Origin of the sequence: Providencia sp. (assembly GCF_052096715.1) — a bacterium.
Taxonomy (GTDB): Bacteria; Pseudomonadota; Gammaproteobacteria; order Enterobacterales; family Enterobacteriaceae; genus Providencia.
On the sequence record NZ_JBQDNB010000032.1, the window covers coordinates 1 to 50,774 of the forward strand.

The 50,774-nt window shown below is 39.2% G+C and carries 43 protein-coding genes and 3 pseudogenes; 20 read left to right on the top strand and 26 right to left on the bottom strand.

The window, feature by feature from the left end:
• The 8 genes from hyfE to ACTH6U_RS18435 all read right to left on the bottom strand — a co-directional run.
• A partial coding sequence (hyfE, locus tag ACTH6U_RS18400; protein ID WP_441832856.1) for a hydrogenase 4 membrane subunit occupies positions 1 to 637 on the bottom strand: 637 nt, incomplete at its 3' end.
• A gap of 11 nt (positions 638 to 648) precedes the next feature.
• Positions 649 to 2,091 (bottom strand): hydrogenase 4 subunit D, encoded by a 1,443-nt coding sequence (locus tag ACTH6U_RS18405; RefSeq protein ID WP_441832857.1) that lies wholly within the window; start codon positions 2,089 to 2,091, stop codon positions 649 to 651.
• A gap of 13 nt (positions 2,092 to 2,104) precedes the next feature.
• The gene (locus tag ACTH6U_RS18410) at positions 2,105 to 3,055 is read right to left on the bottom strand and encodes a respiratory chain complex I subunit 1 family protein (RefSeq protein WP_294102940.1); all 951 of its coding nucleotides are present in this window, start codon (positions 3,053 to 3,055) and stop codon (positions 2,105 to 2,107) included.
• 13 nt (positions 3,056 to 3,068) lie between these two features.
• Positions 3,069 to 5,084: a hydrogenase 4 subunit B gene (hyfB, locus tag ACTH6U_RS18415; RefSeq protein ID WP_441832858.1), complete on the bottom strand. Its 2,016-nt coding sequence runs from the start codon at positions 5,082 to 5,084 to the stop codon at positions 3,069 to 3,071.
• 1 nt (position 5,085) lies between these two features.
• Positions 5,086 to 5,703, bottom strand: coding sequence for a 4Fe-4S dicluster domain-containing protein (locus ACTH6U_RS18420; protein ID WP_294102935.1), 618 nt, complete (start codon positions 5,701 to 5,703; stop codon positions 5,086 to 5,088).
• 276 nt (positions 5,704 to 5,979) lie between these two features.
• Positions 5,980 to 8,148, bottom strand: coding sequence for a formate dehydrogenase subunit alpha (fdhF, locus tag ACTH6U_RS18425; RefSeq protein WP_294102934.1), 2,169 nt, complete (start codon positions 8,146 to 8,148; stop codon positions 5,980 to 5,982).
• A gap of 240 nt (positions 8,149 to 8,388) precedes the next feature.
• Complete coding sequence (locus ACTH6U_RS18430; RefSeq protein WP_294102932.1) at positions 8,389 to 8,787, bottom strand: MerR family transcriptional regulator; 399 nt, start codon at positions 8,785 to 8,787, stop codon at positions 8,389 to 8,391.
• A gap of 120 nt (positions 8,788 to 8,907) precedes the next feature.
• Positions 8,908 to 9,264 (bottom strand): helix-turn-helix domain-containing protein, encoded by a 357-nt coding sequence (locus ACTH6U_RS18435; RefSeq protein ID WP_441832859.1) that lies wholly within the window; start codon positions 9,262 to 9,264, stop codon positions 8,908 to 8,910.
• A 349-nt stretch (positions 9,265 to 9,613) separates the two neighbouring features.
• Here ACTH6U_RS18435 and ACTH6U_RS18440 point away from each other — a divergent pair, with 349 nt between their 5' ends.
• The 6 genes from ACTH6U_RS18440 (at position 9,614) to ACTH6U_RS18465 (ending at position 17,959) form a co-directional block, all read left to right on the top strand.
• Positions 9,614 to 10,840: an efflux RND transporter periplasmic adaptor subunit gene (locus ACTH6U_RS18440; protein WP_441832860.1), complete on the top strand. Its 1,227-nt coding sequence runs from the start codon at positions 9,614 to 9,616 to the stop codon at positions 10,838 to 10,840.
• Positions 10,840 to 13,980, top strand: coding sequence for an efflux RND transporter permease subunit (locus tag ACTH6U_RS18445; RefSeq protein WP_441832861.1), 3,141 nt, complete (start codon positions 10,840 to 10,842; stop codon positions 13,978 to 13,980). The genes ACTH6U_RS18440 and ACTH6U_RS18445 overlap by 1 nt, the downstream gene beginning before the upstream one ends.
• A 284-nt stretch (positions 13,981 to 14,264) precedes the next feature.
• On the top strand, positions 14,265 to 16,751 hold the full coding sequence (locus ACTH6U_RS18450) for a heavy metal translocating P-type ATPase (protein WP_441832862.1): 2,487 nt from the start codon (positions 14,265 to 14,267) through the stop codon (positions 16,749 to 16,751).
• 86 nt (positions 16,752 to 16,837) lie between these two features.
• Complete coding sequence (locus ACTH6U_RS18455) at positions 16,838 to 17,101, top strand: glutaredoxin family protein (RefSeq protein ID WP_441832863.1); 264 nt, start codon at positions 16,838 to 16,840, stop codon at positions 17,099 to 17,101.
• A gap of 47 nt (positions 17,102 to 17,148) precedes the next feature.
• A complete protein-coding gene (cueR, locus tag ACTH6U_RS18460; protein WP_441832864.1) occupies positions 17,149 to 17,625 on the top strand; it encodes a Cu(I)-responsive transcriptional regulator in 477 nt (158 codons plus the stop codon).
• Between the two features lie 136 nt (positions 17,626 to 17,761).
• Entirely contained in the window at positions 17,762 to 17,959 is a 198-nt protein-coding gene (locus ACTH6U_RS18465; protein WP_441832865.1) for a heavy-metal-associated domain-containing protein, read from the top strand.
• 98 nt (positions 17,960 to 18,057) lie between these two features.
• Here ACTH6U_RS18465 and ACTH6U_RS18470 read toward each other — a convergent pair whose 3' ends face one another.
• From ACTH6U_RS18470 to ACTH6U_RS18490, 5 genes are all read right to left on the bottom strand, one after another.
• Positions 18,058 to 19,047, bottom strand: coding sequence for a hypothetical protein (locus ACTH6U_RS18470; RefSeq protein ID WP_441828792.1), 990 nt, complete (start codon positions 19,045 to 19,047; stop codon positions 18,058 to 18,060).
• Positions 19,044 to 19,796, bottom strand: a complete 753-nt coding sequence (locus ACTH6U_RS18475) for a fimbrial biogenesis chaperone (protein ID WP_441832866.1) — start codon at positions 19,794 to 19,796, stop codon at positions 19,044 to 19,046. Before ACTH6U_RS18475 ends, ACTH6U_RS18470 begins: the two co-directional genes overlap by 4 nt.
• 12 nt (positions 19,797 to 19,808) lie before the next feature.
• Complete coding sequence (locus ACTH6U_RS18480) at positions 19,809 to 22,286, bottom strand: fimbria/pilus outer membrane usher protein (protein WP_441832867.1); 2,478 nt, start codon at positions 22,284 to 22,286, stop codon at positions 19,809 to 19,811.
• Between the two features lie 101 nt (positions 22,287 to 22,387).
• A complete protein-coding gene (locus ACTH6U_RS18485) occupies positions 22,388 to 22,918 on the bottom strand; it encodes a fimbrial protein (protein WP_294102896.1) in 531 nt (176 codons plus the stop codon).
• A 766-nt stretch (positions 22,919 to 23,684) separates the two neighbouring features.
• Positions 23,685 to 24,518, bottom strand: a complete 834-nt coding sequence (locus tag ACTH6U_RS18490; RefSeq protein ID WP_434719439.1) for an aldo/keto reductase — start codon at positions 24,516 to 24,518, stop codon at positions 23,685 to 23,687.
• A gap of 337 nt (positions 24,519 to 24,855) precedes the next feature.
• Between ACTH6U_RS18490 and ACTH6U_RS18495 the strand changes: the two genes are divergently transcribed.
• The 6 genes from ACTH6U_RS18495 (at position 24,856) to ACTH6U_RS18520 (ending at position 32,049) form a co-directional block, all read left to right on the top strand.
• Complete coding sequence (locus tag ACTH6U_RS18495; protein ID WP_294102890.1) at positions 24,856 to 25,284, top strand: Exc2 family lipoprotein; 429 nt, start codon at positions 24,856 to 24,858, stop codon at positions 25,282 to 25,284.
• A gap of 811 nt (positions 25,285 to 26,095) precedes the next feature.
• Positions 26,096 to 26,395, top strand: coding sequence for a helix-turn-helix domain-containing protein (locus tag ACTH6U_RS18500; protein ID WP_294102888.1), 300 nt, complete (start codon positions 26,096 to 26,098; stop codon positions 26,393 to 26,395).
• 1,202 nt (positions 26,396 to 27,597) lie between these two features.
• Positions 27,598 to 28,395, top strand: coding sequence for a DUF3100 domain-containing protein (locus tag ACTH6U_RS18505; RefSeq protein WP_441832868.1), 798 nt, complete (start codon positions 27,598 to 27,600; stop codon positions 28,393 to 28,395).
• Between the two features lie 2 nt (positions 28,396 to 28,397).
• Positions 28,398 to 28,874 (top strand): hypothetical protein, encoded by a 477-nt coding sequence (locus ACTH6U_RS18510; RefSeq protein ID WP_294102882.1) that lies wholly within the window; start codon positions 28,398 to 28,400, stop codon positions 28,872 to 28,874.
• Between the two features lie 18 nt (positions 28,875 to 28,892).
• On the top strand, positions 28,893 to 30,218 hold the full coding sequence (locus ACTH6U_RS18515) for an amidohydrolase (protein WP_336428769.1): 1,326 nt from the start codon (positions 28,893 to 28,895) through the stop codon (positions 30,216 to 30,218).
• A 652-nt stretch (positions 30,219 to 30,870) separates the two neighbouring features.
• Entirely contained in the window at positions 30,871 to 32,049 is a 1,179-nt protein-coding gene (locus tag ACTH6U_RS18520) for a M20 metallopeptidase family protein (protein ID WP_294102876.1), read from the top strand.
• Between the two features lie 117 nt (positions 32,050 to 32,166).
• Here ACTH6U_RS18520 and ACTH6U_RS18525 read toward each other — a convergent pair whose 3' ends face one another.
• The 3 genes from ACTH6U_RS18525 to ACTH6U_RS18535 form a co-directional block, all read right to left on the bottom strand.
• On the bottom strand, positions 32,167 to 33,144 hold the full coding sequence (locus tag ACTH6U_RS18525) for a LysR substrate-binding domain-containing protein (protein WP_336428767.1): 978 nt from the start codon (positions 33,142 to 33,144) through the stop codon (positions 32,167 to 32,169).
• 341 nt (positions 33,145 to 33,485) lie between these two features.
• Positions 33,486 to 35,369 (bottom strand): bifunctional glutathionylspermidine amidase/synthase, encoded by a 1,884-nt coding sequence (gene gss, locus ACTH6U_RS18530; RefSeq protein WP_441832869.1) that lies wholly within the window; start codon positions 35,367 to 35,369, stop codon positions 33,486 to 33,488.
• Between the two features lie 815 nt (positions 35,370 to 36,184).
• Positions 36,185 to 38,173: a phage tailspike protein gene (locus ACTH6U_RS18535; protein WP_441832870.1), complete on the bottom strand. Its 1,989-nt coding sequence runs from the start codon at positions 38,171 to 38,173 to the stop codon at positions 36,185 to 36,187.
• 112 nt (positions 38,174 to 38,285) lie between these two features.
• Between ACTH6U_RS18535 and ACTH6U_RS18540 the strand changes: the two genes are divergently transcribed.
• Genes ACTH6U_RS18540 through ACTH6U_RS18550 form a run of 3 tightly spaced genes read left to right on the top strand, consistent with a single transcriptional unit; the run spans position 38,286 to position 39,521 of the window.
• Positions 38,286 to 38,537 carry an Arc family DNA-binding protein gene (locus ACTH6U_RS18540; protein WP_441832871.1) on the top strand — a complete coding sequence of 84 codons (252 nt, stop codon included), beginning with the start codon at positions 38,286 to 38,288 and terminating at the stop codon, positions 38,535 to 38,537.
• Between the two features lie 22 nt (positions 38,538 to 38,559).
• Positions 38,560 to 39,021, top strand: a complete 462-nt coding sequence (locus tag ACTH6U_RS18545; RefSeq protein ID WP_264634234.1) for a hypothetical protein — start codon at positions 38,560 to 38,562, stop codon at positions 39,019 to 39,021.
• A 20-nt stretch (positions 39,022 to 39,041) separates the two neighbouring features.
• Positions 39,042 to 39,521 carry a hypothetical protein gene (locus ACTH6U_RS18550; RefSeq protein ID WP_264634235.1) on the top strand — a complete coding sequence of 160 codons (480 nt, stop codon included), beginning with the start codon at positions 39,042 to 39,044 and terminating at the stop codon, positions 39,519 to 39,521.
• A 19-nt stretch (positions 39,522 to 39,540) separates the two neighbouring features.
• On the opposite strand, the gene ACTH6U_RS18555 is transcribed toward ACTH6U_RS18550, so the two are convergent.
• The 10 genes and pseudogenes from ACTH6U_RS18555 to ACTH6U_RS18600 form a co-directional block, all read right to left on the bottom strand.
• Positions 39,541 to 41,565: a lytic transglycosylase domain-containing protein gene (locus ACTH6U_RS18555; RefSeq protein WP_441832872.1), complete on the bottom strand. Its 2,025-nt coding sequence runs from the start codon at positions 41,563 to 41,565 to the stop codon at positions 39,541 to 39,543.
• Positions 41,565 to 42,959: a phage DNA ejection protein gene (locus tag ACTH6U_RS18560; RefSeq protein WP_441832873.1), complete on the bottom strand. Its 1,395-nt coding sequence runs from the start codon at positions 42,957 to 42,959 to the stop codon at positions 41,565 to 41,567. Before ACTH6U_RS18560 ends, ACTH6U_RS18555 begins: the two co-directional genes overlap by 1 nt.
• Positions 42,959 to 43,657 carry a DNA transfer protein gene (locus tag ACTH6U_RS18565; RefSeq protein WP_441832874.1) on the bottom strand — a complete coding sequence of 233 codons (699 nt, stop codon included), beginning with the start codon at positions 43,655 to 43,657 and terminating at the stop codon, positions 42,959 to 42,961. Before ACTH6U_RS18565 ends, ACTH6U_RS18560 begins: the two co-directional genes overlap by 1 nt.
• 11 nt (positions 43,658 to 43,668) lie before the next feature.
• Positions 43,669 to 44,118 (bottom strand): DUF2824 family protein, encoded by a 450-nt coding sequence (locus ACTH6U_RS18570; RefSeq protein ID WP_441832875.1) that lies wholly within the window; start codon positions 44,116 to 44,118, stop codon positions 43,669 to 43,671.
• Positions 44,119 to 44,125: 7 nt separating this feature from the next.
• A complete protein-coding gene (locus ACTH6U_RS18575; RefSeq protein WP_441832876.1) occupies positions 44,126 to 44,857 on the bottom strand; it encodes a phage tail protein in 732 nt (243 codons plus the stop codon).
• Positions 44,857 to 45,879 (bottom strand): annotated as a pseudogene (locus ACTH6U_RS18580) (packaged DNA stabilization protein); the annotation flags it as partial. The gene ACTH6U_RS18575 and the pseudogene ACTH6U_RS18580, both read right to left, overlap by 1 nt.
• A gap of 438 nt (positions 45,880 to 46,317) precedes the next feature.
• Positions 46,318 to 46,650 (bottom strand): annotated as a pseudogene (locus tag ACTH6U_RS18585) (packaged DNA stabilization protein); the annotation flags it as partial.
• The gene (locus ACTH6U_RS18590; RefSeq protein ID WP_441832881.1) at positions 46,622 to 46,876 is read right to left on the bottom strand and encodes a packaged DNA stabilization gp4 family protein; all 255 of its coding nucleotides are present in this window, start codon (positions 46,874 to 46,876) and stop codon (positions 46,622 to 46,624) included. The pseudogene ACTH6U_RS18585 and the gene ACTH6U_RS18590, both read right to left, overlap by 29 nt.
• A pseudogene (locus ACTH6U_RS18595) lies at positions 46,861 to 47,865 on the bottom strand (P22 phage major capsid protein family protein); the annotation flags it as partial. The pseudogene ACTH6U_RS18595 and the gene ACTH6U_RS18590, both read right to left, overlap by 16 nt.
• Positions 47,865 to 48,779 carry a scaffolding protein gene (locus ACTH6U_RS18600; protein ID WP_166696202.1) on the bottom strand — a complete coding sequence of 305 codons (915 nt, stop codon included), beginning with the start codon at positions 48,777 to 48,779 and terminating at the stop codon, positions 47,865 to 47,867. The gene ACTH6U_RS18600 and the pseudogene ACTH6U_RS18595, both read right to left, overlap by 1 nt.
• Positions 48,780 to 48,933: 154 nt before the next feature.
• Between ACTH6U_RS18600 and ACTH6U_RS18605 the strand changes: the two genes are divergently transcribed.
• The 5 genes from ACTH6U_RS18605 to ACTH6U_RS18625 all read left to right on the top strand — a co-directional run.
• A complete protein-coding gene (locus ACTH6U_RS18605) occupies positions 48,934 to 49,119 on the top strand; it encodes a hypothetical protein (RefSeq protein ID WP_441830240.1) in 186 nt (61 codons plus the stop codon).
• 167 nt (positions 49,120 to 49,286) lie between these two features.
• Positions 49,287 to 49,568, top strand: a complete 282-nt coding sequence (locus ACTH6U_RS18610) for a hypothetical protein (protein WP_441832877.1) — start codon at positions 49,287 to 49,289, stop codon at positions 49,566 to 49,568.
• A complete protein-coding gene (locus tag ACTH6U_RS18615) occupies positions 49,568 to 50,083 on the top strand; it encodes a hypothetical protein (RefSeq protein ID WP_441832878.1) in 516 nt (171 codons plus the stop codon). Before ACTH6U_RS18610 ends, ACTH6U_RS18615 begins: the two co-directional genes overlap by 1 nt.
• A complete protein-coding gene (locus tag ACTH6U_RS18620; RefSeq protein WP_441832879.1) occupies positions 50,083 to 50,313 on the top strand; it encodes a hypothetical protein in 231 nt (76 codons plus the stop codon). The genes ACTH6U_RS18615 and ACTH6U_RS18620 overlap by 1 nt, the downstream gene beginning before the upstream one ends.
• Positions 50,314 to 50,381: 68 nt before the next feature.
• A partial coding sequence (locus ACTH6U_RS18625) for a DNA cytosine methyltransferase (RefSeq protein WP_441832880.1) occupies positions 50,382 to 50,774 on the top strand: 393 nt, incomplete at its 3' end.

Below are 50,774 nucleotides of genomic sequence, written 5' to 3' on the forward strand. Positions count from 1 at the left end.
CGGTCAGTTGATCCACGTTCAGTGTGTTGAGCGTGCGATAGATTTTACGTGCCAGCACCGCCATGATAATCACAGCAAAAATGGCGTCCGTCGCGATGCCTATTTCAACTAATTCTGGCGCTTTATATGCCAGCAATGCCAATGTCAGATGTGAACCATTTTCCATCAAGCAATAACCAAATGCCTGCTTAAGGATATTTTTCTGGGTCACAATACATAGCAATCCCAACATAAAATGTCCCAGTGAAACCGCTAAAGCTGGCTTCAAATCTGTGGCTATTGGCAGTTTTATCGGTTCGACAACAAACCAACACAACACCACGATGACCGCTGCTGCTAACATCAACCATGCAGGACTTATCACACCGCCATTCGCTGACGGATCAGAGAGTTTGCGAAATGCATATCCCATAATCAGTGGTACTAAAATTACTTTTGTTGCAAATGCAGTGCCTGCCCACATTGCTAGCTCTGGCGCATTCAAGGTTTGAGAGAGTGTGGCAAAAATCGCCACCAGAACCAAAGATTGAAGTGCATAAAACCAACAAGATGCCACCGGACGTTTTGCGCCGATAACCAGTAGCGAAGTGATCATCATCAGCCCCGCTAAATTATTTACAATCATTGAACCAGTCATACTTTCTCCCCTTAATTGAGCCAGATGACGGCAATAACACTAGAACAGAAGGACATGATGATCAGTAAACCAATTACCCACTGCATCGCCCATGGAACAGCACTGCCATTTGCCACGTCTTCACTTGGTTCGCCAGGTACCACTTTACCGAACCAGTAAAGTAACCAAGCAAAACTCGCGACGGATTCAATCAACACCAAAATCATAATTGGCGTTAATATCCAGAATTTGTCAGACAACGCGAAACCTGCGGCAAAGATTGGAAATTTACTGAAAAAACCATTAAGCGGAGGAACACCGGCAATCGCCAATGCCGCCACACAAAATCCAACGCCTAAAAGTGGATACTGTTTTGCTAATCCACGTAAACGCGGCAGCATACGTGTACCGCAGCTATAGCTCAGCGCACCTGCAACTAAGAAGAATAAACTTTTCGCAAAAGCATGGTTAAAGATGTAAGCAATACCGCCATCAAACGCCTCTTTCGAACCAAAAATCGATAACGACAAGGCAAGAAAGATATACGCTAATTGGGTAATAGTTGACCACGCCAATAATCGTTTCATATCTTTTTGTGGTAGATACATCAAGAAACCATATACCAAGGTGATCACTGCCATCGTCACACCAATCCAACCGATAATTTCCGGTACATGGGTTGATGACATAATGCTACGCGCAAAAATATACACGCCAACTTTCACCATAGAGGCCGCGTGTAAATACGCGCTGACCGGTGTTGGCGCTTCCATCGCATCAGGTAACCAAGCCTGTAATGGGAGTTGTGCAGACTTACCCCATGCCGCAAATAAAATGCCACCAAAAACAATCAGGCTTTGTGTTTCATTCAGCTGATTAATGGCACTTAGTGCGAATGTTCCTGTACTGATGAATAAGGTCGCTGCTGCCATGTACAGTCCCAACGAACCGATATGGGTGATAAGCAGTGCTTTCATTGCAGAACGCTGTGATTTTTCAGTTTGGTAATAACCAATCAGCGCCCAAGAACAGCCCCCAGTAATTTCGAAGAAGACGAGTTGTCCTAAAATGGTAGAAGACAGCACCACACCCGCCATTGCACCGATAAAAATCAGCAAAAATGCATAATAGCGGCGAGTTGGGCCGTGTGCGTGCTCACGATTACCTTCGGTCAAATAGCCTGTAGAATACAGACAGATCAAAAAGCCTAGGAATACTACGGCAAACGCAATTAATGTACTGACGCCATCAATGGTAAAACCAAATAACGCGACATCCCCTGCTTGTACTAATTCCAACGTGGTGGCGACTTTGCCACCGTCGAGATACAACCAACCCAATGCCGCCGTACCGAGCGATGCAAGCAACGCAACTAACGTACTTAGCCACGGTGCGACACGTGTTGGTAAGAAACTGACCAGCAACGCCCCAATAAACGGAACCATTAGAGTCGCCAGTGCAATATTTTCTAACATGCTTTGTCGCTCCTTATAGACCGGTGAGATAGAACACGAATCCAAGTGCCGCAACACCGAATCCTAACCAAGTCACATGGTGCGTCAGTAAGAAACGACCACGAGCCAAACTATTTTCGACTAACGATGCCAGAACGAAAATAACCAACAATTTTATGAGCATGATGACGATGGCAAATAGCAAACTGACTATTGTCAATTCGCTCGCATTACCATAGGGAAAGAAAATAGACAGAAACAAAACTGCGACGATCACTTGTTTCAGACCTATACCCCATTTCACTAACGCCAAACCCGATCCTGAATACTCAGTAAGCGGTCCTTCTTGCAATTCTTGCTCAGCTTCCGCCACATCGAAGGGAATTTTGCCCATTTCAATAAAAGTGGCAAAACCACAAGCTAATAGTGCAAGGAGCGTTGCTGTTGGTGATATCCAGCCCTCATTCATCACCGCACTAATAGCGCCGATGTTGGTTGAGCCTGCAATTAATGCGACAACTAACAAACCAAGAAATAAAGTAGGTTCGACCAAAACACCAAGCGTCAATTCACGGCTGGCACCGATACCTGCAAATGGGCTTCCGGTATCTAAACCTGAGAGCGAAAAGAAAAAGCGAAATAGCGCAAAAACATACAACACAATAATGATGTCAGATGCGCCACTAAACAGTGAAGTGATCGTAAAGACAGGCAGTGCCATCGCTAATAACAACATACTACCGAGTAATACATAAGGCATGATACAAAAGACCATTCCTGAATCACGCGGTGCGACGGACTGACGCTTCAACAATTTAAAAATATCACGATAATCTTGTAAAACGCCGGGTCCTTGACGAGAGTGCATTTTGGCGCGAATTTGACGAGAGATACCAGTAAACAATGGTGTTAATAGCAGTAAAAATACCGCTTGAACCACAGCAAAGAGTCCTGTCATCAATGTCGGTGTTTCTTGAATAGACATGGTTTCTCTCTCCTTACGCCGCAATGACGACAAGTAAAACGACTAACGCCGCAACGACATAGAGACAATAAAGTCTAAAATCCCCACCTTGAAGACACTGCATTCGTTTGGCAAACCGATTGATACCGCGCACTAGAGGATAAATAATACTTTCATCCCAGAAAGGTTCGACTTTCCCTGCCCCTGCTTTAGTCACTTCTAAAGCCTGAGCCAATTTCGCTGACGGATCGAGCTGTTTACGCATCCGATACAAGGGTGCGAACATAGAACGAAGCGGCTGAGTAAATCCACCCGCAGATACGGACATATCGCTTTCCCATGCATAACCACAAGCCCATGCATCGCCTTTACGACGAAAACCGAGTTGTTTGCCTTTGAAAACCATATAAATAATAAATGGGATCACAGGTAAGGCGAGTAGAAGCACAAAAGTCATTGCAGGTGATATCATCGCTTGAGACGCGCTATCAGGGATTAACATCGCCCCTTGAACAACCGTGATATCCGTTGCACTGGTCAATGACATCGCGACATTGGCTAACACAGGTGCAATCACACTCGCACCCACACCTAAAATGACGCAAATTGCCGCAAGAATAATCATCGCGACAGTCATGGTCCAAGGTACTTCTCGTGCATGGGTTGCTTGTTCGCTACGCGCACCACCACAAAAACTCACGCCATAGACTTTCACAAAGCACATTGCCGCAAGAGCACCTGTGATGGCTAACATCACAATCGCAATTGGGCCACTGATACGCATAATGAAAGTGCCTTCATGGCTCATAGAAAATAGGGATTGATAGGTGTACCACTCACTCACAAAACCATTGAGTGGCGGTAATGCAGAAATGGCCATACAACCAATTAAAAAGGCTGTCGCAGTGAGCGGCATTAACTTGGCTAAGCCCCCCATTTTATCCATATCACGAGTATGAATGCGGTAAATAACCGCACCAGCACCGAGAAATAGCAAGCCTTTAAATACCGCATGGTTGAGTAAGTGATAAAGCGCACCAAGTAGACCAATAGTCGCCAACACTGGCATGTTATTTGCCATACCGACCATACTAACGCCAACGCCCATCAAAATGATGCCGATGTTTTCTACTGTATGCCAAGCAAGCAAACGCTTGATATCATGTTCTGCTAAGGCGTACATAACCCCAAGAACGGAAGATACGGCCCCAAAAGCAAGTACTACAATTCCCCACCAACCTTGCGTTGCACCGAGTAAATCGATGCCGACTTTGATGATCCCAAAGATACCAATCTTAACCATCACACCAGACATCAGCGCAGAAGCATGAGAAGGTGCGGCTGGGTGAGCTTGCGGTAACCAACTGTGTAACGGCAACATCCCCGCCTTGGCGCCAAAACCAAAAAAGCCCAACAAAAAGACCACTGAGGCCATGGTAGGTGAAAGTGAAAGTTGTCGGAAGGAGTCGAAATCTAAGCTACCGCTTTGACGCCACATCAAGAAGAAAGCAATCATGATGAGGATAGAACCGGCGTGAGCAATAAAGAAGTACAGTAAGCCAGCACGGATAGATTTTTCATCTTGGTCAGCAATAACCAGAAACCAAGAAGCTAATGACATCATTTCAAATAAAATAATGAAATAGAAAGCGTTATCCATAACGACCAGTGCAACCATTGATGCAACAAATAGGTTCAAAAAGAAACCCATGCTCCATGCGCCACGGCCACAATATTCCTGTACATAATTCAACGAATATAAAGCGCTTACTGTGACAAGTAATGAAATCACCATCACCATAAAAGCGGCGAGGCTATCAAAACGAACCACAAAATGCGCAAATGGGAATGGTCCTTGCGCAAAATAGGTCAATACCTCGCCATTCATCAACACAGGAATTGAACTCATTAAACCGAGGAGCCCGCCAATTATTGCTGCAATACCAGCGACATAAATTGCTATTTTTTCTTGTCTTTTAAATAGCAATGATATGAAGCCACCAGCAAAATAAAGGGAAATAGACCACAAGAGTAACTGAAGCGACGTCATGTTATGAGTTCTCCTGTCCTGAGACAAAAATGTCGAACTCTGGCGGCATCACATTGACCGATGCATTGCGTCGTTTCGCATTTTCATTTTCTAATTGGTTCTCTTCAACAATATGGAGAGCGTCAGTTGGGCACACTTTCACGCAAGCTGGGCCCTCTTCGCTAAAGTCACATAAATCACATTTCACAGCGACATTACGAATACCAGCATTCCATGCCAAAAACGGGTTCATCGTTGGTAAGCTGTCAGGAACATCCAATAACATTTCTTTGGGAACATATTGTTCAAAGAAATCAGGCATATCCACAGGTTTACTGCCTGATGGGGTGATTGCCCCAAATGGGCAAACTAGACCGCATAATTTGCAGCCTATACAAAGACTTTCATTCAGCACAATCATGTTGTTCTCGTGGGTGATGGCATTCACCGGACACACACGAGCACATGGAGCATCATCACACTGGCGGCAGAGCATAGGTGCAGTCAGCTCTCCAATTTTCACCACTTTTAGTCGCGGATATGTTTGTAATCCCTGAACTTTATGCGTCTCTGAGCACGCCGCCATACAGGTATTACATCCGATACATAATTGTGGGTCGGCAATAACAAAGCGATTCATTCGCCTTACCCTCCAATAAAATCTGTCAAGTCATTAGGATTGATGCCATTAACTAAGCATTTTTCATGCCATAAATTATTAGCAATAAAATCAATTTGTTATGAAATAATGGAATGATAAATACCGCTTAATCGACACTAATGACGACAAGCAGTGAAGTGAGGAAGCGAAATCTGTGAAAATGAAATGAACAAACTGAATAGCAAAATGGCCACGATGTGAATTAATCACACCGTAGCCACTTTAGGTTCTCTATTTAAGTTCTCTATTTAGGTTTTATTGTATTTGGCTTTCGGCTGACTCAACCAAATTAATCAGTCGCGAACGCATATCGACATATTTCGAAGTCACGAGGCTTTCTGCGGATTTTTGATCGTTAATTTTGACAATCCTTGCGGCGCAATATTTAGTTTCTGGCGTTTTTGAAATAGGATCAAGATTATCTTGCGTCAATTCATTACAAGCTCCAACCCACCATTGGTAAGTCATGTAAATGGCGGGCTTATTGATAGTTTCATTAATACTACAACGAGACATAACTTTTCCCCGACGAGACTCAACCCAAACGATATCTTGATCTTTAATGCCTATTTTTTTCGCGGTTTCGGGATTAACTTGAACATATCCCGGCTCATCCGCTAAAGATGCGAGCGCTTTACAATTTCCGGTCATTGAGCGACAAGAATAATGGCCAACCTCACGAACCGTTGAAAGGATCAACGGGTATGTTTCATCCGGTAATTCCGCAGGAGCGCGCCAATTGGTTGCAAAAAGTAGCCCTTTACCTGAAGGCGTATCAAATACGTTGTCCTTATAGAGATAAGGCGTTCCCATATGATCTTCAGTTGGACAAGGCCATTGAATATGCGCTAATCCGGCTAATTTTTCATAGGTCACACCGAAAAATAGCGGACAAAGTTTTCTAACTTCATCCCAAATTTGTTTATTATCGGTGTACGACATTGGATAACCCATTTCTGTCGCTATCAAACAAATAATTTCCCAATCCCGTTTAACATTACCAACTGGCTCAATCGCTTTCTCAAATCGTTGAAATCCACGGTCAGCGCAAGTGAAGATACCACCGTGTTCACCCCAACTGGTTGAAGGTAAAATAACATCGGCTTGTTCTGCCGTTTTGGTCATGAAAATATCTTGAACGACAACAAACTCGAGTGCTTCAAAACCTTTTCGAACTAGATTCAAATCTGCTTCTGTCTGTAATGGGTCTTCACCCATGATGTAATAGGCTTTGACCTTTCCTTCAATAGCTAAATGAGGTACTTCAGTAATTCGATAACCTACGTTAGGGTCAAGCTGCTCAGACGAAATTCCCCACTCTTTTGCAAATTTTTGACGTACGCTTTCATCTGTGACCTCCTGATAACCGGGGAATAGATTAGGTAACACCCCCATATCACAAGCACCTTGAACATTATTTTGTCCGCGAACAGGCGCAACGCCCACATTCGGTTTTCCGAGGTTTCCCGTCATCAGCGCTAAGCTAGAAAGACCTTTAACTACATCAACGGCTTGTCCAAATTGGGTCACGCCCATTCCCCACATAATGGTCGCTGTTTTAGCTTTAGCGTAAGTTCGCATCGCCTGACGAATTTGTAATGCAGGAATACCGACAATATCCTGAACCGCTTCCGGACTATAATCCTGTACTATTTGTTTAACGTCTTCAAAACCTTCAGTAAACTGATTAACATAATTTTTATCATAAAGTTCTTCTTCTATCAGGGTATAAATAAAGGCATTCACTAATGCCATATTGGTCCCATTCTTTAGCGGAAGATATTGTGTGGCTATTTTTGCTGTTTCTATTTTTCTCGGGTCGCAAACAATAATTTCAGCCCCTTTTTCTTTAGCTTTTATCACTCGTCTAGCAACGATTGGGTGAGAGTCTGCGCAGTTATATCCGAAAACTAATAAACAATCCGAGTTCTCAATATCGGCGATTGAGTTACTCATGGCGCCATTCCCCAATGTGACCTGTAACCCTGCCACAGAAGGGCCATGGCAAACTCGCGCGCAGCAGTCGACATTATTATTGCCTAACACTGCACGGGTAAATTTTTGCATGACAAAATTGGTTTCGTTACCCGTACCACGAGAAGATCCCGTGCACATAATGGATTTAGCGCCATACTTTTCTTTGATTTCTTTTAATTTATGGGCGGTATAATTAATGGCTTCACGCCAACTGACAACTTCAAATGGCGCCCCTTTTTCCCTGCGGATCATTGGCTGATTAATACGAGCAGTTAGTAATTTATTATCATAAAGAAAATCCCAGCCATACAAACCTTTTAAACAGAGTTGTCCTTGATTTGTAGCGCCATTAGCGCCTTCAGCTTTGATTATTTTGCCGTTTTCAACACAGAGATTTAATTTACAACCAGCGCCGCAGTATGGGCATACAGATATAACTTTTTTCATTTGAAGTCCTTTCCCCTAACTAGGGAGTAAAAGAGTAAGAAAAAGAAACTCAAATAATGCACAAAATATGCCAATAAAATAATGAATATTAATCAATATGATAGGAATACAACTAAATGTTCAAACTGAGCGTCGACATTTTTGACGAAAATAATTTAAAGTTTAAAATTGGAATAAAAAGTATGCAAGATAGGGAATTTTTACTGTTTTGGAATAAAAAATTAATCATCTCATCAATAGTTAAATCTCCCGAGATAACAGATTTTTAATGATCCCACATTTATCATTAATATCCATATTCTTGCTATGAACTTGTAAAATAACCAAATCTTTCTCTAACCGCTTCAACTTCTCAATATTTTCTCTAATACTGGATAAATGACTCAAAACGACCTCTTCGACTAATTCACAACCCGCATTATTATTATCAATAAGATTGAGTAATTTTTTGATCTCACGATGCGACATATTAAAATTTCGACAGTTTTTTATAAACCTTAAACGTTCAACATGATTTTCACTATAACTCCGATAGTTATTATTATTTCTATTGGGAGGTAACATTAGCCCTTCACGTTCATAGAAACGAATAGTTTCCCTTGGAATTTTAAATAAATCTGACATCTCACCTATTTTCATTTATTCACCTCAAATAATTTCAATCTAAAAATATACTAACAATCTTAAACCTTACCGTCATTGTAAGGTCAAGAAAAATAGCAAATAAGCATTTATTAATTTTTAATATCATGATTAAAGTTAAGCATCGTAGCGTAGTACAGTTTCTTTTCGATACTTGCCCGGTGTCACTTTCAAGATTCTTTTAAATGCACGATTTAGCTCTTGCTGACTATCAAAGCCATATCGAAATGCAATATCAATAATTTTATCATTGGTTTTCTTTAGATCAGACGAGACCTTTAATAGCCTGATATTTAAAATATATTCACCTAAGCTAACGCCAACCACATGTTTAAATATCCGCTGAAAATGCCATTTTGAATAACCTGCTCTTTCAGAGATTATTTCAATATCGAGAGGTTTATCAACATTTTCATCAATCCAAATAATAATATCATTCACGATATTTTCTCTTAGTGCATTATTATTCATCATTAAACACCTCAATGACCGTCATGATTGATTTCATTTTAAACTCTATTTAATTTAAATATAATTAAGTTACTTTAAAGTCATTTAAAACCTTAAAGTAGATACAAGGTCAATAGTTCAGAAGATTATTTTAATTTTTCATACAGTAGCCTTTATTTAATTCCTCATCAAAATAAAATAAATCATCATATTAAAAATCCATATCAAATGTAAACTTACCATCTTTTATTTTTTTGTTTTCATTTAATTAAAACTATTGACTTTACAGCGACTGTAACCTTTACCCTTGCAAAGAATTTATTCAATAACATCCGAATTAACAATTCCTTTATTTAATCAGGCAAGGTTTTTTATGAAAATGAAAATTGGCGTATATGCAGCGCTCTTTACAGCTATCACTTTGGGTGGGCAATCTGCTGCACAAGAAAATAATAATAATGATAGCCAGCCAGAAAGCACTAGCGCCATCATGCTTCCCCAAGTACCTGTCGCTGAGGTTATTCAACGGGATATTATTCCCTCTTCCGAATTTACAGGTTACTTAGCTGCACCTAAAACAGTTGATTTACGTGCCCGAGTCGGTGGTCGAATTAATGCGATTAACTTGCCTGAAGGGCAAATTATTCAAAAAGGGGATTTACTCTTTCAAATAGACCCTCTGCCTTTTCAAATTGCATTGAATGAAGCGATAGGACAACTTAGTCAAGCTGAAGCGTTAGCCTTTCAAGCAAATAAAAATTACAATCGAATCAAAGGCCTGGTTGATAAGGGCGTCGTTTCTCGTAAAGATTACGATGATGCACACGCTAATCGCACCGTCAATAATGCTCAAGTTAAATCTGCCAAAGCCGCAGTTGAAGCCGCTAAATTAAATTTATCGTATACGCAAGTTACCGCGCCAATAACTGGCCGAGTTGATAGAGCGTTAATAACAGAAGGCAACCTTGTGACAGGCGGTGATATCAATACCGCCACACTGTTAACGACAATTGTTTCAATTGACCCTATCTATGCCTATTTTGATATTGATGAAACCACCTTTCATCAACTTTCAGCTATACAGTTCACTCCAGAATCAAAGCAAGGTGTCGCACTACCTTCAGTGAATATTCGTTTACCTAATGAACAAAATTATCCTCATTCAGGCACGCTCAATTTTATCAGTAATCAAATTGACCGAGCAACAGGGACAGTCAAAGTGCGAGCTTCACTTAAAAATGAAGATGGCAAACTCACCCCCGGCTCCTTTATTCGCGTTCAACTTCCTATTGGTAACAAAGCGCCATCAATTCTCATTGATGAACAAGCAATCGGTTCCAACCAAGGACAAAACTATGTATTAGTGCTTGATAAAAATAACAAAGCAGAATATCGACAAGTCGAACTCGGTGCGATGAAAGATGGCTTAAGAGTCATCAATAAGGGCTTAGCACAAGGTGAAAAAATCATTATCAAAGGTCTTGTCAGACCGGGAATGGAAGTTACGCCTAACGAAATTCCAATGCAATCACCATTGGCTGATAGCAATCTGGCTGAAAACAATATGACCAACAAAAATAAAACGGAGGAAAACAAATAATGAAATTTCCCCATTTTTTTATTCAACGGCCCATTGTTGCCATTGTCTTATCCATATTTATCTTGATAGCCGGTATTCTTAGCTTCTTTAAATTGCCATTAAGCGAATATCCATCCGTTACCCCCCCTACAGTCCAAGTGGTTGCAAGTTATCCGGGCGCAACACCTAAAGTTATCGCAGACACTGTTGCCGCACCGATAGAACAAGCCGTCAATGGCGTAGAAGGGATGCTCTATATGAGCTCTCAGATGTCAACTGATGGAAAAATGGTTTTAACCATTTCATTTGGGCAAGGTGTTGACCCTGACATTGCCCAAATTCAAGTACAAAATTTAGTTTCTAGAGTACTGCCAAGATTGCCTCAAGAAGTGCAACAAATTGGCGTGACAACAGAGAAAACATCTCCAGATGTCCTGATGGTTGTCCATATGTATTCCCCAAATGATGTCTACGACTCACTGTTTGTCTCTAACTATGCCATGTTAAATGTGCGAGATGAAATTGCTAAACTCTCCGGTGTCGCAAGCGCCGTGGTTTGGGGGGAAGGTGAATATGCAATGCGGGCTTGGATAGACCCAACAAAAGTGGCATCAGTGGGGCTGACTGCAAATGATATTGTCGCCGCCATTCGTGAGCAAAATATTCAAGTCGCAACAGGTTCTATTGGACAGCAACCGGATAGCACATCTTCATTTCAAATCAGTGTTAATGCTCTGGGCAGGCTGACAACAGAAGAACAGTTTGGCAATATTATTATCAAAGCTGGCGAAAATGGCCAAATTACGTACCTGAAAGATGTGGCTAGAATGGAGTTAGGTGCAGATAATTATTCATTACGTAGCCTGCTTGATGGTCAAAATGCCGTTGGCTTACAAATTGTGATGAGCCCAGGCGCTAACGCTTTAGATGTATCCAGCTCTGTACGCGAGACTATGTCACGCTTACAGGCTAATTTTATTGACGGTATCGATTATAAAATCGCTTACGACCCGACGGTTTTTGTCAGTGCTTCATTAAAATCAGTTGCGATAACCTTACTTGAAGCGACTATTTTAGTTGTTTTAGTGGTGGTTTTATTTTTACAAAGCTGGCGCGCCTCGATTATTCCACTGGTCGCCGTCCCCGTCTCATTAATCGGCACATTTGCCTTTATGTATTTATTTGGTTTCTCCTTAAATACGCTATCCCTATTTGGATTAGTCATTTCGATAGGGATCGTGGTCGATGATGCCATTGTTGTCGTCGAGAATGTGGAAAGGCATATAACCGAAGGGTTAGCGCCCAGAGAAGCTGCATTCAAAGCGATGGATGAAGTAACGGGCCCAATCTTAGCGATTACCTCTGTGCTAGCCGCAGTATTTATTCCCACCGCATTTTTATCGGGGTTACAAGGAGAGTTTTATCGACAATTCTCATTAACCATTGTTATTTCAACCATTATATCCGCGATTAACTCATTAACCTTAGCACCAGCACTTTGTGCAATGTTACTTAAGCCCCACGGTAAAAATGTAAAAACAGATTGGCTGACACGTATTATTAATCTGATATTCGGTGCTTTTTTTGCCAAATTTAATCTCTTCTTTAATAAGTTGTCAGAAAAATATGTTCAATTAATCCGTCGATGCATTCGAGGCAGCCTTATTATACTGACTCTGTATCTCGGATTTATTGGATTAACCGCACTGGGTTTTAACGTTGTCCCTAACGGTTTTGTTCCCGCACAAGATAAATACTACTTAATTGGCGTTGCACAATTACCGCCAGGTTCTTCACTCGATAGAACCGAAGCCGTGGTAAAAGAAATGTCACGCATTGCACTTGCCGAGCCCGGTGTTGAACACGTGGTCGCATTCCCCGGTTTATCCGTTAATGGGCCCGTTAATATTCCTAACTCCGCCTTGATGTTTGCGATGCTTAAACCTTTTGACGAGCGCACCGACCCATCGCTTTCTGCGAATGCCATTGCGGGTAAATTAATGGGGAAATTTAGTCAAATTCCTGACGGTTTCGTGGGTATTTTCCCACCACCGCCTGTACCAGGATTAGGTGCTATGGGCGGATTTAAAGTCCAAATAGAGGACAGAGCCGATCTTGGTTTTGAAGCGTTAGCTAAAGTACAAGAACAAATTTTAATGAAGGCGATGCAAACACCTGAACTCACAGGGATGATGGCCAGTTTTCAAACCAATTCACCACAAATAGATGTTGATATAGACCGCGTAAAAGCAAAATCACAAAGTGTGGAATTAACCGATATTTTTGATGCACTACAAATCAATCTTGGATCATTATATGTTAATGACTTCAATCGATTTGGCCGAACTTATCGCGTTGTCGTTCAGGCAGACACGCCATTTAGAATGGACGCTAAAGATATTGAATTATTGCAAGTACGCAATAAACACGGTGACATGATCCCGCTAGGCACATTAGTTAACATTACACGTACTACAGGGCCAGATCGCATCATTCACTATAATGGTTTTCCATCGGTAGATATTACAGGAAACGCCGCACCGGGCTTTACTTCTGGACAAGCAACCGACGCTATTGAAAAAATCTTGCAAGAAACCTTACCGGAAGGTATGACTTATGAATGGACTGATTTAACTTACCAAGAGCAATTGAGTGGTAATTCGGCATTATATATTTTCCCATTAGCCGTTTTATTTGCCTTTTTGATCCTTGCTGCCCAATATAATAGTTGGTCACTACCCTTCTCTGTTTTATTGATAGCACCAATGGCATTACTTTCTGCGATTGCGGGTGTATGGCTGTTCAATGGTGATAACAACGTCTTTACGCAAATCGCCTTTATTGTCCTTGTGGGACTCGCCGCCAAAAATGCCATACTAATTGTCGAATTTGCTATTGCACAAGAAAAACAAGGAGCCGACCCTATCGCAGCTGTTTTAGAAGCCGCACATTTGCGATTACGCCCAATATTAATGACATCGTTTGCATTTATCGCAGGTGTTATTCCATTAGTTTTGGCGAGCGGAGCCGGTTCTGAAATGAGACAAGCCATGGGTATTGCTGTTTTCTTTGGTATGTTAGGCGTGACATTATTTGGCTTAATACTGACACCCGTTTTTTACGTTATTGTCCGTAAGTTAACACTCAGAAAGTCGCTATAACAAATAATTTGATATAATACGAAAACATTTATTCACTGGGTAGATTTTGCCTAGTGAATAAAATATTTTTTTAATACACTTTGTTGCCTTAGTTTTCATGACATAAATTAACCTATTGATTATAAATATAATAAAATAAAAATCGGTCATATTTCCATCTTAGAAACACACCATAATTATTCAAACATCAATTTATTCATTAAATAAAAATAAAAAAACCTTGACCTTACCCTTAAGGGAAACCTTATGCTTTCACTCAACAACCTATTCAAGAAGGCAAAATAATGAATACGAATATCTCTCCATCCACATCCAACCGTATAAGTTTACCGGTTGAAGGCATGACCTGTGCATCTTGTGTCGGTCGTGTTGAACGTGCTTTAAAAGCAGTTCCAGAAATAAGCACTGCCGTGGTTAACCTTGCGACAGAACGTGCTGATATTACCTTCACTGGCGCGGCAGATCCCCTTGCAGCAGTACGAGCAATTGAAAATTCAGGTTATACGGTTCGCGAAGAAACCACCGAACTCACGATTGAAGAAATGACCTGTGCTTCTTGTGTCGGTCGCGTTGAAAAAGCTTTAGCTCAAGTGCCCGGTGTATTGGAAGCTACGGTGAATCTAGCGACTGAACGCGCCCGTATCCGCCACCTTTCGGGTGCTGTCACTATTGATGATTTAGAAGCTGCGGTTATGCAAGCGGGTTATAAATCTCGTCGAATATCGGCGGGAACAACCAGTAGCAATGACCAAGCAGATGAGCGTCGTGATAATGAAGAGCGTTCATTACGTCGCGCTTTATTGACTGCCGCTATTTTTACGCTCCCCGTATTCATTATTGAAATGGGATCGCACTTTATTCCCGGCGTACACGAGCTCGTGTCGAAAGTCATGAGCCAACAAACGAACTGGTATATACAGTTTATCTTAGCAACGATTGTTTTATTTGGCCCTGGGATGCGTTTTTTCCGCAAAGGTATTCCAGCCTTATTTCGCGGCGCGCCTGATATGAACTCACTGGTAGCTGTTGGTACAATCGCCGCTTACGGTTATTCCGTTGTTGCTACCTTTATTCCACAAGTATTACCGGTTGGAACGGCAAATGTCTACTTTGAAGCTGCCGTGGTGATCGTCACGTTAATCTTGCTAGGTCGTACGTTAGAAGCGCGCGCTAAAGGAAAAACATCTCAAGCGATTAAACGCCTTGTGGGGCTTCAAGCTAAAACCGCCCGAGTTGAGCGTAACGGCGAAACAATTGAAATTCCACTGGATGATGTGACAACAAACGATATTGTTTTTGTCCGTCCAGGTGAAAAAATTCCAGTCGATGGTGAGGTTATTGAAGGCGCATCTTACGTTGATGAAAGTATGATCACCGGCGAACCTGTTCCAGTATCAAAAGAAATTGGCTCTGATGTTGTTGGTGGAACAATTAACAAAACTGGCGCATTCAGTTTCCGCGTCACTAAAATTGGCTCAAATACCGTACTTGCGCAGATCATCCGATTAGTTGAGGAAGCCCAAGGTTCAAAATTACCGATTCAAGCACTAGTTGATAAAGTCACCATGTGGTTTGTACCAGCGGTCATGACGGGCGCAGTAATCACCTTTATTATTTGGATGATTTTTGGCCCAAATCCTGCGCTAACTTTTGCACTGATTAATGCGGTTGCCGTGTTAATTATCGCTTGTCCATGTGCGATGGGACTCGCAACACCAACATCTATCATGGTTGGTACTGGACGTGCAGCAGAGCTTGGTATTCTCTTTCGCAAAGGCGAAGCGTTGCAAGCCCTGCGAGATGTGAGTGTTGTTGCATTAGATAAAACCGGAACATTAACCAAGGGCCGTCCAGAATTAACTGACCTCGTGCCTGCGGATGGATTTGAATATGATGAAGTACTCAGTCTTGTTGCTGCTATTGAGACGCGTTCTGAGCACCCTATTGCTGAAGCCATTGTTGCCGCAGCAAAAGAAAAAGGCATCACGTTTGCCTCAATTGAAAACTTTGAAGCAGTACCAGGCTTTGGTGTTTCAGCTCAAGTCGGTGGCCGCGCAGTTTCAGTGGGTGCCGACCGATTCATGGCACAGCTAGGATTGGATGTTTCAAGTCTACAACAAACAGCTCAATGCCTTGGTGAGCAAGGTAAAAGCCCATTATATGCCGCAATTGATGGCCGCCTAGCCGCAATTATTGCCGTTGCTGACCCGATTAAAGAAACAACACCTGAAGCCATTAAAGCCTTACATGCATTGGGTCTTCGAGTCGCTATGATTACTGGTGATAACGCCGCTACCGCCGCTGCGATAGCAAAACAACTGGGTATCGATGAAATCGCAGCAGAAGTATTACCCGATGGTAAAGTTGCTGCGTTGAAAAAATTTCGCAGCAATGGTAGCAAAGTGGCCTTCGTCGGAGATGGCATCAACGATGCACCAGCACTGGCAGAAGCGGATGTCGGCCTCGCCATTGGTACAGGCACCGATGTCGCCATTGAAGCTGCCGATGTAGTGTTAATGTCGGGGGATTTACGCGGTGTTGTTGATGCGATTGCGCTGAGTCAAGCAACCATCCGGAACATCAAACAAAATCTGTTCTGGGCGTTTGCTTACAATGCCTTATTAATCCCAGTTGCCGCTGGTTTGCTTTACCCGATCAATGGCACGTTATTGTCACCAATGTTAGCTGCCGGTGCAATGGCGCTATCGAGTGTATTTGTACTGGGTAATGCCTTACGTTTGAAACGCTTTCAAGCACCAATGAAAGGTTAATATACCAATAAATACATGACGATTAGCCAGATTGAAAGATCTGGCTAATCTCTAAAAGTAAGTCTTAAAACACAAAGGGATAAATGATGGCGAATCAATCTCATTCCAACATTATTGTTTACACCACACCCACGTGCCCTGATTGTCATATGTTAAAAGAATGGTTGACCCAAAATGCATTCCCTTTTGAAGAACGCGACCTCACTGACCCTAAAATCATGATGGAAGCAAAAGAAAATACCGGTGTACGTGTTGCGCCAATTACACTTATTGGTGAACAAATATTTTACGGCACATTCGCATCACAGAAACCAAAACTCATGGTCGCACTAGGTCTAAAACCTAGGTAAACATTACATTAATAAAGAAAATGTATCCGCCTACAAAATGGGAGAACATGATGAATATCGGTCAAGCAGCTAAACTCGCTAACATTTCAGCAAAAATGATACGTTATTATGAACAGACGGGATTAATTCCAAAAGCAAACCGTTCTAATGCTGGTTACCGTCATTATACTTTATCGGATGTAGAGAGCTTTCATCTTATTCGTCGTGCCCGAGATCTTGGCTTTTCAACTGAACAGATTTCAGCACTTTTACTGTTATGGCGAGATAGTGACCGAGCTAGCGCCAATGTTAAAGCCATGGCACTAACCCATTTAACTGAATTAAAACAAAAAATAACTGAATTACAAAACATGGCTCAAACACTTGAAAAACTAACCCAACATTGTCATGGCAATAATCAACCTGATTGCCCGATTATTGCCAGTTTAACTGAACCGACAATTAATACAGAAAAAAACGCGACTAAAACCTCTCGATTTGGAGCTTACGCATCACTGCCATCAAATAAGCGGATTTCGTCTTAATCATTAAAGTATTAAATATAAATTCAATACTTAATACTATTGAAATAAATACACATTATTTACTAAAAATGCATTGACCTTGCTACGCTGGTAAGCCTTACATTACTCAGGAAACCACAATAATTAGGAGAGCAAAATGATTAATTTAACGATACCCAATATGACTTGCGGCGGTTGCGCTAAATCAGTCACAAAAGCATTATTAGATATTGATGCCCACGCACAAATAACCACTGAGCCGGAAACAAGAACTGTTAAAATTTACAGTAACCTCGAAGAGAGTATTTTTCGTACGGCATTAAATACGGCCGGATATCCCGCAGATCCCGCATAGTTTAATTTATTAAAAGATTAGTGGAAGATTAATATTACGATAATAATACAGTGGAAATAATTAACTCATATTTCCGCTGCATTTAGATGCTAAAATGATTAACGATATGAAAACAACACATTCACTGTATTACTAAACGGACCTTGTTTAATCGACTCATTATTTCTATTTGATAGTTCAGCGCTGTATTGATAATTACCCGGAGCTTGTTGAGAAATAGCGCCTTTATAATAGTCTCGGTCAAACATAACTTCTTGCCCTAAACTTTTATCTGTAATAGTCGCTTGCAACCCGTTCTCAAAAACCAAATATTTACTGTTCACGACACCACTATTACTTTGGAATTTAACACTCACTTCCAGCGCAGCTTGACAGCTTGAAACAGGTGTTAAAGTGATATTGAAATTTTCTTTAACCGTTTTACCACTATTAAATTGGTCTGGCGTTAACTCTTTAAAATCAACGATCTTATCACTCATAGTAACAATAGGCGTAGGGCAATAGTTAACTAATGTTCCAGTTATCCGAGCATGATAAAGGTCACCTAAACGACGTCCAGTACCATCAGCATGATACCCCACAACAAAAGTACCTGTATCGAATGATTTTAATGGCCCTACTCCTCTTTTAAGAGTGTAAATATACATAAAAGCAATATCAGCAACGGATTGACTCCAATAACCGACCGTTAACTTTGGTGTATTATTTGCTGTAATCTCGACAACTTCATGACTATAAATATTTTGATAAAGTCTAACACCACTCGATAATAAAAGAGCTTTCGTTGTTGCGGGTGTTTGATTATAAAAATAAATAGTTCTATCCGCATTAGACCCTGAAAAATTACAATGCCATGAAAAAAAACCAGTATATCCTTTACCTAATTCAGTTCCCGCAGAGATCTCACCTAAAGTAGTATTCATATCAATATTAATTTCAGGCACAGGATTCCACATATGCCCACCATTCGGAGTACATTCTGCCCCAGCTGCATAAGCAACATTACCCGAAGCTATTAGCAACAAACAAAGTATACTTTGTTTGATTCGCTTTTTTATTTTTGCGCTATTTCGATAAAATAGTGTCATTTGCTTTTCGCATGAGATGACAATTGACAAGACTGTGACGCATCACATTGATATTGACTAAATTGTAATCCACCAAAATCATCGATATAACCAATATGAAAACTATTCCAAGCCGGATTTTTTAGTTTTACAACTGAATCACTAAAAGGTGCAACAATGGTTTCAGGAAAATCACTATCTTTACGCTGATCCACATTCAGGTTCGTAATAATAATATTAAATGGCGTTGGATTCGTTAGTTTGATATTCCCACCCTGCTTGGTGACTAAAAGATCACGTCGAAAGTCGTTACCCGCAGGCATTTTATATTCAATACCTTTTGGACGATAAAATAGTTTTAATCGTGATTGAATCGTAAATTGAACCACACTTGATTCTTTTCCTTGAGGTGGAATACCTAATAAATTGAAATAAAGTAAACTTTCTCTATCTTGTGGCAACAGGTTCTGCCCTTCCATATAAGTGATTTTTATTTGTTTTTTCTGTTTCGGACTTAATTTTTGTAAAAATGGCAGCGCAACCAAATAGTTATTTAATTTCTCACCATTTGGTTTTTCAATCCAAGTTTGCGCTAAAAATGAGGATGCGCTGTCTTGATTTTCAATAACAACACTGACTCCTCCATCTTCTTCATTAAAAATAATACGAGTTCTATCTAAGCCCAGCACAGCATATGCTTGACTCATTACGCCAGATAACAAAACAACAAAAATTACTTTTTTAAATAGAGTCATTTTTTTCACCAACATTTTTTAACCACCTTAGTGATTACATAAAGTAATATCGCGGCTTCCAGCAAGAATACTATCTGCGGAGAAAGAACAAGATTGACCATCTCCCCAATTCACACTCAGCTGATCGCCCATATTCAGCCCAGTTAAGTAAACAATGCCAGATTCAGCAATAATTCCTGAAACTTTATCATTTGCTCCATTAGTCACAATCGCGCCTAATGGAGGATATTTTCCATCAATAAGCTTTATACGCGTTATTAATGACTTCCCAATATTTGCATCCATTTTCACATAACCGATAGCACCATCAGTAAGTGTAGATTCAAGAATATTTTCTTCAATGTTTACATCGTCTGGTAACTTATTCATATCAACCTTATATTCCATATTATAGTAGGTTGGTACGTTACTGATTGTCGCTATGCCAAAACTATTTGTCGTTGTATTCCCATTTTCAATCACAAGTCCCTTAGTTTTAGGTACCTCAACAATTAAACGAGATTGGTCACGATATGTTAGACGATGTGCAGAAATACCATGTTGTGTCGCGGTTACTGAACCACTCATTGCCACACTGGCGGAATTCATTGAATCAGACAACGAACCGCTCACTTGTACTTGCCCCAAATCGCCACTATGTGAAATATAAGTGCTCACCATGGCATCAGATAAACTATCTTGCGTTGAAGCAGTCACACTATAATTGGTATTTTTATCCACATAACGACTATAGTTTGCATTGTTCGCATAGCGCTTATCTTTATCACTATAAGAAGCAAAATATGACACTGATGCATTTCTATTATCTGAATTTAATGGCTTGCTGATTGAAAGATAAACCTGATTATCTGTTTTATCATAGCCATTACGTATCTGATTTAAAGATAACGAAATGTTACCTCCTTTCATTATGCCTTCATCAAAATATTTATTCAGCCCAACGCTAAAGTAGTTATTTTGCTTACCATTCCAATATGTTTTACGAGATGCCGTTATATTGGCACTTGCATTAATAAAACGTAATTGCTGCGCATACGAAAGTGAGAAAACATGTTTATCTTTGTTGATGTCTTCAAAATTATTATCACTAAAATTCCGATCAACAAAGTTAGTCAAAGAATTAAACGTTTGATCAGCAAAACGATATCCCGTTAAAGTCAGTTGGCCATCAATACTCGGTAAATCTTTTGCGTAGTTAATACGATAGCTTTTTCCTTGCTCTCTTCCGGTTAAAACATCTGCATAGGATTGTGTTATATCAACAGAGAGTGCCCCTAAAAAACCAAGGTTTTGCCCTATGCCAACGTTTATAGCTTGATATTTGTTTCCTTGAGTTGCAACAAGCCCACCAAATAGTGAAGTATTATTAAAAACGCCAAGAGAAGTTTCTAACGTAATAAAATTATCATCGGTATGATGACTGTATTTAGGTGCTAATTGACCTGCGTTTAACTTATAACGCACTTGCCCTTTACGAGTTAAGAATGGAATATTTGTTGTCGTAAATTGAAAAGTAGTTTCTTGCCCATTATCTTCAGTGACAGTAACATCCACAGTTCCTATTACCGACTGATTCAGATCTTTAATGACAAAAGGACCCGCAGGTACTTTCACCTGATTGATAATTCTACCATTTTGAGACAAAGTCACCGTTGCATTTGAAGCTGCAACACCGGTAATTTGCGGCGCATAACCTCGCAAATTCTGAGGCATCATGCTTTCATCAGTAAAGAAACTCACACCTTTAAAACGCACGCTATCAAATAAATCAGATCTAATAAAAACTTCACCCACAAATAGCTTTGCAGACAAACTCGCTACATCCCTAAATGCATATACTTGCTCCCAATCGAAGCGACTTTGCTTATCGCCATTAGGATCAACAAGTTTATTTTCATACTGATAATTTGCACGAAAACGCCACTGCGCAACATTGGCACCAATATTACCAAAGGCACTAACGCTATTACTTCTACCGCTATTTTTTCTATAATAATGACTATTATTTACAGTATAATCAAAAATTAACCCTGCAATACCGCTATCTCTCATCTCAGGGCTAACCCAAGAAGAATAAACCAAATTGGTATACTTTTGCGGCATTGAAATAGTCAGAATTTGTTCACTGTCATTAAAAGCCACCACTACATTAGGATCAAGAGAATTTAAGTTAATACAGTTATCTTCTTGAGTAGCAATTAATTTATCTTTTGCTTCATTTGTTAGCGGAAGGCGTTTAAGTAATTCAGGAGTAATACAGGGCTCAATTACCCCATTATTATCAATAAATTTAATTTTTTCATTACGAATAATTCGTTTATCGTTAAATACAATATCTGTTTCGTACAAACCTTCACTTAAATCGTTTTTTTCAAAATAACTTAAGTCAACGTTATCATCTGCGGATAAGTTAAGTGCATTGATATTAAATGTTTCAGCATTAGAATATCCACCACTAATAAGAAGTGAAATAGCATAGTAAATGCTTTTTTTCTTAAAATACATAAGCTCACTCTTATTATAATAGTGGAAAATATAATTAAACGTCTTACGCCGAAATGGCGTAAGACAATTAATTAAAAAAGTATTGATTTACTATAAATTTATTATTCGTAGCTTAATACATAGTTTGCAACAGAGCTGATAGTACCGGCAGTTGCTACACCAGTCGCTTGAGCTTGAGCAGATAAAATAATTGTTGTTTCTGGTGTTTTCATACCTTGTTCTAAAGTATCACCTGGTTTAATTGCTTTACCTGTATTATCAAAGAAAGCTACCGCGACGTTATCTGCGCTACCCGCATTCGCCCATAAAGTTGCTTTACTTGAATCAGATAGACCATTAAATGCAATTTTAACTTTAGAATAATCTGAACCTGTTGCTGCTGGGTCTAATTGGCAGTCTTGTAATTTTAATTCAAATGTATTTAATGGACCTACTTTACCATCTGCCGATAAGCTTGCTGCTGAAATACTTCCTAATTCAACTTCTTTATTAATATCAGAAGGAGAAATAGTACATGCACCGCTATTTACAACACCTTTGAATGTTATTTTTCCAGAACCCGCATCAGCAGCAATAGCAGAAATTGAAGTTGTCGTTAAAGCTAAGCAAATTGCGATTAAAGTTTTATTCATTTTATATACCTTATTAATTAATGATTTTTGAAAGTGTTTTCTATTATTGGGAACGAGATGAATGATACTGGCTAATATTAAATATAAATACACCCAAGTTGTGTATTTGACTCGTAGAGTGTAACCAAATATATTCAGTTGAACTGCTAATAAATGCATAATTAAAAGACTCATCTTTATCCTATTAACAGCGAAAAGCACAACAAACTCAGAATTTAATTCTGTAAATTTACAAATAAATAGATAAAAATACAAATCAATCAAAAATAAACAAAACAGCAAAGTTAGACGCTGCATGTAGACTAAAAATCTACATATACTCACCATAGGAGTTTATGTAGATATTTACTTACATTCACACAAAATTTAATTACAAATTGAACGCAGTTTTTGACGATAGCGCCACTATGCAATGTTATTAGATATACTCAATTGTTATATAATTTGGTTAAATTTATTTTTTTATAATTAAAACAAAAAAATAAATTTAAGTTAATTATAATTATATTAACGGATCAATGAATAATGAGCTAAAATAAAATTTAGCTTAATGACAATATTTCATTTAAGGGAATGTAGACACAACGATTATGGACGCTTAATTGATACCTTACATCCTTCATCATCCATTTAATCAGTAGGTATTCTTTAAATAATGTTAAATAAATAATGGGCAATATGGCTAACTCTAACACTGCCCATTTTAAGTCAATATCAAAAACAATTTAAACATAAGTGATAAATCACAATATTTCTGTATTCAATATTAAAACTCTTCATAAAAAGAAGGGTCTTGATTTTTTAGTCTACCCTTTAATGAAGACAGCATATCGATGACCTGCATATCCTCAATAGATAATGAGAAATCATAAACATCGATATTTTCAATTTGCCGCGATGCATTTGATGATTTAGGTATTGGTAATGCCCCTAACTGTAAATGCCAACGAATAATAATTTGGGACACAGACTTTTTATGTTTATGAGCGAGTTCAAGCAATGCATTATGCGTTAACAGATCACCTGCGCGTCCTAGCGGGCTCCATGACTGAGTAATAATATTTTTTGATTGATCATACTTGCGTTGATCTAACTGATTAAAGTTTGGATGCAATTCAATCTGATTAATCACAGGCAGAATACCCGTTTCTAATTCAAGAGCATCTATATGCTCAGGTAGGAAATTACAGACACCGATACTTCTAATTAGTCCAGATTTTTGTGCATCAATCAAAGCCTGCCATGCTTCAATAAACTTACCCTGCTTGGGATTTGGCCAATGAATTAAATAAATATCGATATAGTCTAAGCCCATACGGGATATAGATTCTTGGACAGTTTGCAGCGCATTTTTATATTGCTGATGACGCCCTGGTAATTTTGATGTGACGGTTATTTTATCTCTAGGAACTGAACTATTTTTTATCGCTTTCCCAACAATACCTTCATTTTCATAATTAAATGCAGTGTCAATTAAACGGTACCCGTTTGACAACGCACTTTCAATTATTCGAGTACCCTGCGAACCATTAAGCGAGTATGTGCCAAATCCAATTTGAGGAATTTGAAAGCCATCCTGTAGTTCATATGACTGAATCATAATATCTCCTTAATTACATTGAAATATCTTATAGTTAAACATTCAAGACTACTAAAACTAGAATAGCATAAACAATCGCCATGTTCCTTTGGCTTAAAATTAATTAGGTTATAACAATAGAGCAGATACATCAGGGTTGCAGTAACTTGGTTAAAATGATGACAAATTGGAAGAGTGATAGCTAACATGATGAATAAAACATAATTTATTCAGTTCCACATATCGTCTTAAAACACTATCGCATTAATTTATAAATTTTTTTAATGTAATATTTTCATTACCAGATATATGAATTACTATAGTGGAAAAGAAACTATATAAAATAAGGACACAAAATATGTCAAAACTGAGTGTAACGTTATTATTACCCTCTGTTTTATTGCTATTTGCCTGTAGTACCCCCACCTTACCCTACGAGGAAATAAGTAAACATTATGTTTATCAGTTAGCAAGCTATGAATCTGATCCCAATTTTCAAACCAACATTCATACTTCAATTAAGCTCAACATCCCCTTTTTTAAGCAATTCTATGATATGGGAATAAAAGATAAACACGACAACATATCCAATGAAGATTATGTGAAAAAAATTGCCTATTTTTCAACTCCAGAGTTCCTAAACAGTATAAATGCGAAAGAGCAATACATTTCAGAAAAAGTACATGTTGAAACGGTAAGTGGTGCTAACAAATCAAATATTGAGAAAAAAATAATGTCTGAATCAATCATTGCTGCATACAAGGCCGGATATCAAACCATCCAGTAAATGATGTCATGATTCATACAGTGGCTTGGCGAAATTCGCTTTATCAGTCTATCGCTTACTTAGCCATTACTTTGCTTATTTTGTATACCACAGAAACAAATTTATGTGGTATACAAAACATCTTCAATTTATTAAAGTTTATCTTTCCTCCCATTTATGCAAAGTTAACGCAGAGAATCATAATTGATATAAAAATACTAAATCATTTTACAAATCAAACATGCTAGTATTAATATTATCCTATGTTCTTGATAGGGGGCACCATGCATCTTCCCTTCAAAATTAACAAATAATCAATATAAATACCGACAATTTTCAAATAAGTCTCATTTTTATTTTAATTATCCTCATCATTAACAAATTATTAATTTTAAATTAATAGCAAATTAATTTACAAAAAATCAATTTAATTGAATAGCGATAACGAATCGTCATTAATTATATAAAATAACAAATTATTTCATTATAAGACAATGCCATCCTTTCATTTATATTCATAAAGACAAACCCTTTATCATTACTCTTATTGTGAGTAAAACGGATATTTATCGCATTATTGGCAAAAAAATGAGCCATAAGAAAAATAAACAATTAAATTACTTAAAATCAATACGTTGAACTAATTTATCTCATTAAAAACTCAATAAAATGATCGCTTTAAACAATTGATTAACTTTTAATTGATAGGTTTTATCTATTGCAATGGTATTAATTGAATGATTTAAACATCTTTACTTAAATTAATTAATTGTATATTTTTGGTTCTAACAAATAATATCTATAAAAATAGTTAGTATGGGAATTCTTTATTATGAATACTATTGTTAACACTTTAGTTGGGAACTATTTAAAAAGTAAACGTATTGAATATGGGATGACTGGAGCTGAAGTCGGTAAGTTATTGCATGTTAGCCAACAACAAGTCTCTCGCTATGAAAATGGCGTAAATACAATATCACTAGACCTTGTTTTACTATTTTTAGATAAATTAGACTTAAGTGTTGAGAGCTTTTTCATCTATTTATTGAAAGAAATAGAGAATGATATTAAAGATAATGAAAAAAATATAAAGGATTGTTTATACACTGACCCAAAATTTATTTTGGTCTAATAAGTACTGCTATATTTAATATCTTTAAAAAACATTAGTTTTTTTTATGCAATACTTATTTCATCTATCATTTAATGCATTGAAAAATTATTAAAATGAATGTTTGGAACCTCATAAATAGATAAAAATCAATCAATTTATACTCTGTAACTCGCTCATTGATATTTTGTTTTTTTGTATCAATAACTCAATATACAAGTAGAGATCCTAACTCATTTTACTGTAACGCTAAATGTGATTAGTGCGCTACCTTAAGTAATCAATGAGAATGAAATAACTACTTTTCTCAGTTGTTTTTAATCTCCCCACAGTGGGGGGATTCTCTCATTGCTTGCCTAATATTAAATAGATTATAGTCCATAAAATCACACTAATGCCGACTAAAATTGAATTAAATTATTCATGATAGAAATAGCACCAAAAAAATCAGACAAGCAGATACACTATTTCTATAACAAAAATCATCATAAAACGGGATTAGCTTTAGATACTAACCGGCAGCCGCTTTTGATGTAAAATTTCACAAAATAAGAGTAAACGATAGAATCCAGTCAATATTCACAAAAACGATACTCATAAGAGTATTAAATTCGTTATTTTTATACTCCAATAAAAAAATATTCCATATTGTGATCTGTATCTATATTTACAACATAGTGTGATCAATGTCTAATTTAGACATTTTTATATAGGGATAACGCATTTTCTGACACTAGTTAAATACTCTAAAAGTATTGCTAAAGTTAGGCAAATACATCCAAAGATATATAATTACCCCTTATAAAGGCTCTATAGTTATAATTAGTTAAATTAATCGAAAAAAAATACACCATGTCGAATTAATAAAAAAACAGGCTCTAGCTCACATTTTAAGTTTATTTAAGCCTTCTTCTTATTATTTTAATAAATAAGCAATTCAACTTATCAAATAATATTCACCACAATATTACCACACCAGTATCCACATGAAAAACAAGGTAAATATTTTATATGAATTAATTAAAACCAAACAATTATATTAATATTAATCAATAAACACTCATTAATTGGTTTTAGCCATTCCTTTTAGGCATGCTTGAGGAATTTTCGGAATATTGTCAGGAAAACGGTTTCATAGATAGTATGAATGCGGACAGGATACATTTTATATAAATAAATACGAATAATTCCTAATAACAATTTCTATAATAAAAGGTAACACTATGGGTATATTAAAAGATAGTAAGTTGCTTTTGGTTGGCTTATTTATCATTCTCCTTGCAGAAGCTATAGGGCAAATTAAACTCGGTTTAGTTATGTTTTTCCCGATGCTTTATTCCATGCTGATGGGTGGTATTATTAGCTTTCCAAAATTTAAAATCCTCAACGAAAAAAATATGGCACATGCAACCTCAATAATGAGTGTTGCATTGGTTATCTTGATCGCTAAATTAAGTACTTCTGTTGGGGCTTCTTGGGAAAAAATCATTCAAGCTGGCGGCGCATTAATTTTGCAAGAAGTCGGTCACTTTATCGGTACCATTATTATGGGTCTGCCACTTGCAATTATGCTTGGCATGGGCCGCGAGGCTGTCGGAGCCACATACTCTGTTGGCCGTGAACCGAATATCGCCATTATTGAAGCTAAGTATGGATTAGATTCGCCAGAAGGCCGAGGTGTGATGGCAATGTATATCTGCGGTACATTATTTGGTGCTGTCTGGATGGGAATCTTGGCTAGTGTAATTGCCAGTCTTGATATCCTCAGCCCGCTCGCTTTAGCAATGGGTGCCGGTGTCGGAAGTGGATCAATGTTAGCCGCAGCAGTAGCACCACTACTCGAACTTTATCCTAATCAAGCTTCAGAAATTCAGGCATTTTCCTCTTCAGCTAACCTGATGTCCTCGGTATTAGGTCTGTACGTCTACATATTCTTTTCCTTACCATTTGCTTCTTTCCTATACAACAAATTTAAAAGAAAAAGTGCAATGGCTGCTACGAATACCAATAAGGAAAGTTAATAATGAAAAAGATGACAGAAATTGCCGTAATCCTAGTTTTAGTCGCTATATTCACAGCTCTGGGTGATGCTATCGGTGGATCCCTCTATGGTCGCGGTACATTCGGACAAGTTTTCAGCGATACATTACTCGCAATGGCGTTGTTAAGTGCGATGTCCTTTGTGGCCTATCTCATTGCGCTAATACCGCCGTTAGGTAAATTGCCGGTTATTTTTTGGGTTTCCCTGATTGCCGCTGGACTATGTTCACCACTATTTCCGTATGATAAAGAAATGATTGCGATGACGGGTAAAGTCTCTATTGCCGTGATCAGTACGACAGTACTGGCATTTGCGGGTCTTTCTCTAGGTAAAGATATTGAAAAGTTCAAAGCCATCTCTTGGAGAATTATTCCGGTATCACTAGCTGTGTTCTCTGGGACATTCATATTCGCCGCACTTATTGGTCAGATAACGCTCTCATGGAGTGGCGTTATCTAATTACGGGGAACATTTAACATGAAAATGACTAAAGACCAACTGAAAGCCAAAGTCTGTGAAGTAATTGCAAGCCATAAAGTCGACATTAAAAAACTTGCAGAAGATATTTGGGCAGAGCCAGAACTCGGTTATAAAGAAACGAAAACAGCAAAAAAAGTTGAAGCTGCATTTGATTCCTTAGGTGTTAGTTACCGTAATCAACTCGCACTCACAGGTGTCAAAGCGCGCCTTAAAGGTGGCAAAGGCAGTAAACGTAGTATTGCCGTGATCGGTGAATTGGATGCCATTCTCTGTGCTGAGCACCCAGATGCAGATGACCTAACGGGTGCTGCGCATTGCTGTGGTCATAATGCTCAAATTGCAAATATGATGGCGGTGACTATTGGGCTGGTGAATTCTGGTGCAATGGAATATCTGGCAGGTGATGTCGTCCCTTTCGCCGTGCCTGCTGAAGAATATGTAGAACTGGCTTATCGTAGCAAGCTCATCGAACAAGGAAAAATCACTTATATCGGCGGTAAGCCGGAACTGATTTCTCTGGGGGAGTTTGATGATATCGATATGGCAATGCAAATTCACTTAACCAGCGTCAAACCGGAACGTGATAACGGCTTTATCGAAATGTCTACCACGACTAATGGCTTTATCGGCAAGCTAATCAACTATAAAGGTAAGCCAGCACACGCAGCCGCTGCGCCCCATATCGGTGTGAATGCTTTAAATGCCGCAATGATGGGTATCATGGGTGTGAATGCTATCCGTGAAACCTTTCAGGAAAAAGATTACATTCGTTTTCATCCTATCATTACTCAGGGCGGCGACCTCGTTAATGTCGTTCCCAGTGATGTGCGTATGGAAAGTTATGTCCGCGCCTCAAATGTCCCTGCAATGATAGATGCCAACGAGCGTATTACGCGTGCGTTAGTAGCTGGGGCAATGTCTGTCGGAGCTGAGGTAGAAGTCAAGGATTTACCGGGCTATCTGCCACTGTATAACAATGCCATTCTGAATGACCTGTTACAGCAAAATGCAAATAATCTGATTGGTAACGAAAACGTCTGGATTGCAAAACACATGACTGGCAGCACAGATACTGGAGACCTTTCTCATATCATGCCTGTTAGCCACCCATGGATTGGCGCAATTCGTGGCGGTTTACACGGCAAAGATTATGTGGTCTTTGATGATGATATGGCCTACATCCGCCCAGCTCAAATGATGGCAATGTCTATTATTGATCTACTGTTTGATGATGCTTCGGGTGCAGAAGAGCTTCTTGCTGACTACAACCCACTCATGAGCAAAGAGGAATATCTCTCTTTTATCAGCTCATTTAAGAATTGAGTACAACGCATATCACCGTATACGTCACCTTAAATGGTGGCGTATTGATTAATCAATCGCTTCGGTCACTATTTTAATTTGTAATAAATAGATGATCATAGCTAGAATTAATTTTACTTTAATCAAAATTAAAGTAAAAAATTCATTAGATAATCTAAAAAAGTGATAGGAAATATATCTAAAAATTATTTCAAAATAGCATTTAATAAAGTCAATATTATTTAGCTATATTAATGAGAGCTATAATGAAATTATTCATTTAGGATATAAAAAGAAACAAAATAAACGCAACCATTTGAAATAATTAAAATTTAAACCCATAACTTTTTTCTTAATTTATTTTCAACAGAACATCACAATTATTCATGCACCATGCAATACTGATATGATACAAACAAGATCTTCATCACGCTCACTTTTTTGAATTTAAAGTTACAATGTTATCTATAATTTATTACCTATAGATAAGAATATATAATTATCGCTTACCGAAACCTCTAGATTTCGGAAGCCAAAATATTTTAGTAAGAATAAAATGCGCGCAAATTGAGTTTACGCAAAAACTATTCATTATCTTTGCTAATACTCACGCTTATATCAGGGATATTTTTATCAACATGCAAACCGGTTTCCGTACACAAGGTATAATGTAATGACAAATAAATATAACATCAGTGACAAGCTTTTTGCGCTTGAAGCGTTCAGTAAAAAAACACGTCAGGATTTACATAAAATCCCTGAGCCCTCCGGTCAAGAGTATAAAACCTCAGAATATTGCCGTGAACTGATGAATAGTTTTGGTTATACCATTCGCCAGTTTGAAGGATACACCGGTTTTACCGCAGACTTAGTTGTTGACCCTGCAAAACCGCTAATTGCTTACCGTACCGATATAGACGGCCTTGAAATGCCAGATCTCACCGGCAATGAGCACAGCTCAATACACGAAGGTTGTGCTCACAATTGTGGTCACGATACCCACATGACTATAGCGCTAACGGCGGCAAACTACCTCAGCCAAAATGCCACTGAACTCACTCATAACGTCCGCTTTATCTTCCAAATGGCAGAAGAAGATATGCGAATACCGGGCGCGGACAAAATGGTCGAAATGGGCTGCATGGATGGTGTTAGTGAAGTCTATGGATTACACAATGATGCTGCCGTTGATACGGGATACATTCGCTTTAATGCGGGTGTGATGTCCTCTTACGGCTCGGCCTGGACGCTAGATGTTCACGGTGTTTCTGCCCATGGCTCCACGCCACATAAAGGGCTAGATGCTATCCGTGAAACGACCCGCATTATTGATTACATGGATTATATCGTCGCTAAAAAAACGGACCCATTTAGCCCTGCGGTATTCGGCTGCGGTATGATCAATGGCGGAACCATCCCAAATGCATTGGCCGACCACGTTCAAGCTCGTGGAACCATTCGCTCAATGGATGAAGAAACGAATAAAGTTTTAAAAGAAAGTTTTAACGAAATAGTCGCTCGTAGCGAAGCTGGCGGATTCAAAACGACACTTGAAGCCTCCGGCTATCCCGCAGTTATTAACCATCCACAAGCAGTAAAGGTAATTTATAATGCAGCGGCTTCATTCTTACCAACTGAAAATATCGAGCCAAACTGTAAGCCAATGACAGGAAGTGAAGACTTTAGCTATATGATTAATGCCACTAAAGATAAATTAGGCGCAATGTACTTTTTAGGTAGTGGTAATAAAGCAAAAGGAATTAATAACTATTTGCACGCTAATCCCTATTTTGTCGATGATGACTGCCTATTAATTGGCGCTCAAATTTTTATCAACATCGCCACACGTTAAAAATAAAACACACAGCAAAACCAAAGCCCAGTAATCAATTCTTACTGGGCTTTTTTACAATATTGTTTATGTAATATTTTCTATTGAATATTATTTAGTGACTACAACAAGACGCTATCAAAGTTCAGGCAATGCAGAATAAAGCCGATCACGCGATTTTTGATCTGCAGGTAACCACTGAGCTGGCTGGTGAATATAATTCAAATCAAGATGAGGAGCATAACAAGAAATAAAATCAAGCATGTAATCTTTCAGATGCATATGCCGATTGATGCAAATATGCGTATAACTTGGCTTGACCAAATTACTGATATTAATGCAGCGAAGCGTATCACTATCTTCTTGCGAATCAAACGCAACCGATGAAATAATACCGACACCAAGTCCCCGTTTCACATAAAACTTAATGATTTCTGTATCAACTGCAGTTAATACCACATTTGGGGTCAGATTATTTTGATAAAATACTTGATCCAGCTTCGAGCGTCCCGTAAAGCCAAATACATAAGTAATCAAGGGATAATTCGCCAATTCTTCAATAGTTAACTGCTCATGCTGTGCCAGCGGATGATCATGAGGAACAAGTGCACTACGAGACCACTGATAACAAGGCATTGTCAGTAAATCATCATAGAGATGCAACGATTCCGTTGCGATCGCAAAATCCACATCACCATTATTAATCATTTCAGCCAACTGAGCAGGAGCCCCTTGGTGAAAATGTAATGAAACATTTGGGTAGCGAGCATTAAAGCGCTCAATGACTTTAGGTAATTTATAACGGATTTGCGTATGTGTAGTCGCGATATGAAGATTTTGTTTTATGGTGCTGTCATCATGTGAAACCAGACTTTTGATTTTATCAAACTGCGCTAGAATATCACATGCAACATGATGAACTTGTTCACCAATCGGACTAAGTGATAATAAGTTATTGTTTTTTCTATTGAATAAAGAAACGTTTAGTTCATCTTCTAGGATTTTAAGCTGTTTACTTACTGTTGGCTGAGAGGTATACAATTTTTCAGCGGCATTTGTAATATTAAAATCACTCCTGACCACCTCAACAAAACTTTTAAGCTGACTAATGTTCATTGCTTATTTTATCCTGTTATAAAATTATTAATAAGCAGAATGTAAGTTAATACAACATACTCTGTATTGTGAAGAGTAACACAAGGTGAATGATGAAGAAATAAACATGAGGATATGGTCGCTTTAGAGAAACTTTTGGGTTAGTTAAATGTAGATAAATAAACTAATAACCAAGAATAAATGCAAATAAAAATTTAATAGTGAATCTTACAAATCCAACTCAATTGACTACAACCTAAAGATGAAAAAGCCACCAGTAAACTCTGATGGCCTAAAAAAAATGAAATAGTTAATATTTATTAATATTACTCATAGTTCTGTTTTTATTTCTAATATTATTGCTATTTTAAAAAATCATTATCATCCAATATCCACAATGGTTCCATATTACTATCTTTTTTGATTACTAATGATGGGTCAGACCGTAAACATGCTCCACCATAATGACCACCAACAGTAAATGTGCAAACCTGAATATAACGACCAGCCACATTAGGCAAGCACCATAATTGTTGGTAAATATTTTCTTGATTATCAAAATTCCCAGATGTCTTATCTAAAACTTTGTCACTTTCACCAACCAAATCTATATTATCCCCACAACGACCAGCTATTGGTTTTATTGCATAACCACTCGAACGTAGTTCATCACTAATTTCAACACTTGTTTCTAAAAGATAAGGGTGATGAGGAAATAATGACCAAAGAATAGGTAAAATCGCTTTATTACTTGGAATAACTGTCCATAAAGGCTCAAAAACACAAATTTCTGGTTTTAATAGCACATCAACTAATCTAACGTCATTATGCTCTAAATGCCCAGTACGGATTTTCAACATTGAATATTCGTGCTCATCCTCATATTCTTGTCGAATTTGCTCTAAAGCCGTTTCCCATGCCCATGTTTTCCATACACATTGCAATACTCGACCATCACCATCAACAACTTGGCCTATCTCATTCCAAGTTAACTCATCCAAACCATGAATAATTTTATAATCAAAACCTGCTTCAGTAATGGCATATGCCATATATTGAGAATGATAATCTTCTTCGCTATCAACATCCTGCATAATGTGAATAAAGAGCTTAGCAGAAGAATGTTTCCATGTACTAGAAAGTAATTCAGTTAAATAAGCACTTGGATCCCAACCTTCATTGAGCTCAGCGACTTTTGCCCATTTATCAATTATTAGGCCAGCTTCAGTATGGCAGGAAGCTGAATCCGCATTATATTCATAAACCTTCAATCCTCGCTCATCCATACAAAAATCTAATCGGCCAGTAATCATATCATGGCGTCTATTCTTCCAAGATAGACGTATACGCGGCCAAAGTATCTTTGGAATATTAAACAATTGAAGTAAATCATCACTCTTTAGTACTTTCTCTGTTGCATGCAAATACATAAGATGGACTTCATTCGTGGCTTGTATTAATTTGCTTTCAGCGGTATTCGAAATTGTAAAATATTCATGAAGAGCACCGTTAAGTATACTTCCATGCCTTGCTTGAATATATTTACTTTCTATAGGATCGGACTCATCCAACCATTTTTGACCAAAATCTATTCTATTATCTATTTGAGCAAAATGAAGTTTTAACAGTTCAGGATTAATGCAAGGCTCAGTATAAGCATATTCTTCATTATCGGTTTGTATCATCCAACCCAAAATATTCGTATCTGAAAAAGTATCTACAACTGTATACCTACCCTTATCATTTTCTAAAGGTAACTCTCGGGTCCATTGTTGCCCAATAGGTAATTTATGATGAATAACATTTTGCTCTGCAATGCGAATTCTATCATCATAAACTTGAGTTATAACGGCTATATGCCCTGTTTTATGAAATTCCCCACCCTCCGCCCAAATTAATAATCCTCCTACAACAGGTTTAACTTGGCTACCGTTAACAAACGCTTTCAGTGGTAAAAGTTCATCATCAACTACACGTCGCAAAAAGCGTAAAGAAAATATTTCATATGCCATTCCTACATCAGTAAAAACAACACCATAATTGAGATATAAAAAACGACGCGCAAACTCAACACATTGCCATTTATACCCCATGTATTCATTGCCTATATAACTTCGAAAAGAAATATCTTCCTTATTATCAAGTTCAGATAGCGAATCATAATCTGATGAGTATATTGGTACGCCCCCAGGGGCATATCCAAGTAATGATCCAAAATGCTCGTGTTCATTCATCATTAAATTCATGTCTTAGCTCCATCTTAATTATAACTATAGGCTTACTATCCTTTTAGTTTACGCTCACAAAATATAAAAAAACTATATTTTTGATATTTCACATCCATGAATAGTTAATTAAATTAAAACGGCAATAAGTCATAATATAAGAACAGAAATTAACACTATAAGAAATAGTACAATATTTTCAGTTCGTTAGCACTCAAGTGCCGACCTTATAAAATAGATATTACCCACCCAAAAATAAGATTAACTGCAAACTTAAAGGAACCAATGAAAAAATCAGCTAAATTGATGTGATTGCAGTTATCTAGACTATTAAAGTTATCAATAACTAAAAAAATAATAAAGCTGTTAGCCGTATTATCAAAAGTAATATGAGTAGTAGTCTTAAATACTATTCTAATCATTGGCTTATATCATAAAAAATGAATTTTCTAAGAGAGGAAAAACAAAAGACGATATGTTTTCAAGTTGGACAGAAAATGCTTATGAAGAGTGGGTTAGAAGCGAAAAATAAGAATCCTTACTTGACCCGTTACTTGACCCGCATCTCTTGCGGGTTTCTTTTGAAGATTAGATAAGTGATTGATTTTGAATGGTGCGCCCTGCAGGATTCGAACCTGCGGCCTACGGCTTAGAAGAAAGTAGAGCCTTTTTAATACACTGAATTTAATGATATTTTCCGCGCTCGCAACGTTAATTGTGTCGTTAAATGCTTTTCACCTCCATTCGATGTTTTTATCGTGTCTTTATGTGCGACACAAAAACGCCACACGCCTAACCCCTCTCATTTTTGTGTCACAATTTCGGCACAGTTCACATTACGATTCAGCAATCCATGCATACCCCTGTCCTGTGGCACTTGCAAGCCCACTCACAGTAAATGCTCGAGTGCTAATATCACCTAGCGTTGCACCGCCAGTGTTTGGCATGTCCGTCATTATCATTGTCATGTTCCCATTTGCACCGCGAATAATCACATTTCGCGCCATAAAACCAACTTTAATAACTTGAGTTGCTCCATTCCCGTTATATACCCCTTGCTTTCTCATCCCTCCCATTGATTGTGATGAATGAAGATTGTGAACCTCGGTTGATCCAGTTGCTTTGACGGACACGCTATAGTTCTTAATTGCATTCATGCCCACGGACTGGAAAACGGGTAGCCACGTCGTTGAAGGTGCTTTTAGCGTTTCATCTATTGTCAATCTATCAACTACCCCTGACTGAAGTTCAAATAAATGCGCTAGACTTTCAAAGCAATTATCATAAGAGTTCCCTGAAATAGTTACATCAGAGCGGTCATTTATTTTATCACCCGTACCATGCAGATAAACAACCTGCAGATTGAGGTTCTTAAATCCATTATCCTTGATTGTGATATTTTTAAATGTGCCGTTTGATGAGAATATTTGTGTTTGTGTCTGGTCGCTATATCCACCTATTTTAAAATCAACGTTATTGTCTGTGAATATAATATCTTCAAGTCCATTGGCGTTAAATATTCGCTGATTATAACCATGAACAAACTCGTTACCTGTGATGACTGCGCCTTTCATATAACCATTTAAAAGAGTGATATTCCCCTCGAAAGAATTCCCACTAATTAGAAAGTTCTTCGCGTTAACAGCGTTGTAGCCAGTATTGTTAATCAAACCCTTTCCAGCATAGTGAATGCGATTATTTAAAAACTTATAGTGGCGCATCCCCTCAATTATTGAATGCAAAGACGGATCAGGCCCCGGTTCAAATGGCTCAGGAAATTGCAAATCTAAAATATACTCAGATAAATCATTTGTATTGCAATTAGTAAGTTCGAACCCTCTGCCAAAAATCCTTGCGACAAACTTAGTGTTATTTAGCAGGCAGTTATCGACGTACAAATCAACATCCGAGCGGTTATGCTCTTTATCATCTAATATCAACACGTCATGCGCATTAGCACCCAGCCAAGCACCTACTCCTGAAATAGTCACATGGCTTACTTTACAGGCTTCCATTATTTTGATTGAGTTAGACTTATCTAAAAACTGAATAACTGTACTGTATTTACCTGCACCCCGAATCTCACAATATTCAACAGGTAGCTTTATACTTCCCGTTTTAATAACCCCAGCAGGTAAGTTCATTACTGAATGTTGTTTTTTTATCGCTGCTGAAAGTTTGGAGAATGCCATTGTATTATCTGTCACGCCATCTGCAACGACACCAGCCCACCTTGCATCATAGTGATTATCTTTAACTTCTCGCTTCCAGCGTCTATTTAACGCATCAACAAGAACAGTGACGTCATTATCTTCTGAAGAAATATCAGTCATATCTAAAATAAAAAGACCATCACCACCATCAAAAACATTGCTCCTACCATACACATCTATTTTTTGGTTTTGCCCCGCATAATTTCTCAACTCATTATAGTTAGCAGCTCCAATGTATGACTGACCATCAACTCCACTTAGATGATACTTAAACTGATCTGGGTCATACTTCAACACATTATGATAATAGAATTGCTGTGATCCGTAGCTGTCATAAACAGCCATACTGTGACCTTCTACAGTCACGAATTTAGCAATCTGACCGTTGTAAACAGGGAAGCCAGCCTGATTGATGATTAACGGCTGAGCTACAGGGATTGTGCTGCCGTCCTCATTTTCCAAATACACTTGAATTTGGTTTTCAGGAATAGTTGGGTCTTTATCGATTTGCCCAATATAAATTTTGCCATTACTCGCCGCTTGGAATTTCCTTGCGAGAGTGAATTGTTGAGAGGGCATGCTCACAACGACATTAGGGATAATATCTGACATTGCTTTCTCCAAGCGTGAGTAGTCGCAGCGCTATAGTAGCACCGTGGTCTTATTGTGAATAAATACAGTAGGTTATATTATGCCTGTCCACCAAAATTAGAGGGTGAGACGAATGGCACGGGATGATACACAGTTCAATCTCAGGCTTACTGCCGAGACTAAAGAGAAGTTAAAACAAAAAGCTAAGATGAATGGACGCTCACTAAATGCTGAGCTAGTTCACATAATTGATAATTACTTAGAAATGCCAACGCCCATAATCGGCTATCGTAGTGATGCTGAAAAAGTTGCTAATGAACAAGCCGAAGAGCTTAAAAAGTCAGTCGTAGAAATGCTGATTAAGCTCTATAATGATAAAAAATAATTATGTGAGGTGATAGACCATCATGAGCGGTGGAGCGGCAGGTAAAATTTATAGCGACTTAAAATCACTAGTAAAAAAGGTGCTAAAAATTAGTGTCGCGACAATTGCTTTAATTATAATTTCCAGCGCCTCATATTATATCTATGAAGAATATAGATTATCTTCAGCTGAGGAAGATATTATCAGTAAAGCAATGCCTTTTGTTGAAACACATAACCCTATATTATTTTATCGCAATGAGTTTGGTGTTGAGAGAAATATGTATGTATGGCCTATAAACGATACAGACAGTCATGTAGTCATTAAGATAGATAATAAATATGCAGTGTATTATTCAGACTTCTCATCTGCCGGAGTGATCAGGTTCAATAGAAAGGCTGGTGATATATGCTCATATGCAGCAGCTATTGTTGATAATAACACCATAGTTTCTATTGAGTGCAATAACGACATTTACTTCAAAAAATTAGTAAATAGTAAATAAATTATTTATACGAGGTGATGGTGAAAAAACTACTTATTTTTATTCCTTTCCTGCTTGCTGGTTGCGTTGCGAAAGTAAGCGACTATCAAGCTAGCTGTGAAAAGCAATATCCAAAACTTAGTGATATGGCTCAATGCCTTGATTCTAGCCTTCAAAAAGATGACAGGATGTCATCATCTCCGATTCCTAAAATGTATGCTTTAGCTGCAAAAGTTTTAGGTCACGCAGTTGATGACGGAAAGATATCTGATGCTCAAGCTAGATTTGAACTGCAAAAGTTATATGTAGATATTCAAAATAGAGAGCAAACAGATCAATTAGCTAGAAACCAAATATTTCAACAGTCTCTATTGAATTATCAGGCTTTCCAAACTCTACAAACAATTAACAATAAAGCCGCTCAGCAACCTGCTTATGCTCCACCTATTCAGCAGCATGGTAATATTTCAACTAATTGCTATAAACTTGGTAATAATGTTCAATGCAATAGCTCGTACTAAAAGAAGGGCAATAGCCCTTCTATCTATTCATCACTTCAGCTCTTTCGCCTTGCAAAATAGGTTCAATGGCTACTCTAATTTGCTCCATTAAACGATCTCCAGCAGTACTGCCTTTTGGTGTACTTGCTAATCTAAGCATAAAGTTTCTTACTTTAGGGCTTTCATATACCCTAGCCAGTGCCCCATAAGAACCAAATGCAGCAGTTCCTATTCCTCCAGTTCCAATAAAATCAGTCGCTACTCCAGCAGGAATTCCAACCTGAAGTATTTCTTGCCCTGTTGGCGTTACAGCTCCAGCTCTGGATGCTCTGCGTGTTGAATCCAAATATCTTGTTAAGCCATTTAGATATTGCCTCTCATCACCTCTAAAGAAAATTCCTGTTTGCTCGCCCATTCTGTTAATGGCATTCAAAAATTTATCAGGACTTCCACCAGATGTTTCATATGCCTTTCCTATAACAGCTGATCTTGCTGCTTGCCGCCCTTGATTATCTAAAGATTGATATAGCCTAGCAACCTCACTTCTTTTTTTACTAAAAAGTAAATTATTAACAACTTCTGGGGTCAATTCACCTTTGTTTAATACGTTTTTAAGTCTGGTATTATTTACGCTCATAGCTTCACGAGCATAAACTTGATTTGCTTGCTGGTACCGCCTGGCGACTTCATTTCCTAACGTATCCCTAACTGAAGAGTCTATGTCATCAGTCATGCTTCTATAAATCCTATTAACTGATGCTTCTGACTGAGTTGGCCATACGGTGCGTTCACCTCTGATATCTTGCCTAAATTGAGTTCTTAGGTCTCTAAGATGTTGAAAATCAGCCCCGTTCGCTACCTCATTCCTATATCTTTGTAAGTGATTTATTGTGGCCTGATCCGCCACCTCACCAAGCCTTCCAAGATTAGCAATTTCTCTATCCATGGCTGTTAGTGTTCGATTTGTTTGGATATTTCCAACTGCGGCCATATCTTGAGTAACAACATTAAGCCTGTTTCCAGCAGCTTCTCTAATATAGCCGCCAGAACCAGATTTTCTCATCAAGCTATTTATAATTTCGTTTGGATTTGCCTCTCCATAACGTTGCGAAAACTCGCGTAATAGACTTGATCTAACATCCTGCTGGGCACGTCTAGGCGCACCAGTTCCAGTCACAGGTATTTTCTCACCAAGCGCCTGCGCAGACCTTCCAGTAAAAGTATTAGGTTGAACAACATCTGTTGTCATTAGCGGGGCATTATTTCTTTCAGCGAATTCTACCGCCTCTCTTGCTTCTGGAGCCATGCTCCCCTTGATACCTCTGTAGCTAGCACCTGCAAGGTTGAACAATCCTCTAGTGGCGGCACTTAGAGCAGTTGCGGTTCCAAGCTCTTGCCCAAGATCGCCCCGTCCATTCTTACTTGCATTTTCAGCCATGACACCGACAACGTTCTCAGAAAGCATTCTTGCTGCTTTTTCTGTTAATGCAGCACCTCTTGGCGCAACACCAGACGGGTTAACCAAAAATGGTAAAGCCTGAGCAAAAACTTTCCCCTCATCTGTTTGTGGTTGTATTTCTTCTGGCAATGAAAAACGTGATGATGGGGTATATGTCCCATCACCAATACCAGCTTTTTCACCAGCCCATGCACCAGCTGAAACAAAAGCATCGCCAATATCCGCAGGTATGTTAGCTAAGTTAATCCCTGCTTGAGCAGTTGCCTTGCCAGTTTCCAAAATACCCTCAGCTATGTTTTCAAGCACTCCGTTATCTTGACTTTCGTTCTGTCGTGCTTTTTGTGCGTCATGGTATGCTAATATTTCGTCAGTTGGGATGCCTAAGTTAGACATTTGATCTGGTGATAATTGAGATGTTTGATTTCTTACCTGAGGCCTCACTAGTGGGTATGCTGTATAAAATTGAGCTCTTGCATTATCAACATCATTACCTACCTTTGGGGCAACCTGTTCATTAAAATATTGTTCTTGCGCTGCTGCTTTCTGTTCATTAGATAATGATTGGTATTGAGGTGACGAGATCACTTCTTTCCATGGTTTAGCCATTAGTCACCCCATAAATTAGAATAGTTTCCGCTTTGCTCAGGCTGATGCGTCATTGATTGGTTTGATGTAGGCTGATTGTTCGGTTGTATAGCGCCCCCCACACTGACGTTATATTGACTGTTATAATTGTCCGTATATTGCTGAATTTCTTGAATCGACTGCTGGATAGCCTCAGGACTTGAATAATCAACCTGCGGCATACCTTGGAAATACATTTTAGCTTCAGCAACTGTATTTATTCCGCTTGCTCCCATATCTCTTGCTGCTGCAATACCTTGATTTTGCATTCTACCTTGTATTCTTTGTGCTGCCATATACAGCTGTCGTTGGTCAGCTCCATTCCATCTGCTACGATAATCAGCCCCTAGCGCAGGATTTCCAGCGCCACCAGACACACCTGTCATAAAATCAAGATCACTAGCGCTAGCGTTAGATATAGAGTCCATATCTTTTTTCATTGCATAATTTGTTGCATTTGCTGATGAGCTTGCTGGAGCTGCTATAGCATTAGCAGGAACCCGAACTGTATTGCCGCTATCATCTACTCCTTCGTAAAAAGCATTCGCTCCAGACCCATGTAACTTACCACTTACCTGAACTGTTCTTCCATCAGACAACTGAACCCGTCTAGTGTCATTATCCCCACCTTTAGACATTGATCTTTGCATTGTCATATCCTGACCTCTACGAGCTGTTGAGGCTGACATATCTTGACCTCGTCTAGTTGTAGCCGCTCCTATGTCTTGCCCTCTCCTAGCTGTCTCTGCTCCGATATCCTGCCCTCTAATAGTGACACCTCGATTAGCGTCATTATTTACCTTATTAAGAAACAACTCAGGACTACCCTCTGCCGACATACCTAACGCCATTGCGTACTCTCTGGCAGCATTTGGATCGTCTTTTGCCATGCTTAGAGCAACTTGTGGGTCAAAACCATATTGACGCATTTTATCAGCGTTTTTCCTGACAAAATCATCTGGCTTACCACTGACTACGGCGGCGTTGTAACCAAGAGCTAAGTCACTGATGGATTTTCGAACATCAGCATTAATACCTTCCATGCCTTTGCCTATCTGCGCTTCCATTTCTGGATACTCAGCAAATAAGCCTTTCATAGTATCAGTATCATTACTTGCCATAGCCTGACCCCACTTACCTTGAAACTCAGCGAGGCGCTCTTTTTGTTTTTCCTGATCCATAACTTGAGCTACGCCAGATAAACCAGCCAATCCCTGCAACCCCCAGTTATTTGCGCCGGAGCGTTGCAAGTCATTATTTTCGCGGATAAGTCCAAGAGTTGGATTGATATCTCTTGCTTGAGGTGCGTTACTGTTTACTTGCCCGATACCACCAAGAAAACCACCACTATTAGTATTCTGGTTCCATGTCGCCATTAGAATAAACCTCCCAACAGTCCAACTCCTGCACCTATACCAGCCCCCCACGGTGTTGAGGTTCCAAGTAACGTAGCTAAACCACCACCCATCATGGCACCACCTGCCGCACCACTGATCGCATTTTGAAATCCTGATGGTCTGTTAGCATTAGCCGCCGCAAGTGCCGCACTTTGCTGTGACAACTGCCCAGCGTTATTTGCATAATTTTGACCAGCGTTGGCCTGACCTTGAAGCGCACCAAGACCGATATTTGCAAGGTTGTTATAGTTGTTCATTTGACCACCCAACCAGTTTTCACCCAGCATAGGGGCTATCGATGCAAGGCTATTGCTTGTCGCTGTTGAACCTAATCCGCCCATTGCTTCAGCGCCTGCTAGGTTTTGGTAGCGAGCCTGATTTGCATAATCATTAAACTGTTGTGAATTGTAATAACCGTTCAGTGCTTGCGCTTGGCCTTCTGGTGATGCAAGGTTTTGCAGCTTGTTAATATACTGGCCAGCAAGAGGGGTAAATGGATCTAACCCATTCATAACTCGTTCAAATTGTTGATTTTGTAAATCTGCGGCATATTTAGTGGCTTGAGCCTGAGCACCCGAACCACCATCACCACCGCCACCTTTACCGCCTTTTTCAAGGAATAGAGGTTCTTCACCATGCAGTTTTCTGCCTAGTGCAAAAATATTTCCGATAGCCATTATTAACTCCGTTATTTGCTGATGAACTCGGCTAATTCTTCGCGAGTTGCTGAATAGAAAGTGACGTCATCAACGCCTTTGAAATACTTCTTGATAGTGCCTACCCGATTAAGGCCAATCATGGCGCAATAGATTTGACCATGCCGAAACTTACGAGCAGCGAACGAGGTAACACATTGAACATGAGTTGTTGAAAGGATGAATTTCCAGAACGCTAGGCCAATATCTTTACTGAATCCCCTTGCTTCCGGTAAATACATTGCGTGACAATCAAAAGTCATCGGCTGTACTTCTTCGTAATACACGATGCCACCAAAATTACCATGCACATTAACTTCAAAATATTTCTGGTTGGCACTGTAATCGAAACCATCACCGTTATTACTTCCAGCAACAATGTCTTTGTGATTGCCGACCCCTTCAATTAAATCAATATTACGAGTTGGCTTGAATGTGATCATGATTACCTCAATCGATTAATCCATGCGAACGCGCCATATCTTCCAGCGCCTTGAGTGATTTACGAGTTTCCGTTAGCGCATCAGAAATTGCCTTCATCTCAGATTGTGAGTAAGCAGCTCCTACACTGTAAGTTTGATTAGCATCGAAGCCAGACTTTAAAGCCGTACCAGTGGAAGCCGTGAAGCCAGTAATGCGAGCGCCGATCACCTTAACACCATCGACAGAGTACGAATCTTTGACAGAAATAGGCGATGCTAAAATTTGCGTAGTTTCACGACTCAATGAGACGTAATCAGCGTCAATCTCAGCCACCTTTTCCGTTAGGTAGTCAATGTCACTCTCTGCTGTCGTTAATCGTGTCTCGTGGTCGTCAAGCCGCATTTCTGCATCATTAAGCCTTATCTCATGCTCAACTATTTTCTCTTCTGCTGCGGTGATTCGTGTTTCGTGGTTCGCGAGTTGCGCGGTGTGCTCAACAAGTGTTTCTTCAGCATCTTTTAATCGCGTTTCGTGGTCATCAAGTATCAAGTCCTGTTCGTCATTGCGTAGTTGAGCTTGATAGGCTTCGTTACCTGCATCATTTGCGCGGCCTGCAACCTTTTTTAAATCCTCCGAACCTCTAAGAACGATGTCACGATAAACAGGATTAAAGTTAGTAGGTAAAATATCAGGGGAAATATAAGAGCCTTGAACTTCTACGGGAACGGATAGTGGACTGTCTCTTTCTTCAGTTGCCATCACTCAACCCTCATAGACAAGTCACTTAGCGTTACAGGTGACTTAGTGATAACTCTTACCTTAAAGCCGATATTCTTTCTCACCCTGCCGACACGACGCCATAAAATACGACGGTCATATTGAAACGGCGCGTTTTGTTCAATCATTTGCTCACGACCAAAGTTAATGCCGTCGGTAGTGGCAGATAAAAATAAACGGTCAGCGATTTGAGCGACGCCTGTTGATGCTTCGAGTTCTAAATCAAATACTCGTGCATTATCCGCTTTCACCATTGGTGTATGGAGAATGTGTTCGGCTTGCTGGTCATACTGCGAGGACTTATCGAAAGCTAACTTACCGACTAGACCAGACTTTTTGTCGCCAACGGTTATCTGATTATCTTCATACATGAAGTCGATAGCGCGATAGGGTTCGTCATATAGACCAGTTTTCAACACGCACCATTGCGGATATTGCTGACTACCTGCCGCGTCAAAACATAATGTATGTCGTGGTAAGTGAATGATTGCCAGCTCGTGACCATCAAACTTAACTGCCTCCATAACGGAGCCTGATAGCTCATCAGCGGTATAAGTCCGGATAATCTTATCAATGCTTGCTGTGGATATCGGGCTAGCCGTACCAGAACCTAAAACATAAACAGATGGTGCGCCATTGGCAGGGTTACTAATAAATGCAAATGAATCACCAAACTTACACTTAGCATCAAGACCAGCTATTCCCATTTGCACCATGTAAGACGGCTGCATAGAGTAGATAGGCTGAGTCGCATCAGTCGAGCCAGTTAATGTGAAATATTCAATTGTCGATGCGCCAAAACAGATGACCATATCACGCCATGAGCCAAGAGCTATAATTCCGTCAGGCTGAGATTCCGCTGTATAGAATGGACGATACCTATCAGGCTTTGATTCATCTTCAATGTCAGTCACGCCAAATCTAGCGCCGCCTTTTTGCAGCCAGATATAACGCCCACGATTACGGGCAACATCAACCACGTCACCTAAATCATACTGAGGATATTTATTAACCACCTCTAACACTTCCTGAGTCATTACAAATTCAGTCGTATCAGTGGGCTTGACGGTGTTGTCAGGAATGGTTTTGTTGTAATTGAACTTATATTCAATGGTTAACTTACCGTCGGTGCGCTTCAATCCTTTGACGACAATGTCAGTTAAATATGGCTTCTCAGTTTCCGGTTTATCCTGCGATATTTTAGAATCAAATTGATACTCGGATATCGTTATCACTTCACCAGAAACGCCATCTGATGCTTTAGGTGTTATCTTCAGTGTTAATGACCCGTCGATATCATCTTTAGTCAGCGATACGAAATCATCATTACCAGCTTTATGAGTCCATTTTTTAACGTCACGAGTGTAACCTTCTTTAACCACTTCCTCTTCAGGCCAGTTCGTTAACTCTTTAACTTCACCGTCATAACGATAGAGTTTCAGTTTACCGCCAAATGCCACGGCTTGACTCACGTCAGAATGAGCAAGAGCTACCCTATCTTTTCCCTGCACATCACCGATAGCATTTACACCTTGATACAGCTTGCCACCACATACACGATAAGCTGTACCATTTTTAGTGTTGAATTGAACACCACGAGATAATCCTGCTACATCTTGACGCTTTTCTAATGCAGGGAATGAGCGTAGATAGCCAGCTGCATTCAATACTTCTTTCGGTGTTGCTAACATATTGACGGGTAGACCATCAATATAATCCGCTGTATTCGGGTCTTTGCGTAAACCTCTAGCAAGAGGGATCTGTATCCTTGGCATGTGGTTTACTCCTGTGGAAGAATCGCTGTCCGGTCATCGTAGCTAGTCGATTACCTGAACCAACAGGAAAGCCGTTCGGATAATGTGATCTGGCTTCTTTTGCGCGTTTCAATGCACAACTACGCATTAATCTTTCTTTGCCATAACGTGCAGTTGTAATAACTTTATCTAGTGGGATAATTTGATAATCAGGTGCGATGCGAGTAGCTAGGTTGTAGATAATGATGTATTAACGTTGGCGTATGCGCGCTCTTCTGGTTTAAGTGCGGCATCATCAAGTGCAATTGGTTTAGGCATGATGGTCAGGTTGTTACCATCAACACCAACTACCGCAAACGTAGCATCTTGAGTTAGCAGGTCTTTCGCCATTTGAGAGATAAACTTAACGCCAGCAAAGCTGATTTTATCGCCGCGCTTAAATGCTGACCCATCACTAACCTTTATAACGGCAGTGCGGTTATCAACGTTTTCCTGATTTCCATCAGCATCTAATTTCCACGCTTGCGGCTTGAACTTCTGAGCGCCGTCAACCGTTACGCCAGTAGCTGTAGCTGCTAGCATAGTCGGTAACTTAGGTGATCGAAGCACATCATTAAATCCAGCGACTTGCTTTTGAATAGTGCCTGACTTGTATGCCTCCTCTGGGATGCGACCATACATGTCTTTTCCTGCTAAATTCATTCCGGCTTTTTTGTAGTCGTCAGCATTAAAGAAGTAGCTTAATCCTTGACTACGATTTAACTCACGAGAGAAGATTAGCGCCTCAGCATCAGACATCATATCCCACGCTTTATTATCAGCAGATACATGATCAACATCAGTAACAATCAATGATGCTGTTTCTGCTGCTTGCTTCGCAATAGAGGTTTCTACATTGTTCGCCAACTTTAAACCAGACGCTTTGATACGACGACGTAATGAGGTTTCATCACGAGTATCATCAGCACGTAAGCCAAAGAAGTCATTATCAGGAACGCCTAGATTACATTTAACTGACAACTCAATAATACCTGTTGCTTTGCCTGTTAAGTCCCAGCCCGGCTGAGTCGGTGCTTCTTGCTCTACTGGCATCCAGACAGTATTTTGTGAGCGCTGCATATCACCAGCAGGTGGGGTATATTTACCTACACGCTGAGCCATAGGGCAGTTATTTTCGATAGTGTTTACTACTTCATCCACCATATAGGTGATGATTTGACCTTCACTTAAAGACATTATTTTATTCCTTGTAATTTAGCCTTGATGGCGCGGTACTTCTGAACGTCACCTTTATTTGCTGCATCATCCATTTGCTTTTGCAATGCTGCGACATTAGCCGCTGAAACATCGCCGCTTAATGGCTCGTCAGCAGGTGGTGCAGATGATCGCTGTGTACCGCGAGGCTTGAGAGTTAAACGGTCAGCTAATCGAGTTATTTCGATAGTGGCCTGTACTGAGTTTTTGCTAAACAATTCACGCGCTTTCTCTGGGTTTGCGCCTAGGTAGTAAATGATAGCGGCTGATTTATCAGGGAAATTCTGTGCAATTGCCTCATACACACCCTGCGGCATAACTTGCAGCGCTGAATCTTCTTTCTCCTGATAGTCCGGTAGATTGAGTTTTTCAGCCGCATCATAGTGAGCAGTGATTGCTTTAGCGATTTGCTGGCCTTGCTGCGTATACTCCTGAGTTTTACGACCCTGATCGGCTACTGCCTTGCTTCTAGCGTCAAGGGCACTGTTCTGCCACTGTAATAAATCAGCTTGAAACGCCGCATTAGCTCGGTGAGTGTCATACCCGTATTTCTCTAATGACTCATCAGATAAGTAACTATCTATGTTCGGCATTGCTGGGAGCTCGGGGTTGACGCGCAAGTGCTCTGGAAGCTCGCCATTTTCAATTGCTGTTACTTGCTGCTCAATTTCACGCTGACGTTTACGAGCGATCCGCTTTGCTGCTTGAACTGCGTTATTACTTGGCTTGCCTTCCAGTGTTGGCTCATCGTCTTTCAGTACAACGTCGAAGCCTTCTTCTTGCCCTACGTTACCGTTGGCATTATCGATAACTAAGCTATCTGCGGATGCCGCCGCCTGATCGCCGGACAGGACTAATTCTTCAGATTGATTCTGAATTTCGGTGGTTGTGCTCATGATATTTAACTCTCTTACATGGTTTGAGGATTATTCTCGACGTTATTGTCGGAAGGAATGTTTTGTTGTTGCTGCTGGGATATCCCCTTCTAACCCTACCTCTATGTGATTTAACTAAAGGATATATTTGCAAGGATGCAAACAGGAGATAGATATGACTATTGAACAGTTACAAGAAGAAAATGAAAAGTTGAAAGAAGTGCTTTTTGCTGGAGCTTTCTTAATGCTTAAGGCAGTTCATAAATATGATTTCGGCGCTGGAATGGAAGAGCAAGCCAATGAGTTTATGAGGGATGCAGAGGAATTGGTCGGCAGGAAGCTACCTAAATTTGCAGATTAATTTAACTCGCAGGGATGCAATGAATAAAAAAAGCCGACACAGGGAGCATCGGCGAGGACTACAAAAATAATTAGAAAGTTCAAATTAACTATAGATTATAAATTAAAAATAGTTATGAATTATTTTAATCCTAGCGATTAAATAGATGCAATGAAGAGGAGTGAATAATGGCAATAGTTCAGTTTTACATAGCTGACAGTAAAGACGAAAACCCATCAGAAATTACTAATAACCTCCGTTACGAATTACCAGATGATCATAACTTCAGTGCAGATGATGACCTTGAGCCATGCATTGAGGAATGCGCAGAATATTATCACCATGACTGTGACGGATGGGAGAGTGGATTTCCATGTATATTTATGCTCTGGATTGATGATGAATACTTAGGAATATTTGAAGTTAATCGTGAATTTGAACCAACATTTTCAGCTAAAAAGGTGGAATGATGAAAGACAGAATCAAGTTTAACGATGCAATGTTAGCCGCTGTCATGGATGGCAGAAAAACGCAGACACGCAGACCGATTGAGCCACAACCAAAAGTAACCGAGGAGGAGTTGCGCAAACTTGGTGCATGGCAAGATGATTATTCACTATCAGAGCAAGTTTGCGCGGCATGGCGGCATGGGTTTATTGATGTTGATTGCCCATATGGTGAGATTGGTGACATCATCAACTTTGCAGACAAAGACGGAAATATCAAAGGGAAAATTGAGATTACTGATGTTTGGTTGCAGCAGATTCAAGAAATATCACCTAGCGATGCGATAGCTGAAGGAATAAAAGCTGGTCGTTATGGAAATGAAGGCAACTGGTTAGTGGGATTTTATATTCCAAACAGCAATCAGCCATATATAACCGCAAAAAATGCATACAAAGAATTATGGTCATCGATATATGGCATTGGCAGTTGGAGAAATAACGAATGGTCGTGGGTTATTGAATTTAAAAAGGTGGAGTAATGGATAAATCAAGGCAGCAATTTGAAGAGTGGCGCAGTAAGAATAAATCATCAACGATAAATCTATTCGATGTATGGAAAGCATCACGCGAGAGTTCAATTAATAACTTGGAGCCTGTTGGTTATATTGATAATGCTGAATTTAGTGAACTTCGATCTAGTCGAGTTTGTTATTTATATAAAGACAGTATCGATAAAATTAATATTCCACTCTACCGCCTAGATAAATAACCATTCAAATAATCGGATATGTATTGCTCATGCTAATACAGGATTCTGCACATCTATAGGAAACCAAAATGATATATTTAAGTCTGTTCAACGGTATATCCGCTGGGCGATTGGCATTGTCTCGTGCTGGAATTAATTTCGATAAATATTACATCGCTGAAATAGATAAATTCGCCAATAAAGTATCTGAGTTTCATTATCCAGATAATATCCAGTTAGGTGATGTTAATAATTGGCGTGAATGGGATATTGACTGGTCAAGCGTAGGGTTAGTTACAGCAGGCTTCCCATGTCAAAGTTGGTCTTTAGCAGGTAAGCAGTTAGGCGATAAAGACGAACGAGGGAAATTATTCTGGGTGACACTAGACATAATGAGCCATGTTCTTGATAAAAACCCACGCGCTAAATTCATGCTTGAAAATGTGAAAATGAAAAAGGAGTTTGAGGAATATATTACGCTT

Coding starts and splice junctions, on each gene's coding strand:
- ACTH6U_RS18405 (WP_441832857.1), bottom strand. CDS start 2,091: ATGTTAGAAAATATTGCACTGGCGACTCTAATGGTTCCGTTTATTGGG.
- ACTH6U_RS18410 (WP_294102940.1), bottom strand. CDS start 3,055: ATGTCTATTCAAGAAACACCGACATTGATGACAGGACTCTTTGCTGTG.
- hyfB (WP_441832858.1), bottom strand. CDS start 5,084: ATGACGTCGCTTCAGTTACTCTTGTGGTCTATTTCCCTTTATTTTGCT.
- ACTH6U_RS18420 (WP_294102935.1), bottom strand. CDS start 5,703: ATGAATCGCTTTGTTATTGCCGACCCACAATTATGTATCGGATGTAAT.
- fdhF (WP_294102934.1), bottom strand. CDS start 8,148: ATGAAAAAAGTTATATCTGTATGCCCATACTGCGGCGCTGGTTGTAAA.
- ACTH6U_RS18430 (WP_294102932.1), bottom strand. CDS start 8,787: ATGAAAATAGGTGAGATGTCAGATTTATTTAAAATTCCAAGGGAAACT.
- ACTH6U_RS18435 (WP_441832859.1), bottom strand. CDS start 9,264: ATGATGAATAATAATGCACTAAGAGAAAATATCGTGAATGATATTATT.
- ACTH6U_RS18440 (WP_441832860.1), top strand. CDS start 9,614: ATGAAAATGAAAATTGGCGTATATGCAGCGCTCTTTACAGCTATCACT.
- ACTH6U_RS18445 (WP_441832861.1), top strand. CDS start 10,840: ATGAAATTTCCCCATTTTTTTATTCAACGGCCCATTGTTGCCATTGTC.
- ACTH6U_RS18450 (WP_441832862.1), top strand. CDS start 14,265: ATGAATACGAATATCTCTCCATCCACATCCAACCGTATAAGTTTACCG.
- ACTH6U_RS18455 (WP_441832863.1), top strand. CDS start 16,838: ATGGCGAATCAATCTCATTCCAACATTATTGTTTACACCACACCCACG.
- cueR (WP_441832864.1), top strand. CDS start 17,149: ATGATGAATATCGGTCAAGCAGCTAAACTCGCTAACATTTCAGCAAAA.
- ACTH6U_RS18465 (WP_441832865.1), top strand. CDS start 17,762: ATGATTAATTTAACGATACCCAATATGACTTGCGGCGGTTGCGCTAAA.
- ACTH6U_RS18470 (WP_441828792.1), bottom strand. CDS start 19,047: ATGACACTATTTTATCGAAATAGCGCAAAAATAAAAAAGCGAATCAAA.
- ACTH6U_RS18475 (WP_441832866.1), bottom strand. CDS start 19,796: ATGTTGGTGAAAAAAATGACTCTATTTAAAAAAGTAATTTTTGTTGTT.
- ACTH6U_RS18480 (WP_441832867.1), bottom strand. CDS start 22,286: ATGTATTTTAAGAAAAAAAGCATTTACTATGCTATTTCACTTCTTATT.
- ACTH6U_RS18485 (WP_294102896.1), bottom strand. CDS start 22,918: ATGAATAAAACTTTAATCGCAATTTGCTTAGCTTTAACGACAACTTCA.
- ACTH6U_RS18490 (WP_434719439.1), bottom strand. CDS start 24,518: ATGATTCAGTCATATGAACTACAGGATGGCTTTCAAATTCCTCAAATT.
- ACTH6U_RS18495 (WP_294102890.1), top strand. CDS start 24,856: ATGTCAAAACTGAGTGTAACGTTATTATTACCCTCTGTTTTATTGCTA.
- ACTH6U_RS18500 (WP_294102888.1), top strand. CDS start 26,096: ATGAATACTATTGTTAACACTTTAGTTGGGAACTATTTAAAAAGTAAA.
- ACTH6U_RS18505 (WP_441832868.1), top strand. CDS start 27,598: ATGGGTATATTAAAAGATAGTAAGTTGCTTTTGGTTGGCTTATTTATC.
- ACTH6U_RS18510 (WP_294102882.1), top strand. CDS start 28,398: ATGAAAAAGATGACAGAAATTGCCGTAATCCTAGTTTTAGTCGCTATA.
- ACTH6U_RS18515 (WP_336428769.1), top strand. CDS start 28,893: ATGAAAATGACTAAAGACCAACTGAAAGCCAAAGTCTGTGAAGTAATT.
- ACTH6U_RS18520 (WP_294102876.1), top strand. CDS start 30,871: ATGACAAATAAATATAACATCAGTGACAAGCTTTTTGCGCTTGAAGCG.
- ACTH6U_RS18525 (WP_336428767.1), bottom strand. CDS start 33,144: ATGAACATTAGTCAGCTTAAAAGTTTTGTTGAGGTGGTCAGGAGTGAT.
- gss (WP_441832869.1), bottom strand. CDS start 35,369: ATGAATTTAATGATGAATGAACACGAGCATTTTGGATCATTACTTGGA.
- ACTH6U_RS18535 (WP_441832870.1), bottom strand. CDS start 38,173: ATGTCAGATATTATCCCTAATGTCGTTGTGAGCATGCCCTCTCAACAA.
- ACTH6U_RS18540 (WP_441832871.1), top strand. CDS start 38,286: ATGGCACGGGATGATACACAGTTCAATCTCAGGCTTACTGCCGAGACT.
- ACTH6U_RS18545 (WP_264634234.1), top strand. CDS start 38,560: ATGAGCGGTGGAGCGGCAGGTAAAATTTATAGCGACTTAAAATCACTA.
- ACTH6U_RS18555 (WP_441832872.1), bottom strand. CDS start 41,565: ATGGCTAAACCATGGAAAGAAGTGATCTCGTCACCTCAATACCAATCA.
- ACTH6U_RS18560 (WP_441832873.1), bottom strand. CDS start 42,959: ATGGCGACATGGAACCAGAATACTAATAGTGGTGGTTTTCTTGGTGGT.
- ACTH6U_RS18565 (WP_441832874.1), bottom strand. CDS start 43,657: ATGGCTATCGGAAATATTTTTGCACTAGGCAGAAAACTGCATGGTGAA.
- ACTH6U_RS18570 (WP_441832875.1), bottom strand. CDS start 44,118: ATGATCACATTCAAGCCAACTCGTAATATTGATTTAATTGAAGGGGTC.
- ACTH6U_RS18575 (WP_441832876.1), bottom strand. CDS start 44,857: ATGGCAACTGAAGAAAGAGACAGTCCACTATCCGTTCCCGTAGAAGTT.
- ACTH6U_RS18600 (WP_166696202.1), bottom strand. CDS start 48,779: ATGAGCACAACCACCGAAATTCAGAATCAATCTGAAGAATTAGTCCTG.
- ACTH6U_RS18605 (WP_441830240.1), top strand. CDS start 48,934: ATGACTATTGAACAGTTACAAGAAGAAAATGAAAAGTTGAAAGAAGTG.
- ACTH6U_RS18610 (WP_441832877.1), top strand. CDS start 49,287: ATGGCAATAGTTCAGTTTTACATAGCTGACAGTAAAGACGAAAACCCA.
- ACTH6U_RS18615 (WP_441832878.1), top strand. CDS start 49,568: ATGAAAGACAGAATCAAGTTTAACGATGCAATGTTAGCCGCTGTCATG.
- ACTH6U_RS18620 (WP_441832879.1), top strand. CDS start 50,083: ATGGATAAATCAAGGCAGCAATTTGAAGAGTGGCGCAGTAAGAATAAA.